Source organism: Marinobacter lutaoensis (genome assembly GCF_001981305.1).
Classification (GTDB): domain Bacteria; phylum Pseudomonadota; class Gammaproteobacteria; order Pseudomonadales; family Oleiphilaceae; genus Marinobacter; species Marinobacter lutaoensis.
The window spans coordinates 56,414-111,905 of sequence record NZ_MSCW01000008.1; the positions used below are offsets into that span (position 1 = coordinate 56,414).

The 55,492-nt window shown below is 64.4% G+C and carries 52 protein-coding genes, 1 tRNA gene and 1 pseudogene (2 of these 54 cut by a window edge); 31 read left to right on the forward strand and 23 right to left on the reverse strand.

Annotated elements, in window-relative coordinates; genetic code table 11:
* Positions 1-409: the 3' portion of a sodium-dependent transporter gene (locus tag BTO32_RS13435; protein WP_076725162.1), read on the forward strand. The gene continues 974 nt to the left of window position 1, outside the view; the window shows 409 of its 1,383 coding nt (coding positions 975-1,383); the start codon falls outside the window, past its left edge; the stop codon is at positions 407-409.
* A gap of 28 nt (positions 410-437) precedes the next feature.
* Here BTO32_RS13435 and paaX read toward each other — a convergent pair whose 3' ends face one another.
* Positions 438-1,412 (reverse strand): phenylacetic acid degradation operon negative regulatory protein PaaX, encoded by a 975-nt coding sequence (gene paaX, locus BTO32_RS13440; RefSeq protein WP_076725163.1) that lies wholly within the window; start codon positions 1,410-1,412, stop codon positions 438-440.
* 396 nt (positions 1,413-1,808) lie between these two features.
* Between paaX and BTO32_RS13445 the strand changes: the two genes are divergently transcribed.
* The 6 genes and pseudogenes from BTO32_RS13445 to BTO32_RS18140 all read left to right on the forward strand — a co-directional run bounded on the left by BTO32_RS13445 (position 1,809) and on the right by BTO32_RS18140 (position 7,056).
* A complete protein-coding gene (locus tag BTO32_RS13445; RefSeq protein ID WP_076725164.1) occupies positions 1,809-2,957 on the forward strand; it encodes an ABC transporter substrate-binding protein in 1,149 nt (382 codons plus the stop codon).
* A gap of 79 nt (positions 2,958-3,036) precedes the next feature.
* The gene (locus BTO32_RS13450; RefSeq protein ID WP_076725165.1) at positions 3,037-3,912 is read left to right on the forward strand and encodes a branched-chain amino acid ABC transporter permease; all 876 of its coding nucleotides are present in this window, start codon (positions 3,037-3,039) and stop codon (positions 3,910-3,912) included.
* A complete protein-coding gene (locus BTO32_RS13455; RefSeq protein ID WP_076725166.1) occupies positions 3,912-4,919 on the forward strand; it encodes a branched-chain amino acid ABC transporter permease in 1,008 nt (335 codons plus the stop codon). Before BTO32_RS13450 ends, BTO32_RS13455 begins: the two co-directional genes overlap by 1 nt.
* A complete protein-coding gene (locus BTO32_RS13460; protein ID WP_076725167.1) occupies positions 4,916-5,674 on the forward strand; it encodes an ABC transporter ATP-binding protein in 759 nt (252 codons plus the stop codon). The genes BTO32_RS13455 and BTO32_RS13460 overlap by 4 nt, the downstream gene beginning before the upstream one ends.
* A 38-nt stretch (positions 5,675-5,712) precedes the next feature.
* Positions 5,713-6,141: pseudogene (locus BTO32_RS18135) on the forward strand (hemerythrin domain-containing protein); the annotation flags it as partial.
* 210 nt (positions 6,142-6,351) lie between these two features.
* The gene (locus BTO32_RS18140) at positions 6,352-7,056 is read left to right on the forward strand and encodes an ABC transporter ATP-binding protein (protein ID WP_245820347.1); all 705 of its coding nucleotides are present in this window, start codon (positions 6,352-6,354) and stop codon (positions 7,054-7,056) included.
* A gap of 109 nt (positions 7,057-7,165) precedes the next feature.
* Here the strand turns inward: BTO32_RS18140 and paaZ are convergent, their stop codons facing one another.
* The 11 genes from paaZ to paaG all read right to left on the reverse strand — a co-directional run bounded on the left by paaZ (position 7,166) and on the right by paaG (position 18,594).
* Positions 7,166-9,211 carry a phenylacetic acid degradation bifunctional protein PaaZ gene (paaZ, locus tag BTO32_RS13470; RefSeq protein ID WP_076725169.1) on the reverse strand — a complete coding sequence of 682 codons (2,046 nt, stop codon included), beginning with the start codon at positions 9,209-9,211 and terminating at the stop codon, positions 7,166-7,168.
* A 42-nt stretch (positions 9,212-9,253) separates the two neighbouring features.
* Positions 9,254-10,333, reverse strand: a complete 1,080-nt coding sequence (gene paaE / locus BTO32_RS13475; RefSeq protein WP_076725170.1) for a 1,2-phenylacetyl-CoA epoxidase subunit PaaE — start codon at positions 10,331-10,333, stop codon at positions 9,254-9,256.
* A gap of 13 nt (positions 10,334-10,346) precedes the next feature.
* Positions 10,347-10,913: a 1,2-phenylacetyl-CoA epoxidase subunit PaaD gene (gene paaD, locus BTO32_RS13480; protein ID WP_076725171.1), complete on the reverse strand. Its 567-nt coding sequence runs from the start codon at positions 10,911-10,913 to the stop codon at positions 10,347-10,349.
* Positions 10,897-11,661, reverse strand: coding sequence for a 1,2-phenylacetyl-CoA epoxidase subunit PaaC (gene paaC, locus BTO32_RS13485; protein ID WP_076725172.1), 765 nt, complete (start codon positions 11,659-11,661; stop codon positions 10,897-10,899). The genes paaD and paaC overlap by 17 nt, the downstream gene beginning before the upstream one ends.
* Positions 11,662-11,672: 11 nt before the next feature.
* Complete coding sequence (gene paaB, locus BTO32_RS13490; protein WP_076725173.1) at positions 11,673-11,954, reverse strand: 1,2-phenylacetyl-CoA epoxidase subunit PaaB; 282 nt, start codon at positions 11,952-11,954, stop codon at positions 11,673-11,675.
* Between the two features lie 17 nt (positions 11,955-11,971).
* A complete protein-coding gene (gene paaA, locus BTO32_RS13495; RefSeq protein WP_076725174.1) occupies positions 11,972-12,961 on the reverse strand; it encodes a 1,2-phenylacetyl-CoA epoxidase subunit PaaA in 990 nt (329 codons plus the stop codon).
* A gap of 266 nt (positions 12,962-13,227) precedes the next feature.
* A complete protein-coding gene (gene paaK, locus BTO32_RS13500) occupies positions 13,228-14,535 on the reverse strand; it encodes a phenylacetate--CoA ligase PaaK (RefSeq protein WP_076725175.1) in 1,308 nt (435 codons plus the stop codon).
* A 57-nt stretch (positions 14,536-14,592) separates the two neighbouring features.
* Entirely contained in the window at positions 14,593-15,840 is a 1,248-nt protein-coding gene (gene pcaF / locus BTO32_RS13505; protein WP_281251529.1) for a 3-oxoadipyl-CoA thiolase, read from the reverse strand.
* Positions 15,837-16,283, reverse strand: a complete 447-nt coding sequence (paaI, locus tag BTO32_RS13510; RefSeq protein WP_076725176.1) for a hydroxyphenylacetyl-CoA thioesterase PaaI — start codon at positions 16,281-16,283, stop codon at positions 15,837-15,839. The genes pcaF and paaI overlap by 4 nt, the downstream gene beginning before the upstream one ends.
* Positions 16,276-17,799, reverse strand: a complete 1,524-nt coding sequence (gene paaH, locus BTO32_RS13515) for a 3-hydroxyacyl-CoA dehydrogenase PaaH (RefSeq protein ID WP_076725177.1) — start codon at positions 17,797-17,799, stop codon at positions 16,276-16,278. Before paaH ends, paaI begins: the two co-directional genes overlap by 8 nt.
* A 3-nt stretch (positions 17,800-17,802) precedes the next feature.
* Complete coding sequence (gene paaG, locus BTO32_RS13520) at positions 17,803-18,594, reverse strand: 2-(1,2-epoxy-1,2-dihydrophenyl)acetyl-CoA isomerase PaaG (protein WP_076725178.1); 792 nt, start codon at positions 18,592-18,594, stop codon at positions 17,803-17,805.
* Positions 18,595-19,136: 542 nt separating this feature from the next.
* Here paaG and paaY point away from each other — a divergent pair.
* Positions 19,137-19,730, forward strand: a complete 594-nt coding sequence (gene paaY, locus BTO32_RS13525; RefSeq protein ID WP_076725179.1) for a phenylacetic acid degradation protein PaaY — start codon at positions 19,137-19,139, stop codon at positions 19,728-19,730.
* Positions 19,731-19,761: 31 nt separating this feature from the next.
* On the opposite strand, the gene BTO32_RS13530 is transcribed toward paaY, so the two are convergent.
* The 3 genes from BTO32_RS13530 to BTO32_RS13540 form a co-directional block, all read right to left on the reverse strand.
* Entirely contained in the window at positions 19,762-20,661 is a 900-nt protein-coding gene (locus tag BTO32_RS13530; RefSeq protein WP_076725180.1) for a haloalkane dehalogenase, read from the reverse strand.
* 122 nt (positions 20,662-20,783) lie between these two features.
* Positions 20,784-21,032: a hypothetical protein gene (locus tag BTO32_RS13535; RefSeq protein WP_076725181.1), complete on the reverse strand. Its 249-nt coding sequence runs from the start codon at positions 21,030-21,032 to the stop codon at positions 20,784-20,786.
* Between the two features lie 87 nt (positions 21,033-21,119).
* A complete protein-coding gene (locus BTO32_RS13540; protein ID WP_076725182.1) occupies positions 21,120-21,473 on the reverse strand; it encodes a hypothetical protein in 354 nt (117 codons plus the stop codon).
* Positions 21,474-21,622: 149 nt separating this feature from the next.
* Here BTO32_RS13540 and BTO32_RS13545 point away from each other — a divergent pair, with 149 nt between their 5' ends.
* Positions 21,623-22,708 carry an AI-2E family transporter gene (locus BTO32_RS13545; protein ID WP_076725183.1) on the forward strand — a complete coding sequence of 362 codons (1,086 nt, stop codon included), beginning with the start codon at positions 21,623-21,625 and terminating at the stop codon, positions 22,706-22,708.
* Between the two features lie 110 nt (positions 22,709-22,818).
* Complete coding sequence (locus BTO32_RS13550; protein ID WP_076725184.1) at positions 22,819-23,223, forward strand: peptidoglycan-binding domain-containing protein; 405 nt, start codon at positions 22,819-22,821, stop codon at positions 23,221-23,223.
* A 48-nt stretch (positions 23,224-23,271) separates the two neighbouring features.
* Here the strand turns inward: BTO32_RS13550 and ilvD are convergent, their stop codons facing one another.
* Positions 23,272-25,107: a dihydroxy-acid dehydratase gene (ilvD, locus tag BTO32_RS13555; protein ID WP_076725185.1), complete on the reverse strand. Its 1,836-nt coding sequence runs from the start codon at positions 25,105-25,107 to the stop codon at positions 23,272-23,274.
* Between the two features lie 169 nt (positions 25,108-25,276).
* On the opposite strand from ilvD, the gene BTO32_RS13560 reads away from it, so the two are divergent.
* The gene (locus tag BTO32_RS13560) at positions 25,277-26,527 is read left to right on the forward strand and encodes an HDOD domain-containing protein (RefSeq protein WP_076725186.1); all 1,251 of its coding nucleotides are present in this window, start codon (positions 25,277-25,279) and stop codon (positions 26,525-26,527) included.
* The gene (locus BTO32_RS13565) at positions 26,524-27,120 is read left to right on the forward strand and encodes an LON peptidase substrate-binding domain-containing protein (protein WP_084206855.1); all 597 of its coding nucleotides are present in this window, start codon (positions 26,524-26,526) and stop codon (positions 27,118-27,120) included. The genes BTO32_RS13560 and BTO32_RS13565 overlap by 4 nt, the downstream gene beginning before the upstream one ends.
* On the opposite strand, the gene BTO32_RS13570 is transcribed toward BTO32_RS13565, so the two are convergent.
* From BTO32_RS13570 to BTO32_RS13580, 3 genes are read right to left on the reverse strand one after another with little or no spacing between them, the layout of a single operon-like run.
* Complete coding sequence (locus BTO32_RS13570; RefSeq protein WP_076725187.1) at positions 27,098-28,579, reverse strand: bifunctional DedA family/phosphatase PAP2 family protein; 1,482 nt, start codon at positions 28,577-28,579, stop codon at positions 27,098-27,100. The two genes, BTO32_RS13565 and BTO32_RS13570, sit on opposite strands and share 23 nt — an antisense overlap.
* Positions 28,576-29,574 carry a GGDEF domain-containing protein gene (locus BTO32_RS13575; protein WP_076725188.1) on the reverse strand — a complete coding sequence of 333 codons (999 nt, stop codon included), beginning with the start codon at positions 29,572-29,574 and terminating at the stop codon, positions 28,576-28,578. Before BTO32_RS13575 ends, BTO32_RS13570 begins: the two co-directional genes overlap by 4 nt.
* Positions 29,571-30,584: a GGDEF domain-containing protein gene (locus BTO32_RS13580; protein ID WP_076725189.1), complete on the reverse strand. Its 1,014-nt coding sequence runs from the start codon at positions 30,582-30,584 to the stop codon at positions 29,571-29,573. Before BTO32_RS13580 ends, BTO32_RS13575 begins: the two co-directional genes overlap by 4 nt.
* 145 nt (positions 30,585-30,729) lie before the next feature.
* On the opposite strand from BTO32_RS13580, the gene BTO32_RS13585 reads away from it, so the two are divergent.
* The 10 genes from BTO32_RS13585 to lipB all read left to right on the forward strand — a co-directional run bounded on the left by BTO32_RS13585 (position 30,730) and on the right by lipB (position 39,734).
* Positions 30,730-31,989: a glutamate-5-semialdehyde dehydrogenase gene (locus tag BTO32_RS13585; RefSeq protein ID WP_076725190.1), complete on the forward strand. Its 1,260-nt coding sequence runs from the start codon at positions 30,730-30,732 to the stop codon at positions 31,987-31,989.
* Between the two features lie 5 nt (positions 31,990-31,994).
* Positions 31,995-32,645, forward strand: coding sequence for a nicotinate-nucleotide adenylyltransferase (gene nadD, locus BTO32_RS13590; protein ID WP_076725191.1), 651 nt, complete (start codon positions 31,995-31,997; stop codon positions 32,643-32,645).
* Between the two features lie 68 nt (positions 32,646-32,713).
* Entirely contained in the window at positions 32,714-33,064 is a 351-nt protein-coding gene (gene rsfS, locus BTO32_RS13595; RefSeq protein ID WP_076725192.1) for a ribosome silencing factor, read from the forward strand.
* Positions 33,065-33,066: 2 nt separating this feature from the next.
* Positions 33,067-33,537: a 23S rRNA (pseudouridine(1915)-N(3))-methyltransferase RlmH gene (gene rlmH / locus BTO32_RS13600; RefSeq protein ID WP_076725193.1), complete on the forward strand. Its 471-nt coding sequence runs from the start codon at positions 33,067-33,069 to the stop codon at positions 33,535-33,537.
* A gap of 9 nt (positions 33,538-33,546) precedes the next feature.
* Positions 33,547-35,439, forward strand: a complete 1,893-nt coding sequence (gene mrdA / locus BTO32_RS13605) for a penicillin-binding protein 2 (RefSeq protein ID WP_076725194.1) — start codon at positions 33,547-33,549, stop codon at positions 35,437-35,439.
* The gene (rodA, locus tag BTO32_RS13610) at positions 35,439-36,581 is read left to right on the forward strand and encodes a rod shape-determining protein RodA (RefSeq protein ID WP_076725195.1); all 1,143 of its coding nucleotides are present in this window, start codon (positions 35,439-35,441) and stop codon (positions 36,579-36,581) included. The genes mrdA and rodA overlap by 1 nt, the downstream gene beginning before the upstream one ends.
* A 112-nt stretch (positions 36,582-36,693) precedes the next feature.
* On the forward strand, positions 36,694-37,584 hold the full coding sequence (locus BTO32_RS13615) for a septal ring lytic transglycosylase RlpA family protein (protein ID WP_076725196.1): 891 nt from the start codon (positions 36,694-36,696) through the stop codon (positions 37,582-37,584).
* 40 nt (positions 37,585-37,624) lie between these two features.
* Complete coding sequence (locus BTO32_RS13620; protein ID WP_076725197.1) at positions 37,625-38,791, forward strand: D-alanyl-D-alanine carboxypeptidase family protein; 1,167 nt, start codon at positions 37,625-37,627, stop codon at positions 38,789-38,791.
* A gap of 29 nt (positions 38,792-38,820) precedes the next feature.
* Positions 38,821-39,090: an HP0495 family protein gene (locus tag BTO32_RS13625; RefSeq protein ID WP_076725198.1), complete on the forward strand. Its 270-nt coding sequence runs from the start codon at positions 38,821-38,823 to the stop codon at positions 39,088-39,090.
* Positions 39,090-39,734 (forward strand): lipoyl(octanoyl) transferase LipB, encoded by a 645-nt coding sequence (gene lipB / locus BTO32_RS13630; RefSeq protein ID WP_076725199.1) that lies wholly within the window; start codon positions 39,090-39,092, stop codon positions 39,732-39,734. The genes BTO32_RS13625 and lipB overlap by 1 nt, the downstream gene beginning before the upstream one ends.
* Here lipB and BTO32_RS13635 read toward each other — a convergent pair.
* On the reverse strand, positions 39,706-40,827 hold the full coding sequence (locus BTO32_RS13635; protein ID WP_076725200.1) for a GGDEF domain-containing protein: 1,122 nt from the start codon (positions 40,825-40,827) through the stop codon (positions 39,706-39,708). The two genes, lipB and BTO32_RS13635, sit on opposite strands and share 29 nt — an antisense overlap.
* Before the next feature lie 254 nt (positions 40,828-41,081).
* Here BTO32_RS13635 and BTO32_RS13640 point away from each other — a divergent pair, with 254 nt between their 5' ends.
* Positions 41,082-42,524 carry an ABC1 kinase family protein gene (locus BTO32_RS13640; protein ID WP_076725201.1) on the forward strand — a complete coding sequence of 481 codons (1,443 nt, stop codon included), beginning with the start codon at positions 41,082-41,084 and terminating at the stop codon, positions 42,522-42,524.
* Here BTO32_RS13640 and BTO32_RS13645 read toward each other — a convergent pair.
* Positions 42,479-42,907, reverse strand: a complete 429-nt coding sequence (locus BTO32_RS13645; protein WP_076725202.1) for a YqaA family protein — start codon at positions 42,905-42,907, stop codon at positions 42,479-42,481. The genes BTO32_RS13640 and BTO32_RS13645 overlap by 46 nt on opposite strands.
* Before the next feature lie 72 nt (positions 42,908-42,979).
* On the opposite strand from BTO32_RS13645, the gene BTO32_RS13650 reads away from it, so the two are divergent.
* Together BTO32_RS13650 and BTO32_RS13655 are read left to right on the forward strand one after the other, a co-directional pair.
* The gene (locus BTO32_RS13650) at positions 42,980-45,106 is read left to right on the forward strand and encodes a methyl-accepting chemotaxis protein (RefSeq protein ID WP_076725203.1); all 2,127 of its coding nucleotides are present in this window, start codon (positions 42,980-42,982) and stop codon (positions 45,104-45,106) included.
* Between the two features lie 127 nt (positions 45,107-45,233).
* A complete protein-coding gene (locus tag BTO32_RS13655) occupies positions 45,234-45,488 on the forward strand; it encodes a GrxA family glutaredoxin (protein ID WP_076725204.1) in 255 nt (84 codons plus the stop codon).
* A gap of 62 nt (positions 45,489-45,550) precedes the next feature.
* On the opposite strand, the gene BTO32_RS13660 is transcribed toward BTO32_RS13655, so the two are convergent.
* Positions 45,551-46,813 (reverse strand): 6-phosphofructokinase, encoded by a 1,263-nt coding sequence (locus tag BTO32_RS13660; protein ID WP_076725205.1) that lies wholly within the window; start codon positions 46,811-46,813, stop codon positions 45,551-45,553.
* A gap of 152 nt (positions 46,814-46,965) precedes the next feature.
* Here BTO32_RS13660 and mpl point away from each other — a divergent pair, with 152 nt between their 5' ends.
* The 4 genes from mpl (at position 46,966) to BTO32_RS13680 (ending at position 52,298) form a co-directional block, all read left to right on the forward strand.
* Entirely contained in the window at positions 46,966-48,372 is a 1,407-nt protein-coding gene (gene mpl / locus BTO32_RS13665) for a UDP-N-acetylmuramate:L-alanyl-gamma-D-glutamyl-meso-diaminopimelate ligase (protein ID WP_076725400.1), read from the forward strand.
* Position 48,373: 1 nt separating this feature from the next.
* Positions 48,374-49,021: a flavin prenyltransferase UbiX gene (locus BTO32_RS13670; RefSeq protein ID WP_076725206.1), complete on the forward strand. Its 648-nt coding sequence runs from the start codon at positions 48,374-48,376 to the stop codon at positions 49,019-49,021.
* A gap of 111 nt (positions 49,022-49,132) precedes the next feature.
* A complete protein-coding gene (locus BTO32_RS13675; RefSeq protein WP_076725207.1) occupies positions 49,133-50,272 on the forward strand; it encodes an acyl-CoA dehydrogenase family protein in 1,140 nt (379 codons plus the stop codon).
* A 136-nt stretch (positions 50,273-50,408) separates the two neighbouring features.
* Positions 50,409-52,298 (forward strand): hypothetical protein, encoded by a 1,890-nt coding sequence (locus BTO32_RS13680; RefSeq protein WP_076725208.1) that lies wholly within the window; start codon positions 50,409-50,411, stop codon positions 52,296-52,298.
* Positions 52,299-52,384: 86 nt separating this feature from the next.
* On the opposite strand, the gene BTO32_RS13685 is transcribed toward BTO32_RS13680, so the two are convergent.
* A tRNA-Leu gene (locus BTO32_RS13685) sits at positions 52,385-52,471 on the reverse strand.
* Between the two features lie 274 nt (positions 52,472-52,745).
* Between BTO32_RS13685 and rnr the strand changes: the two genes are divergently transcribed.
* Together rnr and rlmB are read left to right on the forward strand one after the other, a co-directional pair.
* Positions 52,746-55,232, forward strand: coding sequence for a ribonuclease R (rnr, locus tag BTO32_RS13690; protein ID WP_076725209.1), 2,487 nt, complete (start codon positions 52,746-52,748; stop codon positions 55,230-55,232).
* 23 nt (positions 55,233-55,255) lie between these two features.
* On the forward strand, positions 55,256-55,492 hold the start of the coding sequence (rlmB, locus tag BTO32_RS13695; RefSeq protein WP_076725210.1) for a 23S rRNA (guanosine(2251)-2'-O)-methyltransferase RlmB. It continues 501 nt past the right edge of the window; the window shows 237 of its 738 coding nt (coding positions 1-237); the start codon lies at positions 55,256-55,258; its stop codon lies beyond the right edge, outside the window.

Below are 55,492 nucleotides of genomic sequence, written 5' to 3' on the forward strand. Positions count from 1 at the left end.
GGCGGCGATCACGTCCGCGATTTCCATGCTGGAACCGGTGGTGGAGTGGTTGGAGGAGCACAAAGGGTTCAGCCGGGCCCGGAGCGCCCTGTTCGGCGGCCTGGTGATCTGGTTCGTCGGTATCGGAACGGTGCTGTCGTTCAACCTCTGGTCGGACGTTCATCCGCTGGGCTTCATCGCCTTCTTCAAGGATAAGACGGTGTTCGACCTGCTCGATTTCCTGGTGTCCAACCTGATGATGCCGCTGGGGGGACTGGCGATCGCGTTGTTTGCCGGCTGGGCGCTGGGGCGCCAGGGGCTGGCGGAGGACATCGGGCTGCGCGGGCTGCCCTACCGGCTGTTCATGGTGGTGCTGCGTTACTTGACGCCGGCGGGCATTGCCGTGGTGTTCCTCTACAACCTGGTATAACCCGGCAACGCCCCGTCCCGGACACCGTTCACAGCGGCTCGGCGGTCGCGGTGAGCGGTGCCTCCGGGATCGACCGGGTGTCGTCAAGGCCGCCGAAGCGGCGATAGAATTTCTCGTTGGGCCCGGGTAGCGGGCCCGACGCATTTTCCAGGGTCTGGTCCAGCCATTGCTCGGCGCGGGCGTAGATCTGCCGGTAGAGGTTGCGGCACAGCTGCTTGGCGCTGCGCCCCTCCCAGTCGCCCGGCAGCAGTTCGTCCGGCAGCAGCGGGTCCCGCAGCAGGATTTTGCGGTATTCGTGAATCAGCAGGACGCGCAGGGTCAGGCATTCTTTCGGGGTCAGGTTGTCCTCGTTCTGCAGCTCCCGCCACACCGGCCGGAACTGGGACAGGAAGCGGCGGTAGCGCCCGCCCAACTCGTCCAGGTTCCAGCTTTCCCGTACCTGCAGACGCAGGGCCCTGGAACTCTTCTGCTCCATCGGCACGGTTTCCATCACGATGGTGTCATCCAGCGCTCCCCATTCCTGCAACAACGGCAGCAGTTCGTTGCGGGTGAAGCGGGGGTGCTCCATGACGCCGGGTGCCATGCTGCCAAAGCTCAGCCACTTAAGTTCCTCTCGTACCTTTTGTCGCAGCTCCGGAGCCAGCTGGTTCAGGAACACCAGGCACCAGCTGCCGCTCCACTCCTTGGTGGACAGGCTGTAGACATGCTGAAACGCCTGCTCGAACCGGCGCAAGCCGGGGCCGGTCAGGCTGTAATAACTGCAACGGCCGACTTTCTCGGTCTGTAGCCAGGATTCCTGCACCAGCCGGTACACCGAGGTGCGTACCAGGCGCTGGCTGATGCCCATGGGCTCCACCAGCTTCATCAGGCTGCCCAGCCAGACGGTGCCGCCCCTGGGCACGATGGCATCGCCGTAGATGGTGATGATCAGGGAGCCGGCCCGAAGCGGCCGTTTTTTCTGAAAATTGCTGACGAGAATGTCGAGCTGGTTTTTTGCGGACATGCGTGGTGTCGGTCTGGTTGTCAAGTGAACAGGTCTGAGTCCTATTATGCGGTTCTTGTGTGTCACGTAAAGCTTCCGGTGTGGTATTGGAAACTGGCGTTCTGCGCCCCGTCCGGCTTTACTGTATGAACCTGTCAGGAAGTCAACTAAATCGGTTGACACTGTCATTATGATACAATAGTGTTCATTGATGTTTGTCAGCGGTATCGTATTGTGTCGATGACGAATAGGCAGGAGCGATTCCGTCAGGGAGGATCAGACAAAAACAAAGCCGGCAGCGGGCGATAGCACGCGTGATATGACACAGGAGTTGTGACCGGGCTTTCGATCGCTGTTTTACTTCTGAGCCAAATCGGGGGTAACTCGGCCCCCACACAATTCGGGAGAATAAAAACAATGTTCAAGACAATGATGCGTCGCGCCGTGGCGCTGGTGGCCGCCGCCGGGCTGGCCATGGCTGCCCAGGCCGCCGAGCCGATCAAGATCGGTTCCTTCCTGTCGGTGACCGGCCCCGCCTCCTTTCTGGGGGACCCGGAGCTGAAAACCCTCGAAATGTACATCGAAAAGATCAACGAGGACGGTGGCGTGCTCGGGCGTCCGCTTGAGCTGGTGCACTACGATGACGTAGGCAACGCCTCCTCAGCCCGTAACTTCGCCAGCCGGCTGATCCGTTCGGACCGTGTTGACATCATCGTCGGCGGCAGCACCACCGGTGCCACCATGGCGGTGGCTCCGCTGGTGCAGCAGGCGAAGATTCCCTTCATTTCCCTGGCCGGGGCGGTGGTGATCACCGACCCGGTGAAACCCTGGGTATTCAAGACGCCCCAGTCCGACCGCATGGCCGCGGAGCGGATCCTGGGGGACATGAAGGCCCGGGGCATTACCCGCATCGGCCTGATCTCGGGCACCGGTGGCTTTGGTTCCTCCGGCCGAGCGCAAACCCTGGAAGTGGCTCGGGATATGGGCATCGAGGTGCTGGCGGACGTGACCTACAGCGGCTCCGACACCGACATGACCGCCCAGCTGACCAACATCCGCAACACCGAAGGGGTGCAGGCGGTACTGAACTTCGGGTTCGGCCAGGGGCCGGCCATCGTCACCCGCAACTACGCCCAGCTGGGCATCGACCTGCCGTTCTACCAGTCCCATGGTGTCGCCTCCGACAGTTTCCTGGCGTTGGCCGGGGAGGCCGCCGAGGGGCTGAGGCTGCCGGCTTCACCGTTGCTGGTACCGGATTCCCTGCCGGACGACGATCCCCAGAAGGCGATCGTGCAGAAGTACAAGTCCGAGTATGAGGCGCGCTGGAACAGCAAGGTGTCCACTTTCGGCGGCTATGCCTATGACGGCCTGATGCTGGCGGTCAAGGCGATCGAGGCCGCGGGTTCCACCGATCCGGAAGCCGTTCGCGAGGCCCTGGAAAATATCCGTGGCTACGTTGGGGTGACCGGCGAATTCAACATGTCTCCGGACGATCACAATGGCCTGGACGCCGATTCCTTCCGCATCCTGGAAGTTCAGGACGGCGGCTGGAAACTGATCAACTGAGCCCTTCCATCCGCAGCCCGGGCTGCCGCCCCGTCCGTGTCGTCGGGGTGGCAGCCGGTGTCCCGACCGGAACCAGGTTATGTTCGCAGAATTCCTACAGTATCTCTTCACCGGGATTACGATCGGCGCCACCTACGCCCTGATCGCCCTCGGTTTTACGCTGATCTACAACGCCAGCCACGTCATCAACTTCGCCCAGGGTGAGTTTCTGATGATCGGCGGCATGGCGACCGTGTCATTCATGGCCATGGGTATGCCGATGCTGCTGGCGATCATTCTCGCCGTGGTGCTGGCCGGCATCCTGGGTATCCTGTTGCAGCGCCTGGCCATCGCGCCGGCGAAACAGGCGGACGTGGTCACCCTGATCATCATCACCATCGGCGCTTCCATCTTCATCCGGGGGCTTGCCCAACTGGTGTGGGGCAAGGATTACCATGCCATGCCCAACTTCAGCACCGACGAGCCGATCCGGGTGTTCGGCGCGGTCCTGAACAGCCAGAGCCTGTGGGTGCTTGGCATCGGCGCGGTGCTGGTGGTGGCGCTGGTGCTGTTCTTCACCCGCACCCTGATCGGCAAGGCCATCCTGGCGACCTCCATGAACAAGGACGCCGCCCGGCTGGTGGGGATCCGGACCCAGATGGTGCTGATGCTGGCGTTCATGGTGTCGGCGCTGCTGGGCGCCATTGCCGGCGTGGTGGTCGCGCCCATTACCTTCACCTCCTACGACATCGGCATCATGCTCGGCCTGAAGGGGTTCGTCGCGGCCGCTATCGGTGGCCTGGGCAGTGGCCTGGGCGCGGTGGTCGGAGGGCTGCTGCTGGGCATCGTGGAGGCCATGGCGGCCGGTTACATTTCCTCGGATTATAAGGACGCGGTGGCGTTTTCCATGATTCTGGTGGTGCTGTTTTTCATGCCGCGCGGTCTGTTCGGCGCCAAGGTCGTGGAGAGAGTGTGATGTTCAAGCGTTTCATGCAACTTCGTCTCCGGGACTTGGTGATTCTGGCGGTGATCCTGTTCAGCCTGCCGGCGTTCCTGGACAACCCGTTTCACTATGAACTGGCGACCCAGATGGCGATCATCGCCGCTACGGTGGTGGGCCTGAACCTGCTGGTGGGCTATGCCGGGCAAGTTAGCCTGGGCCATGCTGGTTTTTTCGGCCTTGGGGCCTATTTTTCCGCGATCATGACCGGCAGCTATGGCTGGTCCGCGCTACCGGCACTGCTGGTGGGGGCGATCCTGGTGGGTGTCATCGCCTGGATCGTCGGCCGGCCGATCCTGCGCCTGAAAGGGCACTACCTGTCGATGGCCACCCTCGCCGTGGGCTTCATCATTGCCATCATCATCAACAATGAGACCGGTCTGACCGGCGGGCCGGACGGCATTCCGGTGGCCCCCTTCGACCTGTTTGGCTGGGAGCTCAGCCCGTTCGGATCCTATTCCCTGCTGGGTGTGGAGCTCAGCGGCAGCCAAGCCTGGTATCTGTTCTCGGCGCTGGTGCTGCTGCTGGCGGTATGGCTGGCCCAGAACCTGATCGACTCGCAGATCGGCCGGGCCCTGCGCTCGGTGCACGGGTCCGAGGTGGCGGCTCGGGTGGTGGGCGTGAACACGGCCAAATACAAGAGTCTGGTGTTCGTGATCTCGGCGATCTACGCCAGTGTCATGGGCAGCCTTTACGCCCACTTCCAGGGGTTCATCACACCCGCGGTGGCTGGTTTCGACTTTTCCATCGTGCTGATCACCATGGTGGTTCTGGGGGGCATGGGCTCCACCATGGGTGTGATTCTGGGGGCGGTGGTGCTCAAACTGTTGCCCCAGTTGCTGGCGGACTTCCAGGAGCTGGAGGCGGTGATGTTCGGCCTGATTCTGATGCTGACCATGATCTTCATGCCCAAGGGGCTGCTGCCGACCCTGCAGCGGTCGATCGGCCGCAGACTGAAGAAGAAGGCGGAGGGACAGGCATGACGGCATTGATTGAAGTCCGGGGGCTGGACAAGGCCTTCGGTGGCGTGCACGCCGTGGAAGGCGTCAGCTTCTCGGTGCAGGCAGGACAGGTCTATTCGGTGATTGGCCCCAACGGGGCGGGCAAGACCACGCTGTTCAACCTGATCTCGGGAATTTACACGCCGACCCGGGGCGAGATCCGCCTGAATGGCGAGAACACCGCCCGGCTGGCGCCGAACCAGCTGGCGGAGCGGGGCATGTGCCGGACCTTCCAGCAGATGCAGATCTGCATGAACATGTCCGCCATCGAGAACGTGATGCTGGGGCGGCACCTGAAACTCCGCAGCAACCTGTTCGCCACTCTGTTCCGGCTGCCGTCTCAACTGCGGGATGAGGCCTTCTGCCGGGAGCGGGCGGCCGAGCTGATGACGTTCGTCGGTTGTGGCGACTACTTGGAGCACGAGGCATCGGCGATGTCCTACGGTGCCCTGAAGCGCCTGGAGATCGCCCGCGCCCTGGCTGCCGAGCCCAAGGTGATCCTGTTGGATGAGCCAGCGGCGGGCCTGAACGCGACCGAGACGGCGCAGCTGGAGGCGCTGATCCGCAAGATCGCCGACCAGGGGACCACCGTCCTGCTGGTCGAGCACGACATGAAACTGGTGATGGGGATCTCCGATCGCCTGTTGGTGTTGAACTATGGCCGCGTACTGGCCGAGGGCACCCCGGCGGAAATTCGCGAGAACCCGGACGTCATCGCCGCCTATCTGGGTGGCTGAGCAAGGAGACCTTTCCCATGAGCGAGCAAGATACAGACATGGCACTTGCCCAGTCCCGCGGCGAACAGGCCATCCGCATCATTGTCCAGGAACATCAGGCGCTGTGGCGGATTCTGGATCTGCTGGACCTGCTGCTGAGTGATATGAACGTCAACGAGCAGCGTCCGGACGAGCGTCTGTTCGTCAAGATCTTCGACTACATCGAGCATTTCTCGCATCGCGTGCACAGCACGCCGACCGATATCGAGCTGTACAAACGCCTGGGCGCCCGGTCGCCGGAAACGGTTCCGCTGCTGGACAAGCTGTCGCGGGGCTATCGGGTGGGGCACGAGCGCCTGCAGGAGCTGCGGCACCTGCTGGCGCAATGCATGACTCACTGGCCGGAAGCGCGGGAACCGTTCAGCCACGCCCTGGCACGTTTCACCGAAGCGTTGCGCAAGCACATCCGGAAGGAGGAAGGGGTGGTGATTCCCCGTGCCCGCAAGCTGCTGAGCGAGGACGACTGGGCGCACATCATCGAGTCCCGGGACGTGGAGAACGACCCGCTGTTCGGAGAGCGGGTGCGGGAGGAGTTCCGCGAACTGCGCCACGAGATCATCAATTGCACGCCGGAACGCTTTGGCGGGCTGGGCCTGACCCCGAGCGCGCCGGTCCAGGCTCCGGGCGCCGGCGAAGGCATGCTGGTGGTGCAGGGGCTGGCCACCGCTTATGGCCAGATCGAGGTGCTGCACGACATCGACCTGCGCATCAACCGGGGTGAAATCGTGTCCTTGGTGGGCGCCAACGGCGCGGGCAAGTCCACCTTGCTGATGACCCTGTCCGGCCTGCAGCCGGCCACCCGGGGCCGGCTGACGTTCGAGGGGCGTGATCTGACCCGGGTGCCCGCCGACCAGCGGGTGGCGGAGGGCATCGTGCAGGTGCCGGAGGGGCGCCAGGTGTTCAAGGATCTGAGCGTGCACGACAACCTGCTGCTCGGGGCCTACACCCGGGGTCGCAGCCAGGAGGTGATGGACGACCTCGACCGCATGTACGCCAAGTTTCCAATCTTGCGCCAGAAGCGCCACAACCTGGCCGGGGAACTGTCCGGCGGCCAGCAGCAGATGCTGGCCATGGGGCGGGCCCTGATGGCGCGCCCGCGGCTGCTGCTGCTGGACGAGCCCAGTATGGGGCTGGCACCGCTGATCATCGAGGAAATCTTCGACATCATCCGGGAGCTGAAAAAGGAGGGCATCACCATTTTCCTGGTGGAGCAGAACGCCTCCCAGGCGCTGGCGCTGGCGGACCGGGGTTATGTGCTGGAAACCGGCCGGGTGGTGATCGAGGGCACGGGCCGGGAGTTGCTCAGCAACGAGAAGGTGCGGGAAGCCTATCTGGGCATGTGATCCGGTATCGGGAAACAGGAAAGGGGACGGGCAATCGCCCGTCCCCTTTTTTTGCCTCCGGCCCACGCATCGGGTCCAACGGGTGGCGGGCCGGCTCGCCCGGGCAGGGTTACTGCGGGCGTTTGGCAACCAGTGTCAGGATGTCGTAGCTGGCCACCAGTTCGTCCTTCTGGTTGCGGACTTCGACATCCCAGACCACCACGCCCTGCGGGTGCCCGTCGGGGGAGGTGCGGCCCTGATCGATCTTGCGCTTGCAGGTCAGACGGGCCTGAATGGTGTCGCCGATCGGCACCGGCGTGATGAAACGCAGGTTGTCCAGGCCGTAGTTGGCCAGCACCGGGCCTTCACCCGGCGAAACGAACAGGCCGGCGGCGGCGGACAGCACGAAGTAGCCGTGCGCGATGCGCTCGCGGAACTGGGAGTTGCGGGCGGCGATTTCATCAAAGTGCATGTAAAAGTGGTCGCCGGACAGACAGCCGAAGTTGACGATGTCGGCCTCGGTGACGGTCCGCCGGTGGGTCAGCAGGGACTCGTTGATCTGAAGATCCTCGAAGTAGCGGCGGAATGGGTGCACCTCGGTCTCGATGACCTTGGCGCCGCGCACATACTCGCCGGTGATGGCGGCCAGCATGGTCGGGGAACCTTGCACTGCGGTCCGCTGCAGGTAGTGGCACACGGCACGGATTCCGCCCAGTTCCTCGCCGCCCCCGGCACGACCGGGGCCGCCGTGCTTGAGCATCGGCAGCGGTGAGCCGTGACCGGTGGACTCCTTCGCGGCCTGGGCATCCAGCACATGCAGGCGGCCGTGGTAGGCGGCCAGCATCGGCACCAGCTGGCCGGCGATGGCGGGGTCGCGGGTGCTCAGGGTGGTGACCAGCGAGCCTTTGCCCTTGGCGGCAATGGCGACGGCCTGTTCCAGCGTGTCATAGGGCATCAGGGTGGCCACCGGGCCGAACGCTTCGATGTCGTGGGCTCCGCCCTCCTGTTCCGGGTTGCGGCACAGCAGCAGGTGCGGTTCCAGGAAGGCACCGCGGTCGCAGCCGTCGCCCAGGGGCTGGAAGTCGCCGGTACCGCCCAGCAGGCATTCGCAGGACTCCTTGAGCCGGTCGATGGCGGCCTTCACATCCGCGCACTGGTCCAGGGACGCCAGGGCGCCCATGCGCACGCCGTCCACCGCCGGGTCGCCGGCCACCACCTTCGACAGCTGCTGTTTGAGCCGGTCGGCGACCGCCTCGAGCTGGGCGGTGGGCACCAGAATCCGGCGCACGGCGGTGCACTTCTGGCCCGCCTTCACCGTCATCTCGCGGACCACTTCCTTGATGAACAGATCGAACTCCTCGTGGTCCGGGGTCACGTCCGGTGCCAGGATGGCGCAGTTGAGGGAGTCCGCCTCGGCGTTGAAGGGGATGGAACGGGCCAGGATGTTCGGGTGGCTGCGCAGCTTGAGGGCGGTGCTGGCCGAGCCGGTGAAGGTGACGACGTCCTGTTCACGCAGGTGGTCCAGCAGGTCGCCGGTACCGCCGATGATCAGTTGCAGGGCCCCCTCGGGCAGAGCGCCGGATGCCTGCATCAGGCGTACGGCAGCCTCGGTGACGTAGCTGGTGGCGGTCGCCGGCTTGACGATGCAGGGCATGCCCGCCAGGAAGGTCGGGGCGAATTTTTCCAGCATGCCCCAGACCGGGAAGTTGAAGGCGTTGATGTGGACCGCCACGCCGCCCCGGGGCACCAGGATGTGGGTCCCCGCGAAGTGGTTTTCCTTGCCCAGCGGCATCACCGGGCCTTCGTGCACCACATTGCCGGACGGCAGTTCGCGCCGGCCCATGCTGGCGTAGGAGAACAGGGTGCCGAAGCCGCCGTCGATGTCGATGGCGCTGTCCCGCTTGGTGGCACCGGTGTGATGGGACAGGGCATACAGTTCCTGTTTGTGTTCCTGCAGATACAGTGCCATGGCCTTGAGCGCCAGCGCGCGCTCCTGGAAGTCCATGGCCAGCAGGTTCTTGACGCCGGTGGTGCGGCCGTACTCGACGGCTTTGGCGAAATCGATGGGCTCCTGGTGGGTGTGGGCCACGATGTCGCCGTTGATGGCGCTGGGCAGCGGCCGGGCCGGGGTTTCACCCAGCCACTCGCCGGCAATGAAGCTCTTGAGCACTGACATTGGAATGGGGCTCCCTTTGTTGTCGTTGGAACGTTGGGGTGATCAGATCTGGTCGAAATCCAGGGTGACCTTGTCGCTGACCGGGTAGCACTGGCAGGACAGCACGTAACCGGCCTCGACTTCGTAGTCCTCCAGGGCAAAGTTGGCGTCCATCTCGACCTCGCCTTCCACCACCCGGGCCTTGCAGGTGGAACACACACCCGCCTTGCAGGAGTAAGGCAGATCGGCGCCTTCGTCGTTGCCTGCGTCGAGGATGCTCTTGGTGTTGCGGGTCAGGCCGAAGGTCATCGAGCGGCCATCGGAGATCACCGTGACCTCGCTGATCGCGGCCGGGTCGACGGTGTTGTTTTCCCGGTCCTTGCGGGGCCGGGGCGCGCCGCCAGCGGGGGTGAACAGTTCAAAGTGCACGCGCTCTTTCGGCGTACCGTGGCGGTACAGGGAGTCACGGACGTTTTCCGTCATCTCCTGGGGGCCACAGATGAAGGCTGCGGTCAGGCTGTCCACATCCACCCAGCGATCGAACAGGGCGTCGCACTTGGCATGGTCGATCCGCCCGTTGTACAGGTCGATGTCCTGCTGCTCCCGGCTGAAGATGTACACCAGGTTGAAGCGTTCCATGTCGCGGTTCTTCAAGTCCTCCAGCTGATCCCGGAACAGAGTGCTGGCGGTGGAGCGGTTGCCGTAGAACAGGGTGAACCGGCTTTTGGGCTCGGTTTCCAGGGTGGTCTTGAGGATCGACAGAATCGGCGTGATGCCGCTGCCGGCGGCGACCGCCAGGTAGTTGCCCTCGCGCTCGGGATCCAGTTCGACCGAGAAGTGCCCCTGTGGCGGCATCACTTCCAGGGTGTCGCCCGCTTTCAGCGTGTCATTGGCGAAGGTGGAGAAGCGGCCGCCGGGAATCTTCTTGACCGCGATGCGCAGCTCATTGTCCCGGACACTGGTGCAGATCGAATAGGAGCGGCGCACTTCCTCGCCGTCCAGCCAGGTACGCACCACCAGGTGCTGGCCCTGTGTGTAGCGGAACGTGTCTGCAAGGTCTTGCGGCAGATCGAAGCACAGGGATACGGCGTCTCTTGTTTCAGGCCTGACCTCTTTGAGGGTCAGTGGATGGAATTTTGTCATGGTCGTATCGGCTCTAGATGCATTTGAAGTAATCGAAGGGTTCGAGGCAGTCCTTGCACCGGTACAGGGCCTTGCAAGCGGTGGAACCGAATTCGCTGACCCGCTCGGTGTGATGGCTGCCGCAATGCGGGCAGACAATGACCTCCTCCTGACCCAGCAGACTGCGTTTGCTGGCGGAGCCCTGAGGGGGCGCGATGCCAAATGCGCGCAGCTTTTCTTTCCCTTCGGGGGTAATCCAGTCGGTGGTCCAGGCCGGGGTCAGGACGCGCCGGATGTGCGGATCGCGGATGCCGGCGGCCCGCAGGGCCTCGGCGATCAATTCCTCGATCAGCTCGGTGGCGGGACAGCCGGAGTAGGTGGGCGTGACGTCCACCGACACGGTCCGGCCGTCCCAGTGGACCGCCCGGACGATGCCGAGCTCGACCACGCTGACCGCCGGAACCTCCGGGTCCTTGACCTCGTTGAGCAGTGTCCAGATCGCCTCTTCCGTCAGCCGCTCGGGGTGGGCGTTGCCCGGTACCCGATCGCTGGCGATGAGGGTGTCCACTGCCGACCTTTCGGAATCACCAGACTTTTGCATCGGGGTACGCTCGCTGGAGAAACTGCATTTCCGCCAGGATGAAACCCAGGTGTTCGGTGTGTTCACCGCGCTTGCCGCCCAGATACATCCAGGCATCGTCCGGTTGCGGGGTCAGGGTGGCTTCCTGAAGCACCGCCTTGACCATGCCACGCCAGTCGTCCCGCAGCTGCTCCGGGTCCGGGCCAATGCCGGCCTTGGCGATCTGCTGGTCAACCTCGTCCGGCTGGATCAGTTCACCGGTGAATCGCCAGAGCAGGTCCACGGCGTCCTGCATGCGGCGGTGGCTCTCCTCGGTGCCGTCGCCCAGGCGCTTGATCCACTCGGAGGAACGGCGCAGGTGATAGGTCACTTCCTTGAGGGCCTTGGCCGCGATGCCGGCAATTCGCTCATCCGGGGCGTTCACCAGGCTCTGCAGGGTGTGGTAGTGCCACACGTCGAAGAAGAACTGGCGGGCCATGGTGACGGCGTAGTCACCATTGGGCTGCTCGGTCAGGAGCAGGTTGCGGTATTCGTGGGCGTCCCGGCGGAAGGCCAGCATGTCGGCGTCGCGGCCCTGGTCTTCCAGCTCGGCGACGTACTCATACCAGTTGCGGGCCTGCCCCACCAGGTCAAGCGCCACGTTCATCAGCGCCATTTCCTCCTCGAGCGCGGGTGCCTTGCCACACAGCTCGCACAGGCGTTGCCCGAGGATCATGTCGGAGTCAGCCAGACGCAGCAGGTAGCTTTGCAGAAGTTGTGTATCGGTCATCGGGAGCCCCCTTACATGTGGCCAACTTCGTCGGGCAGCTGGTAGAAGGAGGCGTGCCGGTACACTTTGTCCTCGGACGGATCGAACAGGGCTTCTTTTTCATCCCCGGTGGAGGCGGTGATGGCGCTGGACGGCACCACCCAGATGCTGACGCCTTCATTCCGTCGGGTGTACAGGTCGCGGGCGTTTTCCATGGCCATCGCCGCGTCGGCGGCGTGAACGCTGCCGACGTGCTTGTGGTTCAGGCCGTGCTTGCTACGCACGAAAACTTCGTAAAGGCTCCATTCAGCCATTGTCTTGTCCTCCGGAATCAGGCGGCTGCCCGCTGTTTTTGTTTTTCGGCATAGGCCACGGCGGCTTCGCGTACCCATGCCCCCTCTTCAATCGCTTTCTTGCGAGTGGCAATCCGCTCACGGTTGCAAGGGCCGTTGCCCTTCAGCACATCGTAGAACTCCTGCCAGTTGATCTCGCCGAAATCGTAGTGTCCCCGCTCCTCGTTCCACTTGAGGTCCGGGTCCGGGGCGGTGCAGCCCAGGAACTCGAGTTGGGGAACGGTCTGGTCGATGAACATCTGGCGCAGCTCGTCGTTGCTCTTGCGCTTGATCTTCCAGGCCATGGACTGCTGGGAGTTGGGGGAGTCGTCGTCGTGGGGGCCGAACATCATCAATGCCGGCCACCAGAACCGGTTGATGGAGTCCTGCACCATCTGCTTCTGCTCGTCGGTGCCGTGGCGCATCAGGTCCAGCAGGATCTGGTAGCCCTGGCGCTGGTGGAAGCTTTCCTCTTTGCAGATACGGATCATCGCCCGGGAGTAGGGACCGTAGGAGGTCCGTTGCAGAACCACCTGGTTGACGATGGCGGCGCCATCCACCAACCAGCCGATGGTGCCGATATCCGCCCAGCTGAGGGTTGGGTAGTTGAAGATGCTGGAGTACTTGGCCTTGCCGTTGTGCAGTTTCTCGATTTCCTCGTCACGGTCGGCGCCGAGGGTTTCCATGGCGCTGTACAGGTACAGGCCGTGCCCGGCCTCGTCCTGAATCTTGGCCATCAGCTGCAGTTTGCGCTTGAGGGTCGGTGCACGGGTGACCCAGTTGCCTTCCGGCAGCATGCCAACCACCTCGGAATGGGCGTGCTGGGAAATCTGGCGGATCAAGGTCTGGCGGTAGCCGTCCGGCATCCAGTTCTTCGGTTCGATCTTGATCTCGGCGTCGATCCGTTCCTGAAAGGCGCGCTCTTCCGGCGACATCTCGTCCAGGCTTTTGACGCGCTTGGCCCCGGTTTCAACGAGCTGAGCGTACATAACATACCTCCGGTTCGGGCTTGTTGTTCTGAGCGCGGAGGCGCTCGGAAATCATGTTGGGATTATGGTTTGATGTTAAATGATACTGAATAAAAGTCAATAAATCACTTTACGTGTCATGTTTGTGTGTTGGTGTTCGATTATTTTGGCTAACCAATTGATTTAAAATATGTAAAAAATGATACGTAAAGAAAAGCTATTGCGGGTATTGAGAGAAAAGTAAATTTAAATGTTGACGGGGGCCGGTTCGGCCCCCGCCGCGGACGTCAGGTGCGCCGGTCGATGACCCGTTTGGCCTTGCCTTCTGAGCGGGGCAGCCGGTTGGGCTCCACCACCGTGACGCGGGTGCTGATGCCGATGTAGGACTTGATGTGATGCGCCAGGTCCTTCGCCGCCTGGGCCCGCACCTCGTCGCCGGCGCCGGCTTCCGGCTTGAGCTCGGCTCGGACCTCCACGCAATCCAGGTTGCCTTCCTTGTACACCTCGATCTCGTAGTGGGGGGCCAGGGCCTCGCATTTCAGGACCTGTTCCTCGATCTGGCTCGGAAACACGTTGACGCCGCGGATGATCAGCATGTCGTCGCTGCGACCGGTGATCTTGTCGATGCGGCGCATCGGTCGGGCGGTGCCGGGCAACAGTCGGGTCAGGTCGCGGGTCCGGTAGCGCAGGATCGGCAGCGCGACTTTGGTCAGCGAGGTGAAGTCGAGTTCGCCGTATTCGCCGTCCGGCAGCACCTCGCCGGTGTTGGGGTCGATGATCTCCGGGTAGAAGTGGTCTTCCCAGATGGTCGGGCCGTCCTTGGTTTCGATGCACTCCATGCCGACCCCCGGCCCCATGACTTCCGACAGGCCGTAGATGTCCAGGGCTTCGATCCCCAGGCGCTGTTCCAGCTCGGTGCGCATGCTGTTGGTCCAGGGTTCGGCGCCGAAGATGCCCAGGCGCAGGGGCAGGGCGTGGGGGTCGATGCCCTGGCGCTCCATTTCATCGGCGATGTTGAGCATGTAGGAGGGCGTCACCATGATGATGTCCGGCTCGAAGTCCTTGATCAGCTGGACCTGTTTTTCGGTCTGGCCGCCGGACATGGGGATGACGGTGCAGCCCAGGCGCTCGGCACCGTAATGGGCGCCGAGACCGCCGGTGAACAGACCGTAGCCGTAGGCCACGTGGACCTTGTCGCCGCGGTGCCCGCCGGCGGCCCGGATGCAGCGGGCGACAATGTTCGCCCAGTTGTCGATGTCTTTCTGGGTGTAGCCCACCACCGTGGGCTTACCGGTGGTGCCGCTGGAGGCGTGAATCCGGACCACGTCCGACATCGGCGTGGCGAACATGCCGAACGGGTAGTTGTCACGCAGGTCGGCCTTGGTGGTGAACGGAATTTTCGCCAGATCTTCCAGCGAACGGATGTCCATGGGTTTCAGGCCGATGTCATCGAACGCTTTCCGGTAGAAGGGGACGTTGGTGTAGGCATGGGTCACGCTCCAGCGCAGGCGTTGGAGTTGCTCGTGGCGCAGCTCGTCGATGCTGGCGGTTTCCATGCGGTCGAGTTTGCCGATTTTTTGGAGTGGTAAGCTCATGGTCGTATTCCTGCGTTGTTCTTGTGCGGAAAACCGGCCCCGGAAACGGGCGGTGTCTCAATCGGTGCCGTCGGTACGCTCGATGATCAGCGCGATGCCCTGGCCGACGCCGATGCACATGGTGCACAGGGCGTAGCGGGCCCGTTTGCCGATCCGGTGGCGGCGCTCCAGTTCGTGCAGTGCCGTGGTCACCAGCCGGGCGCCGCTCATGCCCAGCGGATGGCCCAGGGCAATGGCACCGCCATTGGGGTTGACGTGGGCGGCGTTGTCCGCGAGTCCCAGTTCACGGAGAACGGCCAGCGCTTGGGCGGCAAAGGCTTCGTTCAGCTCGATGACATCCATGTCGTCCAGTGTCAGACCCGCCAGTTTCAGAACTTTGCGCGTGGCCGGAACCGGTCCGATGCCCATGATGCGGGGCTCGACGCCGGCCGTGGCCATGGCGACCACCCGGGCCCGGGGCTTGAGACCGTGGGCCTTGACGGCGTCGGCACCGGCAAGCAGCAGGGCGCAGGCACCGTCGTTGACGCCGGAGGCGTTGCCGGCCGTCACGGTGCCGTTTTCCCGGAACGGCGTGGGCAGCTGGGCGAGTTTTTCCAGGCTGGTCTGGCGCGGGTGTTCATCGGTATCGACCACCAGCGGCTCCTGTTTGCGGCGCGGGAGGGTGACCGGCGTGATTTCCTCGGCGAAGATGCCGGCGGCCTGGGCGGTCGCGGCGCGCTGCTGGCTGCGCAGGGCGAAGGCGTCCTGGTCCTGCCGGGAGATCTTGAACTGTTCGGCCACGTTCTCGGCGGTTTCCGGCATGGAGTCGATGCCGTACTGCTTCTTCAGCAGCGGGTTGACGAAGCGCCAGCCGATGGTGGTGTCGAAGATCTCGGCGTTGCGGCTGAACGGCGTTTCGGCTTTGCCCATCACGAAGGGCGCCCGGGACATGGACTCGACGCCACCGGCAATGGCCAGTTGTGCCTCGCCGGTGCGAATGGCCCGGGCCGCGCTGCCGATCGCATCCATGCCGGAGCCGCACAGGCGGTTGATGGTGCTGCCGGGAATGCTCACCGGCAGCCCCGCCAGCAGCGACGCCATCCGGGCCACGTTGCGGTTGTCCTCACCGGCCTGGTTGGCGCAGCCGTAGAGGACGTCGTCCACCTGGGACCAGTCCAGCTCAGGGTGGCGTTCCATCAGGGCCTTGATGGGGATGGCGCCCAGGTCGTCGGCGCGTACCGCAGACAGGGCGCCGCCATAGCGGCCGATGGGGGTACGGATGGCGTCAACGATGTAGGCGTCGGCCAGACGCGTGTCGGTGCTCATGAGTTGTCCTCCGGATTGCGAACGGTGCCGCGCACCTCGTAGGAGCGGCCCCGGAACAGGGCCACGGTGCGGCCGTCCTGGTTGGTCAGGGTGATGTCGTAGACACCGGTGCGGCCGCCGCGGGCGCGTTCCTCCGCCGTGGCGGTCAGCAGGTCACCCTCCCTGGCGCCGTACATGTAGTCGATGGTGCAGCCCGAGGCCACGGTGGCCCGGTCGTAGCTGTTGCAGGCGAAGGCGAAGGCCGAGTCCGCCAGGGTGAACAGGTAGCCGCCGTGGCAGGAGCCGTGCCCCTGAATCATGTCGGCGGTGACCTTCATGGTCAGGACTGCCCGGCCTGGACCGACGGATTCGATGCGCATGCCCAGTTTCTGGCTGGCCCGGTCGCGGGCGAACATGGCGGCGGCGCAGGCTTCGGCCAGTGCCTGTGGATCGTGATCACTCATGGTGAAGCCCCTTGTTGGCGAAAACGTTCTTGCGCAGCAGCAGGGAGGGCCGGTAGCGGTCCTCGCCGTAGCTGCGCTGGAGATGGCTCAGTACCGTGAACACGCGATGGCTGCCCAGCCGGTCGCTCCAGCGCAGGGGGCCGTCGGGATAGTTCAGGCCGGCCTGCATGGCCAGGTCGATGTCGGCGGCGGTGGCCACACCGTGCAGGTGGGCATCGGCGGCCTCGTTCGCCAGCATGGCTACGGTCCGCATGACCACCAGGCCCGGTCGGTCGGCGACCCGGCTGACCGCGAAACCGGCCCGCTGTAGTAGCGCACAGGCGTCATCAATGGCTTCGGGCGAGGCTTGGTCGGCCGCGGCGATGGCCAGCCGGGTGGCGCTGGCGTAGTCGAAGGCGAGGTCGAACAGCACCAGGTTGTGGCAACCTTCGGTCGCGGCCCGCTCGGTGGCCATGCGGCCGTCGGTCAGGGCCAGCACCGCCTGGCCAAAGCGGATCTGGCCCTTGCCGGCCCGCTCGATCACCGTGAGGCCGGCGGCGCGCAGGCGCTCCGTCAGGGCGCCGGCCGGGCCCAGGTCGCCCTCCACGATCACCGTGCTTGCGCGGCTTTCCCGCATGGCTTCGGTCTGTGGCTGCGGTCGCTCATCGTCCTCGCCGTAGCGGTAGAAGCCCTGACCGCTCTTGCGCCCGAGCCGGCCGGCGGCCACCAGTTCCTGCTGAATCAGGGACGGCAGGAATCTCGGGTCCTGATAGTAGGCGTTGAACACCGAACAGGTGACGGCGTAGTTGACGTCATGGCCGATCAGGTCGGTCAGTTCGAAGGCGCCCATGCGGAACTGGCCGGCCTCCCGCATCAGGGCGTCCAGAGTGGCGGCATCGGCGGCCTGTTCCTGCAGCAGGCGCAGGCTTTCGGCATAGAACGGCCGGGCCACGCGGTTGACGATGAAGCCCGGTGTCGAGGTGGCGTAGACCGGTTTCTTGCCCCAGCGGCTGGCGGTGGCGTGCACTGTTTCCGCGACCGTGGGGTCGGTGGCCAGTCCGCGCACCACCTCGACCAGCGCCATCAGGGGGGCCGGATTAAAAAAGTGCATGCCCACCAACCGCTCCGGGTGCTTCATGCCCGCGCCCAGGGCGGTGACGGAGAGCGACGAGGTGTTGGTGGCGAGGATGGTGTCGTCGGTGCACAGCGCTTCCAGACGGGACAGCAGGGCGCGTTTGATGTCCAGATCTTCGACAATGGCCTCGATCACCAGGCCCGCCTCGGCCACCTCTTCGAGGGCGGCGACGGGATGGATCCGGCCGACGATGTCGTCCAGTGCCTGCTGGCTCATCTTGCCCTTGTCGACCCGGCGCTGCAGCTGACGGGCGATGCCGGCCCGGCCCGCTTCGGCGGCGCCTTCACGCTGGTCGTGCAGGAACACCGGGTGTCCGGCCTGGGCGGCCACCTGGGCGATGCCGGAGCCCATGGCGCCCGCGCCGATGACGGCGATCCGGGTGTTGCTTTCCAGTGCCGGCATGGCTCATTTCCCCTTGAATGACGGTGTGCGTTTTTCCATGAAGGCGGCCACGCCTTCCCGGTAGTCCTCGGTGTGGCCGGCTTCCCGCTGGAGGTCGCGTTCGAGGTTCAGCTGTTGCTCGAAGGTGTTGTCGGCGCTGGCGTGCAGTGCCTGCTTGATCAGCGCCAGACCCCGGGTCGGCTGGGTGGCGAAGTGGCGGGCCAGTGCCAGGGTCTCGTCCATCAGCCGGTCATCGTCCACGCAGCGCCAGATCAGGCCCCAGGCTTCGGCCTGCTCAGCGCTGACTTTCTCACCCAGCAGGGCCATGCCCTTGGCGCGGGCCATGCCGGCCAGTCGCGGCAGAGTCCAGGTGCCGCCGGAATCGGGAACCAGCCCAAGCTTGCAGAAAGCCTGGACGAAACTGGCGGAACGGGCGGCCAGGGTGATGTCGCAGGCCAGAGCAATGTTGGCGCCGGCACCGGCCGCCACGCCATTGACGGCACACACCACCGGCATCGGCAGGTCCCGGAGGCTGCGCATCAGTGGGTTGTAGTAGTGCTCTAGGGAAGCGCCCAGATCCGGCCGCTCCTGACCGGGCGACACCGTGCGGTCGTTGAGATCCTGGCCGGCGCAGAAGCCGCGGCCGGCGCCGGTGATAACCAGCACCCGGGCGCTGTCGTCCGCGCGAACGGTGTCGATGGCCTCGCGCAGTCGCTCATGCATTTCCACGTTGAAACTGTTGAGGCTGTCGGGGCGATTCAGGGTAACCAGGGCGATCCCCTGGTCGATTTCGAGAAGGATGCTCGGCTGGGTCATGGTGTTGTCCCGTTGCTGTTATCGAGTGGGTGGTGCGCGGTCAGCGGCCGGTGACGAGACGTCCGGCAAGGTCCGGGTCCAACGGCGGGGCCGGGCGGCGTCGTGCGGGCGTGGTGCTGATCGCGGACGGATCGGTGATGTCGTCGGTAAGACGGGTGTGCAGATCGTTTGGCATAAGCGGTCCGGTCTGGCTTTGTTGTTGTTTCCGTGGCCGCCCGAGGCGGCCGGTTCCGGGTGCCGGGAGCCCTGCTCTGAAGGTCCGACAGGGGTGTTTGAGCATGAGTATATCTTAGAATTGATACCCGTCAATACTTGTGATCTCAATCTTCTGTATCACGTTTTGTTTTGCTGTTTTTTTCTTATTTCATTGATATACCAATAAATTTATCTTTTTTGTCTTGGCGGTTGCTGCCATTTTTCGAAAAAATTGATCCTTCAGTTCTGTCATTTTCAATGAAATTGTGAACGAAAAAAGCTACTGTGATACGGAGCTTTGTCACAACAACAATCTGGGGGGCCGCCCCCGTCACGAGGAGAACGCTATGCCGGTTTACAGCATTGAAGGTGTCATTCCCGTTGTCCATCCATCCGCCTACGTCCATCCCAGCGCCGTGTTGATCGGCGATGTCTGGATCGGCCCGAACTGCTACGTTGGGCCGGCGGCGTCGCTACGGGGCGACTTTGGCCGGGTTGTCCTCAAGGAGGGATCGAACATCCAGGACACCTGTGTGATGCACGCCTTTCCGGGCATGGACACGGTGATCGAGCGGAATGGCCACGTCGGCCATGGCGCCATCCTGCACGGCTGCATCGTCGGCGAGGATGCGATGGTCGGTATGAATGCGGTGGTGATGGATGAGGCCCATATCGCGCCCCGTTCCATTGTCGGCGCGGGGGCCTTGGTCAAGGCTGGCTTCCAGTGCGAGCCGGGGTCGCTGATCGTGGGGGCGCCAGCCAAGGTGCTGCGCATGCTCAGCGACAAGGAAATTGCCTGGAAGAGGCGGGGGACGGAGGAGTACCAGCGGCTTACCCGCCGCTCTCTCGCCTCTCTGGTGGAGTGCCCGCCGTTGGCGGAGGCGGAGCCGGACCGCCCCCGGGTTGACGCCGGCAGCTACCAGCCCAAGCACCAGTCCTGAGGATCGGCTGCGGGGGGCTTTGCATGGCGGCTCAGGCCGCCATTTCGGATTTCAGGGCGTCGATGATGATGCGGGCGAAATGCTCGGGGCTGTCTTCCTGGAGGAAATGCCCTCCCCGCAGGGTGACGTGGGGCTGACCGTGGGCCCCCGGGATGCGCCGCTGCATGTGCCGGTCGCTGCCCCGGGTCAGGGTATCGCCACTGCTGAAACAGGTGATGAACGGCTTGCGCCACTTCTCCAGAGCTTTCCAGACATCCCGGTTGGCCCGGCTGTTGGGGTCGTCCGGCGACACCGGGATCAGATGGGGGAAAGCCCGGGCCCCAGCTTTGTATTCGGATGACGGGAAGGGGGCCTCGTAGGCGGCCAGTTCGTCCTTGCTCAGGGTGCGTTCGGTACCCAGCTGGACAATGCGGCCGATGGGGAACCAGGGGCTGTGGGAGGCAAAGGCCTTCCAGAGCGTGAAAATAGCCGGTAACCGCGTCTCTCCCGTGGGCAGCATGCCGTTGCCGACGATGATCCGGCTGAACCGATCCGCGTGCTCGGTGGCCAGGCGCAGCCCCAGCAGCGAGCCCCAGTTCTGGCACACCAGGGTCACGTCCCGAAGGTCCAGGGTTTTGAGCCAATGGGTGAGCCACGCCGTGTGCCGGTCGTAGCTGTAGTCCGACAGGTGCGCCGGCTTGTCCGATTTGCCGAAACCGATCAGGTCCGGAGCCAGCACCCGATGGCCGGCCGCCGCCACCAGCGGAATCATGTGGCGATACAGGTAGGACCAGGAGGGCTCACCGTGCAGCATCAGAACCGGTGAGGCGCTCCTGGGGCCTTCATCCACATAGTGCATCCGGAGCCCGGGTGCGACGTCGACATAGTTGGCTTGGAACGGGTAGTCCGGAAGGCCCTGGAAACGGGCTTCATCGGTTCTCAAGATACGCATGCCATCGACTGTCCTGACTGATAGGGTGCGCGACTGCCGTGACGACAGTCATCGAACTTCAGGATAAATCAGATGGCACGGCGGTGTGTTTGAGTTGCGTAACAGAGCGTTGCCCGTTTGAATCAGCAAGCGAGGCCGAACAGCCGTTCCGGGTCGTCGATTCCGGCCATGGCCTCGTCGCAGCAGTTGACCGCGCCGCAGTCGTCGGCCGAGCACAGGCCGATGGTCTGGCAGTCGATGTCCTGATAACTGCCACCCTCGTTGAGGAATATCCGGGCCCGGGGCAGGATGGAGCCGCAGTGTCCACACAGCAGCGTGGGTACGGCGCTGCCTTCGGCCAGGCGTGCCTTGTAGTGTCGTTGTTGGGTCATATGCTTCCTCCTTGTTGACCAAACATAGGGGTCTTTCATGACAATTCAAAGTCGGGGCGGGGCAGAGGGCCTCGCCGGGACCTGCGGTCAGACGGAGCTGTTGTCAGAGTCCACCAGGGGCCGACGGTTGGAGCGTTTGTCGTCCCAGGCCAGTGCCTTGGGGTCGTACCAGCCGATGGCGTCCAGCACCTTCTGGCGGGTTTGCCGTGACAGTGTTGGCCACAGCTCCTGAAAGTCCTCCAGCCCTTGTTCCTTCAGCCGTCGCTGCTTGCTGCGCAGGCTGCGGATGATTCGGGGGAGCTGCAGGGCGTCACCGAGCTGCCCGGGCACCAGCACCGGTTGTCCCATGACCTTGCGGCGATGGGTTCTGGCGGCCAGCACCCGCTCCAGTTCCTCGGCGGCCTCCAGAGCCGTTTCGGTGGTAAAGGCTTGCAGGTCCAATCACATCACCTGTTCAGTCTCTGATCAATAACCCATCACTATAACCCGAACCGGGCTACAGTGGCCATGCTGTCGTGGTAGGCTATCTGCCGTCGCGCCCGGCCCGGTTGGCGGGCCATTGGTTGCTGGATAGGTAGGAAGCGTTTGCCATGTATGCAAAACTCGAGACACGGACTTTTCTGGCCCTGCTGGTCGGGGTCACTCTGGCGTTTGTGTTGTTGATGAAGCCGTTCCTGGGCCCGATCTTCTGGGCCGTGGCCATTGCGCTGATCTTCCACCCGTTCCAGCAGTGGCTGGTGCGCCGGTTGGGGCCCCGGCCCAACCTCAACGCCCTGATCACCCTCGCCGTGTGCTTGATCATCGTGGTGATTCCGGTGCTGGTGCTGGTCACCTCCCTGGTGGCGGAAGGAGCCGGGCTGGTCCAGCAGATCCAGGCGGGCAAGATCCGTCCGGGCGAGTACATTGACCGGGTGAGCCAGTCGTTTCCGGCGATTCAGTCGTTCCTGGCGCAGTTTGACATCCAGTTCTCCGAATGGCGGGACCGGGCGGTCAGCGCGGTGGCCAGCGGCGGCCAGTTTCTGGCCAAGCAGGCGCTGGGGGTGGGGCAGAACACCTTCCAGTTCTTCCTCGGTCTGGCATTGATGGTGTACCTGGCGTTTTTCCTGTTGCGGGACGGCCATCAGTTGGTGGAGCTGCTGATCCGCGCGCTGCCCCTGGGTGACGAACGGGAGCGGCTGCTGTTTGCCAAGTTCGCCGAGGTGACCCGCGCGACGGTCAAGGGCAACCTGCTCATCGCCATTATTCAGGGCGCGCTGGGTGGACTCATTTTTTGGGTACTCGGTATCGACGGCGCCCTGCTGTGGGGGGTGGTGATGGCGGTGGTGTCGCTGCTGCCGGCGGTGGGGGCCGCTCTGGTCTGGGTACCGGCGGCCATTTACCTGGCGGCCATTGGCCAGTATGTGTCGGCCACGGTGCTGACCCTGTTCGGTGTTCTGGTGATCGGGCTGGCGGATAACCTGTTGCGTCCGGTCCTGGTGGGGCGCGATACCAAACTGCCCGATTACATTGTGCTGCTGTCGACCCTGGGGGGGATTGCCATGTTCGGCGTCAACGGCTTTGTGATGGGGCCGCTGGTGGCCGCGCTGTTCATGGCGTTCTGGGAAATTTTCATTCGAGAGTTCGGGCACGGTGCCCAGACCGGGGCGGAAGGCAGCCCGCCACCGGAGGATGTATGATAGGCTGGGGCCTGGCTGGACGATCCGGCCCCTTCGGTACCCATGGACGCGGTACCCCATAACAACAACGAGGATGCCGGCGGCATCCGCTGCACGAAGTGGAGTGTACCATGAGCAATATTCGCAACCGTTTACGACCCGCCCTGGGAATCGCCGGCCTGGCGGCCCTGCTGGCCCTGGCCCCCCTGGCTCACGCCGACGAAGTGGTGGCGCTGAAGAATGCCCTCTATGGCGCCGGTTACCCGATCACCAATGTGTCATCCGAGATGGACGACGCTACCCGTTCCGCCCTGACCCGGTTCCAGAAGGATCACGGTCTGCAGGCCACCGGTATCCTGAACGAGGAAACCAAGAAAGCGCTGGGTATGGTGCCGCTTCAAGTGGTGGCCGCGTCGGCGCCCAAGCCCACGGTTCCAGCGGAGACGGCTGCAGCCCAGGTCCCGGCGGCAGCCGACGCCGGCGATCAGCAGGGTGCCATTGAAGAGAAGGACGACGGCGGCTGGTCGCTCTGGTAGGTTGGGGGCGTCGCGCGGGCCCGATTGGGCCCTGCGCGGGCGCTCGCGTCAGTCCAGCTTGCTGAGATCCCGCACCGCGCCCTTGTCGGCGCTGGTGGCGAGCAGGGCGTAGGCCTTGAGGGCTGCGGATACCTTCCGCTTGCGCGGCTGTTCGGGTTTCCAGCCCTTGGCCTCACGTTCCTGGCGCCGACGGTCCAGCTCACCCTGATCGAGCAGGACGTTGATGGCCCGATTGGGAATGTCGATGCGAATGAGGTCGCCATTCTCGATCAGGCCGATTTCCCCGCCCGCCGCGGCTTCGGGGGAAACGTGGCCGATGGACAGGCCGGACGTGCCGCCGGAAAAACGGCCGTCGGTCAGCAGGGCGCAGGCCTTGCCCAGACCCTTGGACTTGAGATAGCTGGTCGGGTAGAGCATTTCTTGCATGCCGGGCCCGCCCCGGGGGCCTTCATAACGGATCACCACCACCTCGCCGGGTTGTACCTCGTCGCCGAGAATGCCCGCAACGGCGGAGTCTTGGCTCTCGTAGACCCGGGCCTTTCCTTCGAACACATAGATACTTTCGTCCACCCCGGCGGTTTTCACCACGCAGCCGTTCCGGGCAATGTTGCCGTACAGCACCGCCAATCCCCCTTCGGAGGAGTACGCGTTGTCGAGGGAACGGATGCAGCCGTTCTCCCGGTCGCCGTCCAGGCTCGGCCAGCGGGTGTTCTGGCTGAAGGCCGTCTGGGTCGGAATGCCGGCCGGGCCGGCCTTGTAGAACTCCACCACCTCCGGTGCCGGCGAACGCATGATGTCCCAGGCGTCCAGTGCCTCCTTCAGGGTGCTGCTGTGAACCGTGGGGACGTCGGTGTGCAGCAGGCCGGCGCGATCCAGCTCGCCGAGGATGCCCATGATGCCGCCTGCCCGGTGCACGTCTTCCATATGATATTTGGGGGAGTTGGGTGCCACCTTGCAGAGCTGGGGTACCCGGCGCGACAGATGGTCGATGTCGGCCAGGGTGAAGTCGACGCCGGCCTCCTGGGCCGCGGCCAGCAGGTGCAGGATGGTGTTGGTGGAGCCGCCCATGGCGATGTCCAGCGTCATGGCGTTCTCGAAGGCCCGTATCGAGGCAATGCTGCGGGGCAGGACGCGGGTGTCGTCTTGTTCGTAGTAGCGCCGCGCGTTTTCCACGATCTGGCGGCCGGCCCGGAGGAACAGCTGTTCCCGGTCGGCGTGGGTGGCCAGCAGCGAGCCGTTGCCGGGCAGCGACAGGCCGATGGCCTCGGTCAGGCAGTTCATCGAGTTGGCAGTGAACATCCCGGAGCAGGAGCCGCAGGTGGGGCAGGCACTGCGTTCATATTCCGCCACCTGCTCGTCGCTGGCGTTCGGGTCAGCGGCAATCACCATGGCGTCCACCAGGTCGAGCTTGTGCTCGGACAGCTTGGTCTTGCCCGCTTCCATCGGACCGCCGGATACGAATACCGTTGGAATGTTCAGGCGCAGAGCCGCCATTAGCATGCCCGGCGTGATCTTGTCGCAGTTGGAGATGCACACCAGGGCGTCGGCACAGTGGGCATTCACCATGTACTCCACCGAGTCGGCGATGATCTCGCGGGACGGCAGGGAGTACAGCATGCCGTCGTGTCCCATGGCGATGCCGTCGTCCACGGCAATGGTGTTGAATTCCTTGGCCACGCCGCCGGCGGCCTCGATTTCGCGGCAGACCAGTTGCCCCAGGTCCTTTAGATGGACATGACCGGGTACGAACTGGGTAAAGGAGTTGGCCACCGCGATAATGGGCTTGCCGAAATCCTCGTTCTTCATACCGGTAGCGCGCCAGAGGGCGCGGGCACCAGCCATATTCCGGCCGGCAGTCGAAGTCCGCGAGCGATACTGAGGCATGGTCTTCGGTTCTCTCTCTTGCTGCTTGGGGGTTTCCTGACATCGGATGCAGGGAAGAGCATACCAGATTCGACTGCCGGCGCATGGTGTTTTCGCGGTCGGCCGTTACAATGACTAACAGAGGCATCCCGTGTGTTGCCGACCTGCCCACGTGTGAAGGAGTGTGCCCATGTCTGGCCAGGAAAGTCTGTCCCTCCGTCGGTTGCGACAGTTCCAGCCACTCAATCGGTTGACGGACGAGCAGCTGGTGGTCCTGGCCAGTCGCGCCGAGCGCCGGACCCATGGGCCCGGCCAGCGGGTGGTGGAGAAAGGGGTGCGGGACGGTCTGGACTTCTTTCTGGTCAGTGGCGCCGTCGAGCTGCAGGCCCCGGACGGTCGCAAATCCGTGATCGAGGCCGACAGCGACAAGGCCCTGAACCCCATCGCCCGGCTGCAACCCAGAATGTACGATGTGGTGGCGATCCGGCCCTCGGAGTTTCTCGTGGTGGAGCAGGATGTGCTGAACCAGCTGCTGCGGGCTGCGCCGGTAACTCAGGAGGACGTGCATTCGGCTGACGGTCCGGCGGGTGACGAGGAGCACCAGCTGCTGATGGAGTTCTACGCGGAGCTGCGTTCCAATCAGGTCAAGCTGCCAAGCATCCCCGACGTGGCCTGGAAGGTGCGGCGCGCCGTCGACCGGGAGGACTCCACCGCGGAGCAGGTGGCGACGGTGGTCTCCGCCGATCCGGCGATGGCCGCGAAACTGGTCCGCGCCTGCAACAGCCCCCTGTACCGGGGCTTCAGCGATGTCCGGAACGTGCAGGAGGCGGTGGTTCGTCTGGGCATGCGCACCACCCGGCAGCTGGTCGCGGTGTTTGCCATGCGGGAGATTTTCAAGACCCGCCAGGCGCTGCTGCAGTCGGAAATGGAGCGGTTGTGGCGTCACTCCCGTGAGGTCGCGGCGCTGTGCTGGGTGTTGGCGGACCAGGCCACCCGCATCAATCCGGAGGAGGCGCTGCTGGCCGGCCTGCTGCACGACATTGGCGTGGTGCCGGTGCTGGTTCAGGCGGAGTACCACGGTGCCCTGTTTGCCAACGAGGCCAATCTCCAGCACGCCATTCGTGAGCTGCGGGCGGATGTGGGAACCGCCGTCCTGCAGAACTGGGCCTTCCCCGACGCCTTCGTGGATGCCGTCCGTCATGCCGAGGACTGGCATTACGACAGCGGCGATACCGAGCCTGGCCTGGTGGATCTTGTCATTCTGGCGCAGATGCACGCCATGATCGGCTCGGGCCAGAACGGCGACCTGCCGCCGTTCGACCAGGTCCCCGCCTACCGCCGGCTGGGCGAGCTGGAGCTGAGCGCCTCGCGCAGTCTTCAGATACTCACGGAAGCTCGCGCCAAAGTGGATGAAGTCCAACAATTGCTGTCGATACGATGATCTCCATTCCCGACCACGGCATTCCCCTGTTCCCCCTCAATTCCGTCATCCTTCCCCGGGGCCGGATTCCGCTGCAGCTGTTCGAGCCCCGTTACATTGACATGCTGTCCCGTTGTCTCAAGGCGTGCCACGGGTTCGTGGTGGTGTTGTTGCGGGAAGGTGAGGAAACCGGACGTCACGTTCATTTCCACGACCTGGGCACGTATGTCCACATCGTCGATTTCCAGCAACTGAACACCGGCCTGCTAGGCATTACCGTGGAAGGCGAGGCTAAGGTCCAGGTGATTCGCCACTGGCAGCAGCCGGATGGACTCTATGTCGGTGACCTGCAACGGTTGGCGGAGGAAACCCGCAGCGAGGTGCCGGAACAGTTCGGCGAGCTGCCGTCGGTGTTGCATTCCCTGTGCCGGCACCCGGTGGTGCGCGAACTGGATATGGATGTGGACTACGACGATGCCCGGGAGGTGGGATGGCGGCTGGTGGAGCTGCTGCCCCTGGATAAACAGGAAAAACTGAGGTTGATGGCTCTGCAGGATCCGCTGGAGCGTCTCGGTCGCCTGCAGGCGCTGATCACGACTCTGGAAGGGGGATGACCTTGCCCGCCGGCGTCAGCGAATAAGCCGCCCGGGCATCCGGCCACTGCTGGTGGAGGTAGGCCGTGGTGAACGTCAGCCACAGCAGGAAGGCCAGCCAGGTCAGGCTGTCGACCGAGAGCGGCACCCGGTCGTAGCGGCTGAAGCTGGCGCGTACCAAACCCGTGATGGCGAGTCCGAGCAGGACGCCTCCCGCGACATCGGTGAACCAGTGCACCCCGAGGTACAGACGGCTGACGGCCACCGGCACCAGGGGCAGCGACAGCGCGACATAGGTTTGCCACCGCCGCCGGTGCCGGGTTTCGGCGGCGATGAACGCGGCCAGCAGGGTGGTGAAGACGGTGATGCCGGCGGCATGGCCGCTGGGAAAGGCGCCGGAGGCGGGAGGCTGGAATACAAGGTCGGGGCGGGCAACCCCGAGGGTCGATTTCAGCAGTGACACCAGGCCCAGGGTAAGCAGGGTCGCCAGCAGGATGTGAACGGCGGCCGCGTAGTACCCCCGGAACGCCAGCACCAGGATGGCCAGCCCGGCGGCACAGACCAGAACGGGCGGGTCACCCAGCAGGGTGAAGGCGATCGCCGGACCGTCCAGCAGCGGTTGGCGGAGTTGCTGGAACCAGGACAGCACCGCCTGGTTGAATTCGTCCAGAATGCCGTTGACGGCCAGCTGCCCCCAAATCAGGAACAGACCGGACGCGGTTGCCGCCAGCAGCAGCGAGGCCAACGGGAACTCCCCCGCCCGTGCCGGCCGGTCGTTGGTGTACAGTCGCCAGAACCGGTGCCCGGCCCCGTAGCGTGCCATCCGCTGCTCGAACCAGCGGTAGACCCGGCTGCCTTCGCCCAGCCCCAGCTGGATGCGGGACAAGATGAAATAGACGACACCCAGGCCCGCCAGGCTGATGCCTATGACTGCGTAAAAGTGCGCCGGTGGCCTAAGCCCGCTGTCCAGGGCACTGCCCACCATGAATCCCGGCACAACGTAGACCGGTGCCCAGGCCACGGCCGAACTGATGTTGAAAGCCAGGAATCGGCGCCAGGGCATCCACAGGGCTCCGGCCACCAGAGGGATCACCGGTCGCACCGGACCGACGAAACGGCCGATAACCACGCTCTTGCCACCGTGGCGATGGAAAAAGCGTTCACCCTTGGCGATTAGGGTGGGGTATCGGCTCAGGGGCCAGACCGAGGTCAGCCGGCCCTGCAGCAGGCGGCCGAGGGCAAAACTGAGGGTGTCGCCGGCCACTGCACCCAGGCCGGCCCAGACCAAAGCCTCGGACAACGGCATGCCGGTTTTGCCCGCCAGGGCCGCCACCGCGAACAGGATCGCCACGCCCGGCACCAGGATGCCGGCGATCGCCAGGGACTCGACGAAGGCCGTGGCGAACAGCGCGGCCGCCAGCCATCCAGGGGCGCCGGACAGCCAGGCAATAAGGTTTGTCAGCCAGGGACTGCCAGTCATGCCTCGACGGATGCTCCCGGGCTGAACCAGACCGAGTTGCCGCCGTGTTTGCGGGCCTCGAGCATGGCCTGGAGCGCGCGCTTGCGCAGGGTATCGGTTCGGGTGTCGCCGTTGCCCCGGGTGGTGCAGCCGAGGCTGACACTGACCTTGTTAACCACCGGCCAGTCATGTTCGGCGATGGTCCGGCGGATGCGTTCGGCAATGACCCGGACCCCTTCCTCCGGGGTAAAGGGCAGGATGAGAAAGAACTCCGAGCCCCCCAGCGCATAGAGGGTATCGCCGGCACGGATCACGCCGAACAGGTGCCGGGTCATGGCTTGCACCAATCCCTGCAGGCCGGGTTCGCCGTGCAGGCCCTTGACTTCTTCCACGTAGTCGATGCCCAGGTGAATCACCGACAGCGGATGGCCGGTGGCGATGGAGCGGCTGATTTCCTTCTGCAGGGTTTCGTCCAAAAACCGGGCATTGTGGGCGCCCGTGACCGGGTCGGTGATCGCCAGGTCCTCGGCGGACTGGGCCATGTGGTCATAATGCCACGTGTAGAGCGCGGTAACTGCCAGCAGCGCAATCAGGCCGGACAGGGTGATCAGGGCGTCGGTGCTGTCGAGCTGCAGAAACAGGGTGACGGCGAGGGCGGCCAGCAGCAGGCAGGAGAGGGCGAGCCCCTGGCGCAGGGGCAGGATCAGCAGGTTCAGCACCAGCAGGGGCATGGTCCAGTGGCTGATGCCGGGGCCATGCATGGTGATCTGGGCGGTCAGCAGGCCGCTGCTGAGTCCGGTGAGGATCACCAGATGCCCCGGGGCGGACAGCTGGTGCCGGCGGCACGCCACCGTGTAGGCAATGCCGGCCAGGGTCAGGACCGCCATGCCGGCCGCCAGATAGAACAGGTCGTAGAAGCCGTATCTCAGGTTCTGCACCGCCAGAGCGGCAATGAACAGGGTCGCCAGCAGGTAGCCGATGCCATGGGTCCAGGTTCGCAGGCGCGTTTCAGTCATGGCGAGGGTGTCTCCGGCTGCGGCGGCGTTTTGGTGGGATGAGTCCAGGCGCTGTAGGACTGGGTACGGTTGCCTCCCTGTTGCTGGGCCCGGCGCAGGGCGTGCGCCGCGCTTTGCTGGAGGCTGTTGGCGTCGTCGCCGATGTTGAGCCCGGCGACTCCGGCGCTGACCGTCAGCTTGAGGTCATGGGAGGCCAGCAGGGTCATCAGCCCGGTCCGGATGCCTTCCGCCCGGACCACGGCCTCACTGGTGGCGATGCCGGGGAGAATCACCAGAAACTGGAGGTCCGCCACCCGGTAATAGGTGTCGAAGTCCCGGAGCTGAGAATGCAGGTAGCGGCCCACCCGGGGCAGAATGGAGCGGATGTCCTCGTCCGGCTCCTGGTCGCTGAGGTGGGCGTCCAGGCCGATCATCAGGACCGACATGTCCGTACCTTCCCGCTCGCTGCGCTGGATTTCCTTGTGCAGGTCGGCGGACAGGTACTCGCGGCTGGCGGCCTGGGTCAGCTCGTCGGTGCGACGCAGGGGGGCCAGTTGCCGGCTTTTGTATTCCCGCAGGAACACCAGCAGCCCGGACAGCAGCAGGGTCAGCAGGAAGGCACTGGTGATCTGGTGCCGTTCCGGCAGCGGTCCGGACCACTGGATACCGGTCAGCGCCAGGACACAGAGAGCCAGGGACAACAGTGATGCGACGGCGAGGGGGAACAGGGCAAAGGCCACCAGCGGCAGCGCGTACAGCCAGTGTCCCAAGGCCCAGGGGCCGAGCCGGAGGCTGGCAATCACCAGCAACGCCAGGACCAAGAAGAACAACCTCTGGACCAGGGGCCACGGCGGCTGTTGCCGGCGCTGGTGGAAGGCCGGGTCACAGAGAATCAGGCCCGCGCCCGCGGCGGCCGCGGCCGAAGCCATGGGCTGACCGAACAGGGCGCTGAGCACGGTGATGGCAAGCAGCGCCAGGAAACCGACGCGTGACAGTTTGTTCAACAGGAACTTCTCGGCCGTCTGGGCCATGGCGTGTCCTTCCTTTCCCGGCGCATCCGTTTGAGTATGACCTATCGCGCAGCGGTATAATAATCGTTTGGGGTGCGTACTTGAAACGGGAAGGGTAAAGTGAGCACCCTGCACGTGACGACATCAGCATGAACAAGGTAACCGGATGGACGATATAGCAGCTTACATGGCCGACGTCGGCCAACAGGCCCGCCGGGCCGCGGCCCAGGTGGCGCGCTCGACCACCGCCACGCGCAACCGGGCGCTGCTGGCGACGGCGGAGGTCCTGGATGCCAGTCGCAAGGAGCTGGCGATGGCCAACGCCAAGGACCTGGAAAAAGGACGCGAGAATGGCCTGGACGCAGCCATGCTGGACCGCCTGGAACTGACCCCCGCCCGCATCGACACCATGATCGAGGGGTTGCGCCAGGTGGCCGCCCTGCCGGACCCGATCGGCGAGATCACCGACATGACCTACCGCCCCTCCGGCATTCAGGTCGGTAAGATGCGGGTACCGCTGGGGGTCATCGGCATCATTTACGAGTCCCGCCCGAACGTGACCGTGGAGGCGGCCAGCCTGTGTCTGAAGGCGGGGAATGCCACCATCCTGAGGGGCGGTTCGGAGGCCATCCACTCGAACCAGGCGATTGCCCGTTGCTTGGTGCAGGGGCTGGCCGAGGCGGGCCTGCCCGAGACCGCGGTGCAGGTGGTGAAAACCACCGATCGTGCCGCCGTGGGGGCTCTGATCGCCATGCCGGAGTATGTGGACGTCATCGTGCCCCGGGGTGGCAAGGGGTTGATCGAGCGCATCAGCCGGGAGGCGCGGGTGCCGGTGATCAAACATCTGGACGGTGTCTGCCACGTCTACATCGACAGTCACGCCGACCCGGAAAAAGCACTGAAGGTGGCGGTCAACGCCAAGACCCAGCGCTACGGTACCTGTAACACCATGGAGACCCTGCTGGTGGACCGGGACATCGCCGAGGATATCCTGCCGCTGCTGGCGTCCGCGTTCGAGGAAAAAGGCGTGGAGCTGCGCGGCTGCCCCGCCACCCGGGCCATCGTGCCCTCGGCTCTGGAAGCGACCGAGGCGGACTGGCACGCCGAGTACCTGGCGCCGATCCTGGCGGTGCGGGTGGTGGATGGACTGGACGGTGCCATCGAGCACATCAACCGCTACAGCTCCCGGCATACCGACAGCATCATCACGGAGAACTACACCCGGGCCCGGCGTTTCCTGACCGAGGTGGATTCCAGTTCGGTGATGGTCAACGCCTCCACCCGGTTCGCGGACGGCTTCGAGTACGGCCTCGGGGCCGAGATCGGTATTTCCACCGACAAGATCCACGCACGGGGGCCGGTGGGCCTGGAAGGGCTCACCTCCCAGAAGTACGTGGTGTTTGGTGACGGCCACATCCGTACCTGACCACCATGCATGTGATTTACGGCGGTACCTTCGACCCGGTGCACCATGGCCATCTGCGGCTGGCCATCGAGCTGTGTGACCGCCTCGGTGTGGATCGGGTCCATTTGCTGCCCTGCCACATCCCGCCGCATCGGGGGGACACCGGCGCCAGCGCCGCGCAGCGGTTGCGGCTGCTGTCGCTGGCGGTGGCGGGAGAGCCCCGGTTGGTGGTCGACGACCGCGAGCTGCGGCGTGGTGGCGCCTCCTACACCGCCGACACGCTGCGGCATCTGCGTCGGGAACTGGGGCCCGAGACGCCGCTGGCCATGGTGGTGGGAACCGACGCTTTCGCCGGTTTCTACCGCTGGCGGGAGTGGGTCGAGATTCCGGCGCTGGCGCACATTGTGGTGGTGCGTCGGCCCGGCCCCGGGCTGACGCCGGATTCGGCTCCGGCTCGCCTGCTGGCCGAACGCCGGGTCGGCAGCCCGCAGGCGTTGCACGAGGTGCCTGCGGGCCGCATTCTGGAACTGAACCCACCCTGGCTGGACATCTCGGCGACCGGTATCCGGGAGCGGATCGCCGCGGGCCGCTCACCCCGCTACCTGCTGCCGGACGCAGTCTGGTCGGAAATTCGTCAACTGGGATTGTACGGTGCCTGCCCCGAGGGGAACTTTTAAGGTACAATCGCGTCTTGTTATCACTCATCGGGCGGCCATCGGGCCAGGGCCCGGTCAACAGGGGCACTATGCAGGCAGAAGAGCTTAGAGATATCGTTGTGAGGGCGTTGGAGGACGTCAAGGCGGAGGACGTCAGCGTGATCGATGTCCGGGAACGTACCAGTGTCACCGACTTCATGGTCTTGGCGTCCGGCACGTCCAATCGTCACGTCAAATCCCTGGCCGACTCGGTGGTGGAGGAAGCCAAGGAGAAAGGGGTGCGCGCCGCCAACGTCGAGGGCGCCAATGCCAGTGACTGGATCCTGGTCGACCTTGGTGACGTCGTGGTGCATGTCATGATGCCCGCCACCCGTGAATTTTATGATCTGGAGCGTTTCTGGCGAGACGCCCCGGATCTTGGTGTTGCGGGCAGCGAATAAACATGCGGTTGCGTCTGATCTGCGTGGGGCAGAAAATGCCCGACTGGGTCAGCGCCGGGTTCAGTGACTACGCCCGACGCATGCCTCCGGAACTCCCCCTCGAACTGGTTGAAATCCCCATGGCACACCGGGGCAAGAACCCGGACATCCCCAGGCTGGTACAGAAGGAAAGCGATGCCATCCTCGCCGCCACCGCGCCGGGCGACCGGGTGGTGGCGCTGGAGGTGGGTGGTCGGGCCTGGTCTACCGAAACGCTGGCCCGCCAGCTGGAAAGCTGGCAGATGGATGGCCGGGATGTGTGCTTCCTGGTCGGCGGCCCGGACGGGCTGGGGGATGCCTGCCGGCAGCGGGCGGACCAGCAGTGGTCATTGTCCCCCCTGACGCTGCCCCATCCCCTGGTGCGCATCATCCTGGCGGAGCAGCTGTACCGGGCTTGGTCCATCACCCGCAACCATCCATATCACCGGGCGTAGGAGACGGCTGTGCCGTGGGGTGAACTGAAAGACGTCGCGGCCGAGCGCAGGCTGTTCCAGCGTCGCGCGCTGGTGATGGTGATCTTCATCATCGTCATGCTGGGCGTGCTGGTGGCGCGCATGTACCAGCTCCAGATCGTCGAGCATGACATCTACACCACCCTGTCCGACAAGAACCGGGTCCAGGTTCAGTCGGTGCCGCCTCCCCGGGGCCTGATCTACGACCGCAATCACGAACTGCTGGCGGAGAACCGGCCGGTGTTCAGCGTCACCCTGGTGCCTGAGCGGGTCGAGGGCATGGAGGAAACGCTGACGCGCCTTGAGAGCCTTCTGGAAATCTCCGAGCAGGACCTGACCCGCTTTCAACGCCGGTTGCGCGAGCCCCGGCGACCGTTTCAGGAAATTCCCCTGCGCTACGACCTGACGGAAGAGGAAATCGCCCGCCTGGCGGTGCATCGCCACGAACTGCCCGGCGTCGAGGTCAAGGCGGAGCTGGTGCGCTACTACCCCCACAGCGAGCTGACATCCCATGTCCTGGGCTACGTTGGGCGTATCAACCGGGACGAGCTCAAGCGCATTGACCCGGTCAACTACGCGGGCACCAACTACATTGGCAAGTCTGGGATCGAACGCTTCTACGAGAACGTGCTGCACGGCAAGGTGGGTTACCAGCACGTCGAAACCAACGCGCGCGGTCGCACCCTGAGGGTCCTGGAGCGGAAGAACCCGGTGCCGGGAGAGGACCTGCAGTTGCACTTGGACCTGCGCCTGCAGAAGCGGGCCTACGAACTGCTGGACGGTCGCCGGGGGGCGGTGGTGGCAATCGAGCCCAAGACCGGGGGAATCCTGGCGCTGGCCAGCGTGCCGGGGTTCGACACCAACAAATTCGTGACCGGCATCAGTGTCGATGACTATCGGGCGCTGAGCGAAAGCAAGGACAAGCCCCTGTTCAACCGGGCCCTGCGTGGCCAGTACCCACCGGGCTCGACGCTTAAGCCGATGCTGGCGGTGGCGGCCCTGGACAGCGGCGCCACCACCCGGGATTACACCATCTGGGACCCGGGCTACTTCCAGCTCAAGGAAGGCGGTCGCCGCTACCGGGACTGGAAGCGGGGCGGCCATGGCTGGGTCGATCTCAAGGACGCGGTGGCCGAATCCTGTGACGTCTATTTCTATGAGGTGGCGGTGAAGATGGGGGTGGACACTATGTCCAACTACCTGTCGAGTTTCGGTTTCGGAGAAGACGCCACCCTGGACGTGGCCGGGGCTCTCAGTGGTCTGCTGCCGTCCCGGGAATGGAAGCAGGCGGTTCGCAACGAGCCCTGGTATCCGGGCGACTCGGTTAACCTGGGTATCGGCCAGGGCTTCATGCTGGCGACGCCGTTGCAGCTGGCTACCGCCACCGCTCTGATCGCCAACCGTGGCCGCTGGGTGGAGCCCCGCCTGCTGCAGGACGTCGTCGGTGACGAGCCCCTGGAGGAGGTCCTGCCCCCGGAAACCCACGAACCGCTGAAACTGAAGAATCCGGACGACTGGGAATACGTGGTGGAGAGCATGGCCGAAGTCATGCACGGCCGGAAGGGGACCGCCCGGGGGGCCGGCCGGGGCGCGCCCTACCGGATGGCGGGCAAGACCGGTACGGCCCAGGTGTTCAGCCTGGAGGAAGATGAGGAATACGATGCCGACGAGGTGCGGGAGCGCCTTCGGGACCACGCCTTGTTTGTCGGCTTCGCGCCCGTGGACGATCCCAAGATCGTGGTGTCGGTGATCGTCGAGAACGGCGGCAGCGGCAGTGGCACCGCCGCGCCGGTGGCCCGGGCGCTGTTTGACGCCTGGCTGCTGGAGTTCTCGAAGGACGAGGACGGACAGAACCTGGTGAGCCAGACGGAGGCAGCCCACTAATGGCACTGAAAGATCTGCTGGATACGCCATCCTCCGGCTCCCTGGGCCGGCCCCGCAACCTGTGGTCGATGCTGCACCTGGACCCGGTGCTGATGGTCCTGATCCTGGTGCTGGTGTGTGCAGGCCTGTTTGTCCTGTACAGCGGCGCGGACCGCAACATCGACGTGGTCAAGGCCCAGGGCGTGCGCCTGGCGGTGGCCTTCGTGGTCATGCTGGTGTTCGCCCAGCTGGACCCGGCGGTGTTTCGCCGCTGGGCGCCCTGGCTGTACGGTGTCGGCATCGTGGCCCTGGCGGCGGTGCTGGTGGTGGGGGTCGGTGCCAAGGGTGCGCAGCGCTGGCTGGCGCTGCCGGGGCTGCCCCGTTTCCAGCCGTCCGAGCTGATGAAACTGGTGGTGCCGATGATGGCCGCCTGGTATCTGTCCCGGCACTACATCCCACCCCGTCTGCCGCAGGTGGCGGTGGGGCTGGCCATTGTGCTGGTGCCCATGGTGATGATCATAGAGCAGCCGGACCTGGGAACGTCCCTGCTGGTGGGCATGGCCGGGATCTTCGTGGTGTTTTTCGCCGGTATCAGCTGGAAACTGATTTCCGCCTGTCTGGCGATGGTGTCGGTGTCGGCGCCGCTGATGTGGTTTTTCGTCATGCGGGATTACCAGAAACAGCGGGTGCTGACACTGCTGGATCCGCAAAGTGACCCGCTGGGCGCCGGCTGGAACATCATCCAGTCCAAAACCGCCATTGGCTCGGGGGGGCTCGAGGGCAAAGGCTGGCTGCTGGGGACCCAGTCGCACCTGGAATTCCTCCCGGAGAGTCATACCGACTTCATCGTGGCCGTCCTGGCCGAGGAGTTTGGCTTTGTCGGCATGATGCTGTTGCTGACCCTGTATCTGCTGATCATCCTGCGTTGCCTGTACATCGCGGTGACGGCCCAGGACTCGTTCAGCCGGCTGGTGGCCGGTGCCCTGACCATGACCTTCTTCATCTACGTTTTCGTCAACATCGGCATGGTCAGCGGTCTGCTGCCGGTGGTGGGGGTGCCGCTGCCACTGGTCAGCTATGGTGGTACCTCCAGCGTCACCCTGATGGCGGCGTTCGGGGTGCTGATGTCGATCCATACCCACCGGAGAATGATCACGGCGTGATCAACCATGGCCGGTGGGTAATGGTGAAGGCCGGTGTGATACCGTTACAATGTTGCGGGGCCGTCTGCTCTGGGCGGGAAGGAGCAATGCGCGAGGTGTCCGAAGCGTGAACATGAACGTGCCGTTTTCCTGGCTGCTGGCCGCGCTGGCGGCCCTGATGCTGGCGGGATGTGCTTCGTCCCCGGAGACCGGTGTCTCCTCCCGCTATGCCCTGGCCCAGGACCGGGCGCCGGCCGGGAACTTCGACGTGTCATCCCTGTCCGATGCCCAGCCGCGGTACGAGGAGCCGCGCCAGGCCGGGAACAAGTCGCCCTACACCGTGTGGGGCAAGACCTACCGGGTGCTGGCCAGCAATGACGGCTATGTTGCCCGGGGTACGGCGAGCTGGTATGGCGAGAAGTTCCATGGTCACAAGACCTCCAATGGCGAGATCTTTGACATGTACCAGATGTCCGCGGCGCACAAGTCGCTGCGGATTCCCAGTTACGCGCGGGTAACCAATCTGGAGAACGGACGCTCCGTGATCGTTCGGGTGAACGACCGGGGACCGTTTCACAGTGACCGGCTGATCGACCTGTCGTACGCGGCCGCCAAGAAGCTGGGGTTCCAGGGGCGGGGAACGGCACCGGTGGAAGTTGCCGCCATCACGGTGCGACCGGACGGTTCCATGTTCCTGGCCGGTGAGCCGTTCCAGCCCGGCGAGTCCCATTCCCCGGCGGCGTCCGCTCCGGTGGTCGCTGAAGCCTCGACCGGGGGGGCGGAACAGGCGCTGTTCGTGCAGCTGGGCTCGTTCAGCAGCCGGGATCCGGCGGAAGCTCTGGTGAGCCGGGTTCGGGCGCTGTTGGACAATCCCGCGCGTATCCGGGCGTTCCAGACGGGCTCGGGCCTGTTCCACCGGGTTCAGGTGGGCCCGTTCGAAACCGAAGAAGATGCCCGGCAGACCCAGGCGTTGCTGGAGTCGCACGGTTTTTCCCAGACGATTCTGTTGACCGATTCGCACTGACGACCATAACCCGAAACAAACCTGACGAATGAATGGACCCATGGCCATACAAACCAAGCTGCGTTTCCTCTCTGTCTTTCTCGTTTTTGCCCTGGCCCTGGCGGGCAAGGCCTTTGCCCAGTCCGTCCTGATTCCCTCGCCGCCCCAGATCGCCGGCAGCTCCTACGTGCTGATGGATCCCAAGAGCGGCCAGGTGATCATGGAGGAGAACAGTCACGAACGGCTGCCGCCGGCGAGCCTGACGAAAATGATGACGGCCTATATCGTCGAGCGTGAGCTGGCCGAGGGCCGGATCACCCTGACCGACATGGTTCCTATCAGCGTCAAGGCCTGGAAGACGGAAGGGTCCCGGACCTTCGTGCGGGAGGGCACCACGGTGTCGGTGGAGAACCTGCTCAAGGGTGTGATCATCCAGTCCGGCAACGACGCCACGGTGGCGCTCGCCGAGTACATTGCCGGTAGCGAGGGGGCCTTCGTCGACATCATGAACCAGCAGGCCCAGCTGCTGGGTATGAAAGACACCCATTTCGAGAATGCCACCGGGCTGCCGGCGCCGGAGCACTACTCCACGGCCTACGACCTGGCTCTGCTGGCGCGCGCGATCATCAACGACTATCCGGAAAACTACTCGATCTACGCCCAGAAACATTTCACCTACAACAACATCCGTCAGCCGAACCGGAACAGCCTGCTGTGGCGTGACCCCAGCGTCGACGGTCTCAAGACCGGACACACCGAGGAGGCCGGATACTGCCTGGTGGCGTCGGCGAAGCGGGAGAACACCCGGTTCATCGCCGTGGTGATGGGCACCAGCAGCTCCGAAGCCCGGGCACAGGAGGTGCAGAAAATGCTCAACTATGGTTTCCGCTACTACGAAAGCGAACGCCTGTTCGGTGCCGGCCAGGAGCTGATGGAAGCCCGGGTCTGGGGTGGCCAGAGCGACCAGCTGTCCGTTGGCCTGCCCGAGGACGTCTTCGTGACCATCCCCCGGGGTACCCGCAATCAGCTGGAGTCTGTGGTGGATCTTGATTCCGTCATCAAAGCCCCCATACAAGCGGGGGACGAGCTGGGCCGGGTCAAGGTGAGCCTGAACGGCACGGTACTGGTGGACCGGCCGGTGCTGGCCCTGGACGATGTCCCGGAAGGTGGCTTCTTCAAGCGGATCTGGGATGCCATCAAGCTCTTTTTCGTGCAGTTGTTCCAATAACGGGGGCCGGCCTCCGGGAGTGAAGACACATGGGCGAACCGAACGCGCCAAAAATCGAATTTCCCTGTGAGTACGTCATCAAGGTGATAGGGGACTCGGCCCCGGATTTCCGTGATTTCGTGGTGACGGTGGTCGAGACTCACGCTCCGGGTCTCCGGGAAACCGACATCTCCGTGACCGAAAGCAGCCGGGGGCGATTTTCGTCGGTTCAGTTGCGGATCGTCGCGACCGGCGAGGCGCAGCTCAAGGCCCTGTTCGCCGAACTTAAGGCCAGTGGCCGGGTGCGCATGGTGCTGTGATGGCCGAACCTGAACTGGTGGTTCGCTCCCTCGGCGAACAGCCATACCTGGATACCTGGGAAGCCATGAAACGCTTCACCGCGACCCGGGACGAGCAGAGCGCGGACGAACTCTGGTGTCTGGAGCATCCCCGGGTGTTTACCCAGGGCCAGGCGGGCAAGGCGGAGCATGTCCTGATGCCGGGCGATATTCCGGTGATCCAGGTGGACCGGGGCGGCCAGGTGACCTACCACGGTCCTGGCCAGCTGGTGGTGTACCTGTTGCTGGATCTGCCCCGCAAAGGCCTGGGGGTTCGGGCTCTGGTGGACCAGATCGAACAGGCCATCGTCCGCACCCTGGCTGACCTCGGGGTGTCGGCGGCGCCCCGGGCGGATGCTCCGGGGGTCTACGTCGACGGCGCCAAGATTGCCTCGCTGGGGCTGCGGGTGCGGCGGGGCTGTTCCTTTCACGGCTTGGCCCTGAACGTCGACATGGACCTGGAGCCGTTCAGCCGGATCAACCCCTGTGGTCATGCGGGCATGCCCATGTGCCAAGTGCGGGACTTCGTGCCTGGAGCGACGGTGGCGGATCTGGAAGCCCGCTTGGTCCGGCATCTGGGCGAAGGCCTCGGCTACGTCAATCCCCGGTTCCTGAACGGCTGGTGACATCATTCGCCACCGGGGTCGATTCATGGACTTGGTTGCGCCCGGCATGCTTGGCCAGATACAGGGCTTCGTCCGCCCGTTGCAGCAGGCGGTCCACGGACTCCCCCTCAAGGAGGGTTGCCACGCCGATGCTGACAGTGACCCTCAGCACCTGACCTCCCTCCTCGACCGTCGCGGCCTCGATGGCCGCCCGGACACGGTTGCCGGTTTGCCAGGCTTCGCCGGCGTTGGTTTCCGGCAATAGCACCAAGTACTCTTCTCCGCCCCAGCGGGCCGGGGTGTCCACCTTCCGGCACGCCTGCTGCAGGGTCCGGGCCACCTGCCGGATGACCTGGTCGCCGGCGTGATGGCCGTAGCGGTCGTTGATGGCCTTGAACAGGTCGATGTCGATCAGCAGCACCGAGAACGGCCGCCGGTTGCGTAGGAAACGTTGGTACTCGCCATCCAGCTGCGCCAGGGCCTCGCGCCGGTTGGCCAGTTGCGTCAGGCTGTCGTGCTTGGCGGCGTGGTCCAGGTCGGCGGCCAACCTCAGGAGGCTCAGCTTGCTGCGCCGACGGCTCTGATCCAAGACGTAACAGGTTGCCATCTCGAAGGCCAGCGCCAGCACCATCGACAGCCGGAAGCTGGCGCTGTGCGGGGGCTGGAACAGCAGATCGCCGACCGGACTGAACAGCAGAATCAATCCGGCCAGCCCGCCCGCACAGGCAGTGATGCCGGTGCGGGCCTCGCTGATGTAGAAAATGACCGGGGGGTAGGCGAACAGCCAGATGATCGCGGAACCGTCCTCAACCGCCTGCACCGCCAGGTAGACGAACAAACCGGTGATCAGCGTGATGAAGGTGCGCCGATGCAGGGTCGGGTACCCCAGCAGGAGGTACACCAGACTGTTGAGTGCCAGCACCACCGCGAATGCCAGGAGTAGGGGTGCGGTAATCGGATCGGCGCCGGCCCGGGCGGCGCGGAGTGCGAAGAACAGCAGCAGCGGCACCGCGGTCAGGGTCAGCCCGTTGATCAGTGTGGGCACCGGGAGCTCGCCCCGGATCCGGAATCTGGACAGGGTCGCCGGCTGGGGCCGGCGTGCGGTTTCGTTCATGGGGTTGGCGTATTGTTGTGATTATTGGGAATCGGCCCGAATCCAAAGGGTAGACGGGAATGCGTCACCGGACGGTGTCAAAACGTAAACGCAGCTATACCCCGGGCGCAGCGCCCAGGCATTGGCCGTCAGGCCGGCATTTGGGGGTCGAAACGGTGACGATGCCCCGGTACAGTAACCGTATAATGATGGGAGGGGCCGCGCGCCGGCCGACATTTGCCCGACATCCATTCCCTGACAACCACGGGTTGCCCATGTCCTCAAGACGTTCCGGAACAACCGTATCCCGCATCAAGACCGGCAGCTTCGAGCGCAAGCTCAGCCTGACCCGGGCCGGCCTGTTTGCCGGCACCCGTATGGCTTCGCACATGGCCACCAACTGGTGGGGCAGCAAGGACCGGCGCGAGGCGCGCCGGCGGGCCATGCTGTCTAACCAGGCCCGCTTTCTGGTGGAGGAGCTGGGGCGGCTGAAGGGCAGCGTCGTCAAGATCGGCCAGGTCATGGCCCTGTACGGCGAGCATTTCCTACCGGAAGAGGTGACCGAGGCACTGCACACCCTGGAAGACCAGACCACCTCGCTGGCCTGGCCCTCCATCGAGCGGGTGTTGACGGAAGAACTGGGCGCCGGCCGCTTGGCGGAACTGGAAATTGATCCGGAGCCCATTGGGGCCGCCTCCCTGGGCCAGGTGCACCGGGCAGTGCGGCGCCGCGACGGCCTGGAGCTGGTGCTGAAGGTTCAATACCCGGGCGTGGCGGATGCCGTGGACAGCGACCTCAACGCCGTGGCCCAGCTGCTGAAAGTGGCCCGTCTGGTGAACTTCGGCCCGGAATTTGACGACTGGCTGGAAGAAGTTCGGGACATGATGCACCGCGAGGTGGACTATCGTCTCGAGGCCCGTACCACCGAGAAGTTTCGGGCCATGCTGGCGTCGGATCCCCGTTTCATCGTTCCCCGGGTGCTGCCGGAGTACTCGTCCCGGCAGGTGATCGCTTCCACCTACGAGCACGGCCACTCGGTGGCGTCTCCGGAGGTGCGGGCGCTGCCGCTGCACCGGCGCAGCGCCTTGGGGCGTGCGGCCCTGGAGCTGTTCTTCCGCGAGCTGTTTGTCTGGGGGGAAATCCAGACCGATCCGAACTTCGGCAACTATCGCATCCGCATCGCCGGCGAGGCGGGCGAGGACCCCGGCCACGACCGCATCGTGCTGCTGGATTTCGGCGCCGTCCAGTCCTACTCGGATGCTTTCCTGGCCCCAGTGATCCAGATGATCCGGGCGTCCTACGAGCAGGACCTGGAGGCGGTGATCGACGGCGGCGTGAAGCTGCGCTTCATGAGCCCGGAGTGGCCCCGGGAGGTACTGGAAACGTTTGGCCGGGTCTGCATGTCGGTGCTCGAGCCCCTGGCGCGGGACCGCGGCCAGTGGCCGGCGCATGCCGTCAATGCCCGGGGTGAGTACCGATGGAAGCAGAGCGATCTGCCCTCCCGGGTGGCCCGGGACGCCGCCCGGTCCGCCATCAGTCGGTACTTCCGGGTGCCACCCAAGGAATTCGTGTTTCTCAACCGCAAGCTGATCGGGGTCTACACCTTCATCGCGGTGCTGCAGGCGGAATTTAACGGCGAGGACCTGCTGCGCCGCTACCTCTATAGCGAGAGTCAGGCCCCGGACATCGCCAGCACCACCCAGAGCACGAAGGCGTAGCGCAGACCCTTGCCGATTGCCACCAGCACAATGAAGTTGAGCCAGGGCACGCGCATGATGCCGCCGACCAGGGTCAGCGCATCGCCGCCAAGCGGCAGCCACGACAGCAGCAGGGACCACTGGCCATAGCGGTTGAAGCGGTTGCGTGCCCGGTGCAGCTGCATCTCGCTGATCGGAAACCAGCGTTTGTGCTTAAAGCGATCCACCTGCCGGCCGATAACCCCATTGACCACTGACCCCAACGTATTGCCAAGGGTCGCCCAGAACCACAGCCAGCCGTAGGCGTACCCCTGGGTGACCATGCCTCCGAGCAGAACCTCCGAATAGGCGGGGAGCAGGGTGGCGGCGGCAAAAGCCGTCAGGAACAGCGTCAGGTAAGCCACTTGAGTCTCCATGCCTCGGGTTGTCGGGTTATAGTGGGCCTTGAACTCCCAGCGAATAGGTTGCCCCACACGATGAAACAGCTTTCTCTCCGTTTCAAGCTTTACGCACTGGTGATTTCGTTGCTGCTGGTTCTGGGAATCAGCATTGTACTGACGGCACAGTTGTCGCTCGACAGCATGGAAGAGAAGTTGACCAAGGAAGCCCGTGCCACCGTTCAGGATGTGGTCATGCGGCAGCTCAGCGCCACCGCGGGCAAATACGGCGAGGTGGTCAGTGGCCAGTTCGCCGCCGCGTTCAGGGTGCCGGAGGTGGTGCGCAACGTCATTCATCGCAACATCCAGGCGGACAGCTCCGGCCGCATCAGCCGTACCGCCCTTCAGGAAACCATCGGCGGCATCCTCAGGGAACAGCCGAACCTCAGCTCCATCTACGCCCAGTTCGAGCCCGATGCCTACGATGGCCAGGACCGCTACTTCACCGGTGGCGTCGAGGAACACAGCAGTGACGAGGGCACGCTGGAAATCTATTACTACCGGGCGCCGGACGGAACGGTGCACTTCAGCCGGACCCCGGACCCCGCGACCAAGTACGTGGAGACCCGCAACGAGTTCGGCATCCGCGAGGCGGAGTGGTACCTGTGTTCACGGGACACCCTGGCGCCCTGCATCATGGAGCCTTATGAATACGAGATCGAGGAGGGGTATTCCGAGCTGATGACCAGCCTGGTGGTGCCGCTTCTGAAAGACGGCGAGTTCGCCGGTGTCGCCGGCGTGGACATCAATCTGTCCACCCTGCAGGACACCATCGCCAGGGTCAGCCGGGACCTGTTCGACGGCCAGTCGCGGGTCACCCTACTCAGTGCCAAGGGACTCATCGCGGCTTCCAGCCAGTACAGTGACAAGCTTGGGCGGCCGCTGGCCGAAGCACTGCCGGAGCTGGCCTCCGAGCTGGTCGAACTGCATCGCAACGGGGGCCGTTACGACGATGGAAAAACCCTGGCGGTGTCCTATCCGGTGGAGATCGGGCAGGCCAATACCCAGTGGTCGCTGCTGATCGAACTGCCGAGGGAGGCCGCCCTGGCCAGTGTTGGCGAGATCACCGGGCTGGTGTCCGAGGAAATTGCCGCGACCGCCAGTTGGCAGGCCCTGGTCGGTGTGATCGTCATCGCCGTGGCGCTGCTGGCCCTGATTGTTCTGGTCCGTTCGGTGACTCGTCCGCTGGACCTGATCCGCGACCGGATGAAGAACCTGGCCAGTGCCGAAGGGGACCTGACCCGCGAACTGGCCATCGATACCCACGCCGAACTGATTGAGCTGGCGGGCGGCTTCAATGCCTTCCTGCGCCGGCTGCGGGAGATGATCAATGACCTCAAAGGGGTCAATGCCCGGGTCCGTGAACAGGCGGCGGACGTGGGCGGCATTGCCCGGGAGACCGACGAGCAGACCGCGCGCCAGCAGCAGGACATCGACAGCGTGGTGACCGCCATGAACGAGATGTCCGCAGCTGCCAGCGAGGTGGCGGGATTCGCCGGCGAGGCGGCGGAAAACGCCCGCATGGCCCAAGACGGTATCCGCTTTACCCAGGACACCCTGCGTGCCGCCGTGGACGGTGTCAGCGCCCTGGCCGAGGACATGGGCCAGGCCAGCACCGCGATTGGCCAGGTATCCAGCCGCAGCGAGGACATCAACCGTATCCTGGAGGTGATCCGGGGCATTGCTGAGCAGACCAACCTGCTGGCACTGAACGCCGCCATTGAGGCGGCCCGCGCGGGCGAGCAGGGCCGCGGCTTCGCTGTGGTGGCGGATGAGGTGCGCCAGCTGGCGTCTCGGACCCGGAGCTCCACCGACGAGATCAGCGAGATGATCGACGGTCTCAAGCAGGACGTGGGCAGCGCCGTGACGGTAATCGAGAGCGGCGTGGAACGGGCGACGACCGCGGTCGACGGCACCCGCGAGGCCGATCACTCCCTGGCCACCGTGGTGGAACGCATCGGCACCATCGTTGAGCACGTGACCCAGGTGGCCACCGCCGCCGAGGAGCAGAGCTCGGTGAGTGAGGAAATCAACCGCAACCTGACGCAGATTGGCGATGCCGCTCACGATCTGCTGGAACTGGCCCGCCGGGTCAAGGCCAGTGGCGAGACTCTGGACGAGCAGGTCCAGGTGTTGGAGCGGGAGCTGGGCCGGCTCAGGAGCTGAGCCGGTCGACAGCCGGGGGATCGGGGCTGGCTATGGGCGTTATCCAAACAGTCAATTTTTGAATTTCGCCGGGACGTGTCATGATGGCGCCAGTTTTCCACATTGGCGCACGCCAGCAGGAGGTTTTATGGAGCAGGTCACCATCTACGGTCGTTCAAGCTGCGGCTTTTGCATCATGGCCAAGCAGTTGTGCGAGCGCCTGCAATTGCCCTACACCTGGGTCGACATGGTGGAACGGGGCATATCCAAGGCCGATCTCGCCGCCCAAATCGGCAAGCCGGTCTATACCGTACCCCAGATTTTCGTGGGGAGCCGCCACATCGGCGGTTACGACGACTTCTCGGCGTTTGTTCGCGAGAACCTGTCGGAGGCCGCCCGGTAGCCCGACTTGCTGGCACAAAAAAACCGCCCCATCCGGGCGGTTTTTTTGTGGTGGCTGGAAGCTCAGATCTCGAATTCGGTCTTGAGCTTCTTCGGCACCAGCTGGTTCAGCAGTTTCGCGACCTTGGGCAGGCCGTTTTCGAACGGCGGGAAACTCTCGCCGGCGATCAGCGGTTGCAGGTACTCGCGGCATTCGCTGGTGATACCGAAGCCATCGTCGCGGATGAAGTGAATCGGCATCTTCTTCTCCTGGTTGGCCACCTCGCTGAGGTTGGCCTCGCCGATGCTCCAGCGGTAGGGGCTGGACTGCTCGCGCACGATGGTCGGCATCTTCGCCTGCTTGCCGGCAATGGCCATTTCCACCGCGGCCTGGCCCACCGCGTAGGCTTGTTCCACGTCCGTAGCCGAAGCGATGTGGCGGGCCGCCCGTTGCAGATAGTCGGCGACCGCCCAGTGATACTTGTAGCCCAGCGCCTGCTTGACCATGTTGGCCAGGGCCGGGGCCACGCCACCGAGCTGGGTATGGCCAAAGGCATCCTTGACGCCGGCGTCGGCCAGGAAACGGCCGTCCTCGTACTGGGCGCCCTCGGAGGCGACCACCACACAGTAGCCGTAGTCCTTGACGCACCGATCGACCCGGGCCAGGAAGGCATCACGGTTGAACGGCACTTCCGGGAACAGAATGATGTGCGGTGGTTCGCCCTCGCCCTGACCGGCCAGCCCACCGGCGGCGGCGATCCAACCCGCGTGGCGGCCCATCACCTCGAGAATGAAGACCTTGGTGGAGCTTTCGCACATGGAACGGATGTCCAGGCTGGCTTCCAAGGTGGAGGTGGCAATGTACTTAGCCACCGAGCCGAAGCCCGGACAGCAGTCGGTGAAGGGCAGGTCGTTGTCCACCGTCTTGGGAATGCCGATGCAGGTGATCGGATAGCCCATCCGGTCAGCGAGCTGGGACACCTTGTAGGCGGTGTCCTGGGAATCGCCGCCGCCGTTGTAGAAGAAATAGCCGATGTCGTGGGCGCGGAAGACCTCGATCAGACGCTCGTACTCGCGCGGGTTCTCGGAAATGTTCTTCAGCTTGTGACGGCAGGAACCGAAGGCGCCGCCGGGGGTGTGAATCAGCGCCTGGATGGCCTCGTCACTCTCCAGGCTGGTGTCGATCAGCTCTTCGCGCAGCGCGCCGATGATGCCGTTGCGACCGGCGAACACCTTGCCGATTTTGTCCGGGTGCTTGCGGGCGGTCTGGATCACGCCGCAGGCGCTGGCGTTGATGACGGCGGTCACCCCGCCGGACTGGGCATAGAATGCGTTTTTGATGGCCATCTCGGGCTGAAGCCTCCTGTGGTTCGACAATGGCGCAGATGATACGTGAATCGCCCTGCTTTTTCATGGGCACCATTGCGGATTCCCGCCCCCTTGACGCACCCGGAGCGATGAGGGAGGCTTGGCAGGTTTTCTTGGAGAGGTTTTTCCTGATGCACATACACATCCTTGGAATCTGCGGCACCTTCATGGGGAGCCTGGCGGTGCTGGCCCGGGAGCTGGGTCATACGGTGACAGGCTCGGACCAGGGTGTGTACCCGCCGATGAGTACCCAGCTGGAGAACCAGGGAATCGCCCTGCTGGAGGGGTACCGGCCCGAGAATCTGGAACCGAAACCGGACCTGGTGCTGATAGGCAACGCCCTGTCCCGGGGCAACCCGGAGGTGGAAGCGGTGCTCAACCGCAACATTGACTATATGTCCGGCCCGGAATGGCTGGCCCGGGAAGTCCTGAAGGATCGCTGGGTGATGGCGGTGGCCGGAACCCATGGCAAAACCACCACCACCGCGATGCTGCTGTGGATTCTGGAGCAGGCCGGGTTCGACGCCGGCTACCTGGTGGGCGGCGTACCCCGGGATTTTCCGGTGTCCGCCCGTCTTGGCCGCAGCGACTTTTTCGTGATCGAGGCCGACGAATATGACAGCGCGTTCTTCGACAAGCGCTCCAAGTTCATCCATTACCGTCCGCGTACGCTGATTCTGAACAACCTGGAGTTTGACCACGCCGACATTTTCGACAGCGTGGAAGCGATCGAGCGGCAGGTTCACCACCTGGTCCGCACGGTACCGTCCCAGGGGCTGATCATACGCCCGGCGCTGGATCCCCACCTGGACAATGCCTTGGCCCTGGGCCGCTGGACTCCGATTCAGGACACGGCGGTCGGCAGCGAGATTTCACGGACCGCCGACTGGCGGGCGGAGTTGCTGGCAGAGGACGGCAGCCGCTTCATGGTGATTCACCACGAGCAGCCGGTGGCCACCCTGAGCTGGTCCCTGACCGGCCAGCACAATGTCCGCAACGCCCTGGCAGCCATTGCCGCCGCCCGCCACGTCGGTGTCACGCCCGACCACGCCGTTGCCGCCCTGTGCCGGTTCTCCGGGGTCAAACGCCGGATGGAACTGCTGGCGGACATCGACGGGGTCCGGGTCTATGATGACTTCGCCCACCACCCGACCGCCATCGCCACCACTCTGGAGGGGCTGCGCCGCCGGGTTGGCGACGAGCCTATCCTGGCTCTGATCGAGCCTCGCTCGAACACCATGAAACAGGGGGTGCACCGGGACCGCTTGCTGGCCAGCGCCGAACGGGCGGACCGGGTGTTCTGGGCCAACCTCAATGGCATGGACTGGCTCGACACCCTGGTGGCCGGGGCGGGCGCCAACGGGCGGCACTGGATCGGCCGGTCGGTGGACGAGCTGATCGGGCTGGTCCGGGACAACCTGAGTCGGCCCTGCCATATTGTTATCATGAGCAACGGCGGCTTTGCCGGTATCCACGGTCAGCTGGTGGCCGAGCTGCAACGCCGGTCGGGTCAAGAACCCGGTCCTCTGGAGCCTTGACATGACGTCTGCGCAACCGGTACCAACCACCGTCAACCTGGCGATCACCGGCGCCTCGGGTGCCCAGTACGGGCTGCGTCTGCTGCAATGCCTGGTGGCCGCAGGTTGTTCGGTGAACGTCATGGTGAGCCGGGCCGCCCAGGTGGTGATCGCCACCGAAACCGAGCTGTCCCTGCCGGGCTCGGTGTCCGGTATGCAGGAGGTCCTGGGCCGCTACGCCGCCGCCAAGCCGGGGCAGGTCCGGGTGTTCGGCCGGGAGGACTGGTTCGCGCCACCGGCGTCGGGTTCCGGTGAAAAGGCCCCTCTGGTGATCTGTCCCTGCAGCACCGGCACGCTGTCGGCACTGGCCACCGGCGCCAGCAACAACCTGATCGAACGGGCCGGCGACGTAGCCCTGAAGGAACGCCGGCCATTGATTCTGGTGACCCGGGAGATGCCGCTCTCCGAGGTACACCTGGACAACATGCTGCGCCTGACCCGGATGGGGGCGGTGGTGATGCCCGCCAGCCCGGGCTTCTATCACCGGCCGGTGTCGGTGTCGGACCTGGTGGACTTCGTGGTGGCCCGTATTCTCGATCATCTCAACCTGCCCCAGACCCTGGTGCCCCGTTGGGGGCGCAACCGGGACGACGACCCCGCCGGCACCTGAACCGGTGCTTTTGGCCAGCCCGATTGATGGTTTTCATCATTGAGCGTCGGGCGCCTCCGGCCGAGACTGGCTGAACCTCCATACCCACAACGTCATTCACCGAGGTTCACCATGATTCCACGTACCCTGTTCGATGCCGACCTGGAAGGCTTCCGCGACGCCGTGCGCAAGTTCCTGGAGCAGGAAGCCGCGCCTTACCATGATCAGTGGGAAAAAGACGGTCAGGTCAGCCGGGAGCTTTGGCGCAAGGCCGGAGAGCTGGGCTTTTTGTGTCCCACCATACCCGAGGCCTATGGCGGTGCCGGTGCCGACTTCCGGTACAGCGCGGTGGTCATCGAGGAAATCTCCCGGGCCGGGTTGTCCGGCATCGGCTGGGGCCTGCACTCCGACATTGTGGCCCCGTACATTCTTCATTACGGTTCAGAGGCACAGAAGGCTGAGTACCTGCCCAAGCTGGTGTCCGGCGAGATGATCGGCGCCATTGCCATGACCGAGCCCGGTGCCGGTTCGGACCTGCAGGGTGTCAAGACCACCGCTGTGCGACAGGGCGACCACTACCTGCTGAACGGCTCCAAGACCTTCATCACCAACGGCCAGCTGGCGGACTTGGTGATCGTTGTGGCCAAGACCGATCCCCGGGAGGGCGCCAAGGGGATCAGTCTGATGCTGGTGGAGTCCGCCTGGGACGGCTTCGAAAAGGGCAAGAATCTGAACAAGGTGGGCATGAAGGCGCAGGATACCTCGGAACTGTTCTTCCAGGATGTGAACGTACCGGCGGACCGGCTGCTGGGCGAGCGGGAAGGGCAGGGCTTCGTGCAGCTGATGCAGGAGTTGCCGGCGGAGCGCCTGCAAGTGGCGCTGGCCGCCGTGGCGGCCTCGGAGGCCGCCTGGCAATGGACCCTGGACTACGTGCGCGAGCGTAAGGCGTTCGGCAAGCCGGTGCTGGCGTTCCAGAATACCCGTTTCAAGCTGGCGGAACTCAAAGCCGATATCACCGCGGCCCGGGTGTTCTGCGACCGCTGCCTGGAACTGCACCTGGAGAACAAGCTCGATGTGCCGACCGCCGCCATGCTCAAACAGTGGACCACCGATCTGCAGTGCAAGGTCATGGACGAGTGCGTGCAGCTGCACGGGGGCTACGGCTACATGTGGGAATACCCGATTGCCCGGGCCTGGGCCGATTCTCGGGTGCAGCGCATCTACGCCGGCACCAACGAGATCATGAAGGAAATCGTGGCCCGTTCGTTCTGAGGCGCATCCGCCCCGCCGGATCCGGCGGCGGGGTGGTTACCAAACTTTACAAATTGCCAAACCTATCAAGGTCTCCCGAGGCGACATCCCCTACAGTAGCGGCACAACCTCCAACAAGGATAAGACGGTTGCCGTGATGAGACGCCTGCGCTCCCTCTCTCTGAGCCTGTTGATGCTCGCCCTGGCCGGTTGTGGCGGGGAATCGGACACCCCGCCGGTGGACGGCCGGGATTTTGACGGTGTCTCCTACAGCCTCTCCGCGCCCTATGGCGGTCGTGTGATTGACGGCTACCTGGAGCAGGCCCGGGTCTGGCTCGATTTGGACGGCGATAGCCAGTACACCGGCGGTCCCTTGACCCTGACCCTCGACAACGGCAATCTGGCGACGCTGCCGTCCGGTGAGCCCACCGCTCTGTCCGGGCCCGACGGAGTGTTCGAGCTGGACGTCTCGGAACTGGCGTTGCCGTCCCGTCTCGGGCCGGATCTGGATCCGCGGGACTACCCCCTCTACGCCTTGGCCATGCCCGGCAAGACATGGATGCAGACCCACGCCGGCCTGGCCCCGGTCAGTCGCGCCTTCCTAATGTCCGCCGGTCCGGGTGTGCGCAATGTCACACCGCTGACCACCCTGGCCCGGTATCGAGCCCTGGCCGGGCTGGGCCCCTATTTCGGCGTTGCCGATAACCTGTCCGCGAACCTGGGGGCGGTCAACCTGTTGCGGGATTATGTGCTGGCGGGAGACGAGCGGGCCCATGCCTACGCCCGGGCTCTGGCACGCTTCATGGCCAGCCAGGTCCCCGAAGGCTACAACGCGCTGCTGGCGCAACCGGACAGTGATGGTCGGGAGCGCTACCTGAGTGACGAGGCTGCGTATCTGCTGGGGGTATCGCTGGTACAGAATGCCCCGGAGGTACTGGCGCGGGTGGATGATGCGGCCCAGGGCAACTACGCCAATGTCGACACTGAGAACCTGGTGTTGCCGGACGTGCCGGTGGCGCTCGACAATCCTGTCCTGCTGACGCACCTGACGGTCCGAGCGGAATCCGAACATGGCCATGATCTGCCCGTGAACCGCTCCGATTTGCTGGTATCCGCAGAGCTCACCTTCGATTACACGGAAGATGGCCGGCTGCTGGCCATTTCCGCCCATGGTTGCCTGGCACCGGATATGGCCGAGATGGCGCGACTGATCCGGGTGGACGGTTACATGGCGCGTCTGGACAGCCAGTGGCGGCCCTCGGCGGTGTTGTCCCGGCAAAGCCGTGTCGCCTACGACACCGAGGGGGTGGATGAACGGTTGCTGTTCGACTGGGACGCGGGGAGGGCCTATTTCGAGACCCGTACCGCCTGCCATGATCATCAGGGCATACCGGCGGGCAGCTCTGAACTTGGTGGAGAGCCGGAGGCCCGTTACCAGTGGCAGGTAACCGAGGCCGGCGACGTGTCGTTGCAGGCCAGCCTGCCCGGCGGGACGGTGACGTATGTGGCCCATCCGGCTGACCCGCCCGCCGATGCGGACGGTTTTACCCTGAGCCAGGACGGCATCGACCTGGCAACCGTTGTCTTCACGGGGGAGGGTCGCCAGTGTCAGCCCCTGGACGCGGACATCGCCAGCCGGCCTCTGGTGGTAACCACCCAGTACGGTTACGATGTGACGGGGTACGATCCTCAGCCGACGTCCTTTTCCGGTCTGGCGTTGGAGTACGATGATCGCCCGCTGTCGGGCCTGGCAGCCACCGCGCGGCCGCTACACCGGCTGTTGCGCTACGGCTTCCTGGATCCGGCCCTGTCGGAGCTGGACAACGTCAGTGGCGACGGCAGTTTCGAGTGGCTGATGTACTACCCCGGTGCGGAGGCCCTGGCCGACCCGGATAACCCCAACCTGATCCGCGAAGCCTACCTGCAGCGCTACACGGGCGCGCGCGCCTGCGGTCGGGCCTTCGAGAACGCACCGATCGGTGCCTACGCGAAGCTGGAATACGGCTATCAGCGGCTGTCGGAATATCTGGTGGAACGATTGGAATAGGAAACGGAAACAGCGATCTTACCTGATCGTGGTAGGGGATATTGCATCGTCGGCTTTGGTTTTCGACCACTTCCTGGGGGAGGAAGTGGTGCCGAGGAGAGGACTTGAACCTCCACGGGGTTGCCCCCACTAGCACCTGAAGCTAGCGCGTCTACCAATTTCGCCACCTCGGCAGATGACTTGCAGTGTTTCGCTATCTTACTGAATTCTTTCCGAATATCAAGTCTTTCTCGCGACTTTTCACTGCTTGTTGAGGTGTGCCCCTCAACCGATGGCGCGTACTTTAATGATTCCCTTCGGGGCTGTCAAACATTTTTTTCAAAAAAATTTCGGTGGTATTTTCGCGTATGCGGGTAGGCCTTGTTAGGCAGACTTGGCATCCCAACGTTATACTGCCAACAACACATCATTTTCGCCGCGTGGTGCGGCTCAAGAACAAGGATCCGAATGGTTTCCAGGAAGAAAAACGTCCAAGACCCTCACGCTGACCGTGAGGCCCGGAAGTACGACAATCCCATCCCGAGTCGGGAATTCATCCTCCAGCATCTCAAGGACCGGGGCGCTCCGGCGACTCACGATACCCTGTGTGGGGAGCTGGCGCTGACCTCCGCCGATGACGTCGAGGCGTTGCGGCGGCGTCTGATTGCCATGTGCCGTGACGGCCAGCTGATCTGCAACCGGCGGGGGGCTTACCTGCCTATAGAGGAAGCGGACCTGGTGACGGGCCGGGTGGTCGGCCATAAGGATGGCTTCGGCTTCCTGATTCCGGACGATGGCAGTGCCGACCTGTTCCTCACCGCGCGGCAGATGCGCCAGGTGTTTCACGGTGACCGTGTGGCGGTGCGGGTTGATCGCATCGACGACCGGGGGCGCCGGGAAGGTAAGATCGTGGAAGTGCTCGAACGCAACACCGACCAGGTCGTCGGTCGCTTTTTCCGCGAGAGTGGCATCGGTTTCGTGGTCCCGGAAAACGCCCGGATCAGTCACGAGATCCTGGTGCCGGAGGAGCACACCGGCCCGGCCCGCCATGGCCAGTACGTGGTGGTGGAAATCCTGCGGCAGCCTGCCAGTCGGACTCAGCCCATGGGGCGGGTGATCGAGGTGCTGGGCGAGCATATGGCGCCGGGCATGGAAATCGATGTCGCCATCCGTTCCTACGAGATCCCCCATACCTGGCCGTCCGAGGTGGGGCGCCAGGTGGCGGCGATTCCCGACGAGGTCCCGGACCAGGACAAACAGCACCGTGTCGACATCCGGCACCTGCCGCTGGTGACCATCGATGGCGAGGATGCCCGGGACTTCGATGATGCGCTGTACTGCGAGCCCCGCAAGCGCGGTGGCTATCGCCTGGTGGTGGCCATCGCCGACGTTTCCCATTACGTGCGCCCCGGGACACCCCTGGACGAGGAAGCCCGCAAGCGCGGCAACTCGGTCTATTTCCCGGACCACGTGGTGCCGATGCTGCCGGAGAAGCTTTCCAACGGTCTGTGTTCGCTGAACCCCGGCGTCGATCGCCTGTGCATGGTGGCGGACATCACCATCAGCGCCAACGGCCGGATCAGCGGCTATACCTTCTATCAGGCGGTGATGCACAGTCATGCGCGGCTTACCTACACCAAGGTGAGCGACATGCTGGAGCGTCCGGATTCCGAGCCGGGCATCCGTCTGTGCCGGCAGTACGCCGAGCTGTTGCCGCACCTGCACAACCTGTACGCCCTCTACAAGGTGCTGCGTCAGGCCCGTACCGAGCGGGGCGCGATCGATTTCGAGACGACCGAAACCCGTATCATCTTCGATGCCCATCGCAAGATTCAGGAAATCGTGCCGGTTCACCGCAACGACGCCCACAAGATCGTCGAGGAGTGCATGCTGTGTGCTAACGTGGCGACGGCGCGGTTCCTGAAAAAGCACAAGATCCCGGCGCTGTATCGGGTCCACGAGGGGCCCTCCGAGGAACGGCTGGCGGCGCTGCGGCTGTTCCTGGGTGAGTTGGGGTTGCAGTTGGGCGGCGGTGATCGGCCCGATTCCGCCGATTACCAGAAGCTGCTGGCCCAGATCGCCGACAGGCCGGACGCCGACGTGATCCAGACCGTGATGCTGCGGTCCCTGAGCCAGGCGGTGTACAGCCCCGAGGAGAGCGGCCATTTCGGGCTCGGGTATTCCAGTTACACCCACTTCACCTCGCCGATCCGGCGGTATCCGGATCTCATTGTGCACCGGGCCATCAAGTCCCAGATTCACAGTCCCAGATTCAAGATCCTGAAACGGGACGTGGTCACCCCGAAAGTGACCGATCCGGAGCTGGCCAACTACCCCTATGACCTGCCTCAGCTCGAACAGCTGGGCGAGCACGCCTCCATGACCGAGCGCCGGGCCGACGACGCGACCCGTGATGTTATGGCTTGGCTGAAGTGCGAGTTCCTGCAGGATCGCGTCGGCGAAGAGTTCGAAGGTGTGATTTCGGCGGTTGTGCCTTTCGGCTTTTTTGTGGCGTTGTCGGGCATTTACATCGAGGGGCTGGTGCATGTGTCCACCCTCAATGGCGACTATTTCCATCATGACCCGGTCAAGCATCGTCTGATCGGTGAACGCACAGCCGTCAGTTTCCGGCTGGGCGACGATGTTCGGGTCCGGGTGGTCCGGGTTGGTCTGGAGGATCGCAAAATCGACCTGGAACTGGTCAGTCAGCCCCGTCGCCGTAAAGCGGATCGCGAGGCCCTGGCTGAGGCCCGCCGGGAAACCGGCGACAAGGGCCGGGGGGGCTCCCGGGGCCGGCAGGGCCGGTCTTCGGCCGGGGGCAAGTCCGGTGGGGGCCGTTCCGGCAGTGCCAAGGAACGGCTGGTGGCCGAAGCGGCCCGGGCGGCGAAGGGACGCGATGGCGGCCGCAGCTCGGCAGGCGCCGGTGGCAAGAAGAAGCGTAAGGTAAAACGATAGATTCTGACAGGTCAGGGTAGCCAGTGTCCCAGGAATATGTGTTTGGCTGGCACGCGGTCGAGGCAATTCTCAAGCGCGAGCCGGAACGGTTGCAGCAGGTCTGGATTCAAAGCGGGCGCCAGGATCGGCGCGTTCGCGTCATCACCGATGCGCTGGATGGCCTCGGTGTGCGTTGGCAGGTGGTGCATCGCCGGGAGCTGGACGACCGGGTGGCCGGGGTGCACCAGGGCGTCGTCGCGGCGGTTTCGGAAAGTCGGGAG

What these genes read in the sequence shown, in the direction of transcription:
- paaX (WP_076725163.1), bottom strand. Translation starts at nt 1,412, where the DNA reads ATGTCCGCAAAAAACCAGCTCGACATTCTCGTCAGCAATTTTCAGAAA.
- BTO32_RS13445 (WP_076725164.1), top strand. Translation starts at nt 1,809, where the DNA reads ATGTTCAAGACAATGATGCGTCGCGCCGTGGCGCTGGTGGCCGCCGCC.
- BTO32_RS13450 (WP_076725165.1), top strand. Translation starts at nt 3,037, where the DNA reads ATGTTCGCAGAATTCCTACAGTATCTCTTCACCGGGATTACGATCGGC.
- BTO32_RS13455 (WP_076725166.1), top strand. Translation starts at nt 3,912, where the DNA reads ATGTTCAAGCGTTTCATGCAACTTCGTCTCCGGGACTTGGTGATTCTG.
- BTO32_RS13460 (WP_076725167.1), top strand. Translation starts at nt 4,916, where the DNA reads ATGACGGCATTGATTGAAGTCCGGGGGCTGGACAAGGCCTTCGGTGGC.
- BTO32_RS18140 (WP_245820347.1), top strand. Translation starts at nt 6,352, where the DNA reads ATGCTGGTGGTGCAGGGGCTGGCCACCGCTTATGGCCAGATCGAGGTG.
- paaZ (WP_076725169.1), bottom strand. Translation starts at nt 9,211, where the DNA reads ATGTCAGTGCTCAAGAGCTTCATTGCCGGCGAGTGGCTGGGTGAAACC.
- paaE (WP_076725170.1), bottom strand. Translation starts at nt 10,333, where the DNA reads ATGACAAAATTCCATCCACTGACCCTCAAAGAGGTCAGGCCTGAAACA.
- paaD (WP_076725171.1), bottom strand. Translation starts at nt 10,913, where the DNA reads ATGCAAAAGTCTGGTGATTCCGAAAGGTCGGCAGTGGACACCCTCATC.
- paaC (WP_076725172.1), bottom strand. Translation starts at nt 11,661, where the DNA reads ATGACCGATACACAACTTCTGCAAAGCTACCTGCTGCGTCTGGCTGAC.
- paaB (WP_076725173.1), bottom strand. Translation starts at nt 11,954, where the DNA reads ATGGCTGAATGGAGCCTTTACGAAGTTTTCGTGCGTAGCAAGCACGGC.
- paaA (WP_076725174.1), bottom strand. Translation starts at nt 12,961, where the DNA reads ATGTACGCTCAGCTCGTTGAAACCGGGGCCAAGCGCGTCAAAAGCCTG.
- paaK (WP_076725175.1), bottom strand. Translation starts at nt 14,535, where the DNA reads ATGAGCTTACCACTCCAAAAAATCGGCAAACTCGACCGCATGGAAACC.
- pcaF (WP_281251529.1), bottom strand. Translation starts at nt 15,840, where the DNA reads ATGAGCACCGACACGCGTCTGGCCGACGCCTACATCGTTGACGCCATC.
- paaI (WP_076725176.1), bottom strand. Translation starts at nt 16,283, where the DNA reads ATGAGTGATCACGATCCACAGGCACTGGCCGAAGCCTGCGCCGCCGCC.
- paaH (WP_076725177.1), bottom strand. Translation starts at nt 17,799, where the DNA reads ATGCCGGCACTGGAAAGCAACACCCGGATCGCCGTCATCGGCGCGGGC.
- paaG (WP_076725178.1), bottom strand. Translation starts at nt 18,594, where the DNA reads ATGACCCAGCCGAGCATCCTTCTCGAAATCGACCAGGGGATCGCCCTG.
- paaY (WP_076725179.1), top strand. Translation starts at nt 19,137, where the DNA reads ATGCCGGTTTACAGCATTGAAGGTGTCATTCCCGTTGTCCATCCATCC.
- BTO32_RS13530 (WP_076725180.1), bottom strand. Translation starts at nt 20,661, where the DNA reads ATGCGTATCTTGAGAACCGATGAAGCCCGTTTCCAGGGCCTTCCGGAC.
- BTO32_RS13535 (WP_076725181.1), bottom strand. Translation starts at nt 21,032, where the DNA reads ATGACCCAACAACGACACTACAAGGCACGCCTGGCCGAAGGCAGCGCC.
- BTO32_RS13545 (WP_076725183.1), top strand. Translation starts at nt 21,623, where the DNA reads ATGTATGCAAAACTCGAGACACGGACTTTTCTGGCCCTGCTGGTCGGG.
- BTO32_RS13550 (WP_076725184.1), top strand. Translation starts at nt 22,819, where the DNA reads ATGAGCAATATTCGCAACCGTTTACGACCCGCCCTGGGAATCGCCGGC.
- ilvD (WP_076725185.1), bottom strand. Translation starts at nt 25,107, where the DNA reads ATGCCTCAGTATCGCTCGCGGACTTCGACTGCCGGCCGGAATATGGCT.
- BTO32_RS13560 (WP_076725186.1), top strand. Translation starts at nt 25,277, where the DNA reads ATGTCTGGCCAGGAAAGTCTGTCCCTCCGTCGGTTGCGACAGTTCCAG.
- BTO32_RS13565 (WP_084206855.1), top strand. Translation starts at nt 26,524, where the DNA reads ATGATCTCCATTCCCGACCACGGCATTCCCCTGTTCCCCCTCAATTCC.
- BTO32_RS13570 (WP_076725187.1), bottom strand. Translation starts at nt 28,579, where the DNA reads ATGACTGGCAGTCCCTGGCTGACAAACCTTATTGCCTGGCTGTCCGGC.
- BTO32_RS13575 (WP_076725188.1), bottom strand. Translation starts at nt 29,574, where the DNA reads ATGACTGAAACGCGCCTGCGAACCTGGACCCATGGCATCGGCTACCTG.
- BTO32_RS13580 (WP_076725189.1), bottom strand. Translation starts at nt 30,584, where the DNA reads ATGGCCCAGACGGCCGAGAAGTTCCTGTTGAACAAACTGTCACGCGTC.
- BTO32_RS13585 (WP_076725190.1), top strand. Translation starts at nt 30,730, where the DNA reads ATGGACGATATAGCAGCTTACATGGCCGACGTCGGCCAACAGGCCCGC.
- nadD (WP_076725191.1), top strand. Translation starts at nt 31,995, where the DNA reads ATGCATGTGATTTACGGCGGTACCTTCGACCCGGTGCACCATGGCCAT.
- rsfS (WP_076725192.1), top strand. Translation starts at nt 32,714, where the DNA reads ATGCAGGCAGAAGAGCTTAGAGATATCGTTGTGAGGGCGTTGGAGGAC.
- rlmH (WP_076725193.1), top strand. Translation starts at nt 33,067, where the DNA reads ATGCGGTTGCGTCTGATCTGCGTGGGGCAGAAAATGCCCGACTGGGTC.
- rodA (WP_076725195.1), top strand. Translation starts at nt 35,439, where the DNA reads ATGGCACTGAAAGATCTGCTGGATACGCCATCCTCCGGCTCCCTGGGC.
- BTO32_RS13615 (WP_076725196.1), top strand. Translation starts at nt 36,694, where the DNA reads ATGAACGTGCCGTTTTCCTGGCTGCTGGCCGCGCTGGCGGCCCTGATG.
- BTO32_RS13620 (WP_076725197.1), top strand. Translation starts at nt 37,625, where the DNA reads ATGGCCATACAAACCAAGCTGCGTTTCCTCTCTGTCTTTCTCGTTTTT.
- BTO32_RS13625 (WP_076725198.1), top strand. Translation starts at nt 38,821, where the DNA reads ATGGGCGAACCGAACGCGCCAAAAATCGAATTTCCCTGTGAGTACGTC.
- lipB (WP_076725199.1), top strand. Translation starts at nt 39,090, where the DNA reads ATGGCCGAACCTGAACTGGTGGTTCGCTCCCTCGGCGAACAGCCATAC.
- BTO32_RS13635 (WP_076725200.1), bottom strand. Translation starts at nt 40,827, where the DNA reads ATGAACGAAACCGCACGCCGGCCCCAGCCGGCGACCCTGTCCAGATTC.
- BTO32_RS13640 (WP_076725201.1), top strand. Translation starts at nt 41,082, where the DNA reads ATGTCCTCAAGACGTTCCGGAACAACCGTATCCCGCATCAAGACCGGC.
- BTO32_RS13650 (WP_076725203.1), top strand. Translation starts at nt 42,980, where the DNA reads ATGAAACAGCTTTCTCTCCGTTTCAAGCTTTACGCACTGGTGATTTCG.
- BTO32_RS13655 (WP_076725204.1), top strand. Translation starts at nt 45,234, where the DNA reads ATGGAGCAGGTCACCATCTACGGTCGTTCAAGCTGCGGCTTTTGCATC.
- BTO32_RS13660 (WP_076725205.1), bottom strand. Translation starts at nt 46,813, where the DNA reads ATGGCCATCAAAAACGCATTCTATGCCCAGTCCGGCGGGGTGACCGCC.
- mpl (WP_076725400.1), top strand. Translation starts at nt 46,966, where the DNA reads ATGCACATACACATCCTTGGAATCTGCGGCACCTTCATGGGGAGCCTG.
- BTO32_RS13670 (WP_076725206.1), top strand. Translation starts at nt 48,374, where the DNA reads ATGACGTCTGCGCAACCGGTACCAACCACCGTCAACCTGGCGATCACC.
- BTO32_RS13675 (WP_076725207.1), top strand. Translation starts at nt 49,133, where the DNA reads ATGATTCCACGTACCCTGTTCGATGCCGACCTGGAAGGCTTCCGCGAC.
- BTO32_RS13680 (WP_076725208.1), top strand. Translation starts at nt 50,409, where the DNA reads ATGAGACGCCTGCGCTCCCTCTCTCTGAGCCTGTTGATGCTCGCCCTG.
- rnr (WP_076725209.1), top strand. Translation starts at nt 52,746, where the DNA reads ATGGTTTCCAGGAAGAAAAACGTCCAAGACCCTCACGCTGACCGTGAG.